This window comes from Acinetobacter sp. NIPH1876 (assembly GCF_022808535.1).
Lineage (GTDB): Bacteria > Pseudomonadota > Gammaproteobacteria > Pseudomonadales > Moraxellaceae > Acinetobacter > Acinetobacter higginsii.
Genome location: NZ_JALGBR010000013.1, coordinates 115,066 through 161,174, shown reverse-complemented (window position 1 = coordinate 161,174; position 46,109 = coordinate 115,066). Strand labels below are relative to the sequence as shown.

The window sequence follows — 46,109 nt, the reverse complement described above, 5'->3', positions numbered from 1 at the left end:
TGCCGACCTTTACGATGCCGACCTTCGCGATGCCGACCTTCGCGGTGCCAACCTTCGCGGTGCCAACCTTCGCGGTGCCAACCTTTACGATGCCAACCTTCGCGGTGCCGACCTTTACGATGCCGACCTTCGCGATGCCGACCTTCGCGGTGCCAACCTTCGCGGTGCCAACCTTCGCGGTGCCAACCTTCGCGGTGCCAACCTTCGCGGTGCCAACCTTTACGATGCCAAGGCCGCTCCATTGGTTGTTTATGGCCTTTGCTGGGATGTTGTGATCAGTGGTACTGGGAAAATGATAATCGGTTGCCAAGAGCACAGTATTGAAGCATGGAAAGAATTCAACGATGAACTTATTTCGAGCATGGATAGTAATGCACTCGATTTCTGGAACCAACACAAAACAATGCTCCTAAACATGTGCGATAGCTATGTTCACCCAGTAGAGGAGTCTACAACATGAACATAAAAACGAACGTAGTCAAACCAATGTGCATTGCACTTGGAGTGATGGGAATGCTAACAGCAGCTTATGCGTTTAGCCCTGCGAAAGAACAAGAAGTTGCTCCATTAGTTGAGCAGATTGAAGTAACTGCCCCTTTCAAACTCGAATCAATCAACGTTAGGACAAGCAAAGCGGCTGTAGAGACTCTAAACGAGCAATACGTTGTTGAGTTTGAGTATGTCGCTAACGTCTCTACCCACAGAAATAGCGTTGGTTATAGCTGGAATGAGGTTGAAGTTAAAGAGATTAAAGAACCACGCATCTATGACGAAGATGGTGAAGTAGAGAACTACTACTTAAGCACTAAAAGCGTTCAAGAGATCGTCCAAGTAATCGAACAAGAATTGAGAAAGCCCGCTTAAGGGCTTCGGAGAAGAAGAATGAAAATTTATTCAATTGAAATTAATAACCTTGGTCAAACTGGAATGTTTAGTGGTTCTCTAATCCCTCATGGAACCCTTGGTGTGACTGTGGACGAGCATAAGTTTGACCTATATGAACGTGTTGGTTGCGCAATCTTTTCTCGCTGCGGTGAACTTGTACATGTTTATCAGCATGCACCTGGAACAAATGAAGGCTTTGCAGGTCGTGAGATACAGCTCCGAATCAAAGAGCCTTCTTGTATGTTCCCTAAAGTACAAGCTGCTCGCCTATATACATTCAAAGGTGATCTATGGGATGGGTACAAAGCTGATCAAGAGGTTGCAAAACATCTTGGAACTGAGTTGCACAGTATTGGAATCCGAGCATTAAGAAATAGAAGCTCTTGTTATTGGGCTATCAAAGCAACCTCAAAATTCATGGAAACAATTGCCAAGGCGGTTGTATTTGGAAAGCCTGAACAAGGTGACTTCAGTGCAGACTTGAAGGAGAAAACAGCATGATCGACCAACAAAAATCAATCAAAGCCTTAATGGTTGTGTTCTTTATGGTGTTTATCGCATTCCTTTATGTTCTGTATGCGCATATCTGCCCTGCTGTGATGGGAGTTTGAGATGAAAACTAAAGCTCATTTAACAGCTCTAATCATGAAGAAGTGTGTTGAGTTGAAGGTGGAAAAGAAAATTGATGCCTTCTGTAACTTCCAAGCCCACTGCAACCTTCTAGAAATTGAAGTTTATAAAAACTGGGATGTCGACAGTAAAAACACATTATATCGAGCAAGTATTCACATCGATGGAAGTTGGAATACAGATGATCATGCAAGCAACTTTGAGCAAGTTATTGAAGATCTGAGCGCCATTTATCTTGGTCTTGGAATTGAATAGGTGATTGAGATGAAAAACTACAAAATCAAAGTGAATGATTTAGAAGATTCTGAAAAATTGAAAGTTTTAGATGATTTGGTGCTTGTTGGGTACCAAAAACACACTAAGGACTGGGTCCCAAGAGAGATACAAAATTGTGGGCATTTCATAGCTTATGCACCTCCTTATCATATTGAATGGGATCGTGTTGAAGCATGGGGGCGCCATAAAGATGTTCCTGAACTCACCCACCCTCAGCTTCGAGATCTTGTTGCTCAAAGCAAAAATGAACAATGCCTGATTAGTGGGGCTAATGCAAAACTGGCATGGGCAAATGGTGAAAATGTTCAGATTAGTTTTGACAAGAAAGAATGGAAAGACATTGTTAATAACGACAGGCTTTTACAGTTTGACCAGCCATGCGGATTTTATCGAGTTAAACCCCGCACTATAAAGCTTGAAATAGAGATTCCTGTTCCATTAAGTGATGAAGAGCAGATGAAAGGCCAAGTCTACTATCTCAATGATGGTTTCCCTGATGGGTATGGATTGATGGAACTTGATCCTAATGATACGCCTTTCACTATTGGCGCATGGCGCACCGAAAAAGAAATCCAGCAAGTTGTTGCAGCGCTGAGGGGGATTAAGGGATGAGGAAATCTAAAGCAGCTTTTTTATTTTTTTTATGCGTACTGATTGCAATCGCAGTACTTGGTTCAGATTTATACAGGGTCATTGTATTAAGGCAGCATGTGTACACAGTACCAAGGGAGCCACAACAATGAACGCTCAAGTGAACTTAGAAAGCTTAATCAAGTCAGAAACTCATGTTTGCAAGGCTTGCGGATCAACAACTAACAGCCGTTTTCTATCTCAGGGCGGCTACACATGGCACTGCAAATGCGGAGTTAATCAACGTGTTTGGTCTTGCAGTGAATCTTACACAAAAGCATTAGTCAAAGTTTTAGCAGCTTAGGAGAAGGTTATGAATGCGCCAGTGAAAACAAATCCATTTGCAGTTGCTGCACCTCAATCACAAGCAATGTCGACTGTTCAATCTGATAGTCAACGTGCGATTGCAGAAGTTCAGGCTGCTTTAGTTATTGCTAAACAGTTTCCACGTAATATGAATGAAGCGTATGACCGCATCATGAATGCATGTCAACGCCCTAGCCTTGCTCAATCTTCTGTTTATTCATATGCAAAAGGTGGGACATCAATTGTTGGGCCATCAATTCGTTTAGCAGAGGCGCTTGCTCAAAACTGGGGAAATATTCAGTTCGGTATTCGCGAATTATCTGCTGAAAATGGAGAATCAACAGTTGAAGCATTTGCTTGGGATGTAGAGACAAATACGCGTCAAACCAAAGTTTTCCAAGTTAAGCATTGGAGGCACACAAAGCAAGGTGGCTATAAGCTAACAGATCCGCGCGATATTTATGAGTTAGTAGCGAACAATGGTGCACGTCGATTACGCGCTTGCATACTTGGTGTGATACCGGGTGATGTTATCGATGCTGCTGTTGCTCAATGTGAACAAACAATTCAAGCATCGGCTGACACTTCACCAGAAGGCGTTCAAAAGCTTCTCAAGTCTTTTGAAAAACATGGTGTATCTAAAGAAGCAGTAGAAAAGCGTATTCAATGTCGAATTGAGGCGATTTCCCCTGCTCAAGTTGTTTCACTTATCAAAATTGGAACCAGTATTAAAGATGGTATGAGTCAGCCTTCTGATTGGTTTGAAATCAAAATTGATGTAGTTGCTGAAAAGCAAAAACCAACTGTTTCAAATGAAGATTTTGTTAAGCTTATAGAGCAACTCAAAGTTGATGCCATCTCTAAGGACTATGTTTTGGAAGGCTATGCGCTAACTGATGCTCAAAAATCTGAGGTGAATGCATTATGAAACTATTCAGATGCTCAAGCCTTCACAAGCTAATGGGCGAGCCTAAAACCAAAGGTGTCATTCTCAGTGACACTGCTAAAACTGAAATTCGTTCGATTGTTAAAGAGGACTTGACCACGTTCAAGTCTTTCAAGGGCAACCAATACACAGCTAAAGGCAATGCTCTTGAAGATATTGCGATTGATCTATCTGGAAAGGTTCGATTTCGCAAGCTTACAAAGCATAGCGGTCGAGTGAATAACGACTTGATTACAGGTGAATGTGACGTTCTTGATTTAGATCGAAAGCTAATCATCGACACAAAATGCTGTTGGGACATTGGAACTCATCCATTTTTCCAAGATGAAGCTCAGGAGAAGGCTAAGAAAGCAGGCTATGACTGGCAGATGCAAGGCTATATGTGGCTTTACGATTGTGAAGTTGCTGAAGTTGATTTCTGGCTATTCCCTTGCCCTATCGAACTTACGAACGACTGGGATGATCGAGAGCAATTGATTGATCTTGTCGAGCAGATTGATTTGCGTGAACGCCTTACAACTGTTCGTTATGAGCGAGATGAATCAATGATTCAGAAGATCAAAGACAAAATTCCACATGCTCAAGAGTATTACTCAAAACTATATCAAGAGCGTATTAAAGCGAAGGTAGCAGCATGAATATTGAAAGCTTAAGACAAGAATTTAATGACTGGCATTTTTTGGACTGGAAATTGAATTGTGCTGTAACGGAAACAGTCGAAGAAGCCAGAAGTCTTTATGAACGCATATATAAGCCATTTCACCTTGATCAGATCTCAGAGCGCGAGCAGTGCTTTAAAGCTTGGATGGCAGGTAGGGTTTTTGAAGCCAAAAAGCTTGAAGGCTGCGTGGTGGTGCCAGAAGATGAATACAACGAAATGGCTCAATATAAAGATCTTTATAAACGTGCCATTGTTAATGCCAAGAAACGTAAAGATCAACTTAACTGGGCACATGTAGTAGGTTTAGGAGTTGGTTCAACCAAAGCTGTTGAGTTGCTCAAAGAGCTTGGGATAGATCCTTCAGCAACGAGTATGCATGCAATGGTAGAAGCAGCAAGGGGCGGAAATGAGTAATTTTAATGAACTACGAATCCATTTTCATATGTCCATAGGTGTTGTAAATGCTTCACAAGAAGATAGTTTCAAACTATCTGATTACATAGACGAAGATGAGTGGAATGCTTTAAGCAGCGATGAAAAAGAAAACATGATTTCAGAGTGGGCCAACGACTGGAGCATAAATTATCTGGATCTTGGAGGGCATGTTAAATGAAGAAAGAAGCAAAAGCGGATGCGGAGGACGCAACGAATGGCTAAATATATTACTTCCGATCAAGTATGCGAGATGTTCGGAATCACAAAAGTAAGCTTATGGCGCTGGGAGAAAAACACACAATGGGGAATGCCATTCCCTGCGCCAGCATTTCCCTCTGTTGGTGGTGCGCCTAAACGCTACCTCTTATCTGATGTTCGGAATTGGGAGAAACACTGTATTGGTAAAAAGGCGGTCGCATGACCGCTTTACCCTTTTAACCTTTCTAATTTTTCAATCCATTTTTCATAGACTTCTGCCTGTTCCAAAACATACCCATACAAGTCATATACCTCTTGGTTATTGGGGAGTACATGCCCAATCATAATCTCGTGAATATCCCTATTTTTTGAAAATGCACTAAAGTTTGTACGTGCTGTTCTGCGTAGATCATGTAATGACCAATGCTCCATCGTTTCTTTTTTGAATCGCTTCACCCAGCCGATCACACTATTTGGCAATGCGGTAGATGCTGGATCGGTTAGATACTCGTCAATATTTTTACCATTGCTGAATAAATACTTACCCTCGCTTAACTCCATAGCCTCTCTAATCAAATCTTCCATATACGGCAAAATAGGACGTATCAGCGTTTTATCATTCTTGTATCCAGTTTTGTGGTTAGATGGAGGTACTTTCCAAATCTTACGCTTTAGATCAAAGTGTTTCTTTTCCGCCCTTCTAAGTTCGCCATTACGACACGCAAAGATCAGGCATAATTCTAGAAAGATTTTATTTTTAGTAGTCAATCTCGACCATTTTAAGCATTCATAGAAAACCACAATTTCATCGTCAGTTAAAACGCGCTTTGTTGGTATTGATGTAATATTAAGATCGGCTTTAGGGTAAACGTCAGCAAGAATATTGGTTTGAATATATTTGCGTTTAGCGGCCCATTTCAGCATTTGTTTGGTATTTGATAAAAGGTTTTTTGCTGTTCCCGGTATACGCCCTGCTAACTCTTCAAAAATCCCAAGCCAATCACTTATGTCAATTCGATCTATAGGGTGATTACCCAACTTATTAAATAGATGATTCTCAAACATGCGCTTAATGCTTTCATGTTCTTTTTTATTTTTAGAGCAATATGATTCATACCACATTAAAAAAACTTCTTTGAATGTGACAGGGTTTATATTCTTTTCTTTCTCTACCAGCAATTCCAACTTTGGATTTTTATTCTGATCTAACAGGCCACGAAGCCGTGTAGCTTCCAAGCGTGCATCTTTGAGGCTTATGTGTGGGTAGGTACCAAGATCAACCCTTTCTTGTTTATTATTGAATCTGTACCTCAACTGGAAGACAATCTTACCTTTCGGTGATATTCTTACACTCATAGAGTCACGGTCGGCAACTACTTCAACCGCTTCTCGCTCTTTACCATTATTTGCTTTTAGCCAAGCTTCAGATAATGCCATTTCAAACTCTAAAAATAATATGTACACACAATCGATTTAAAAATCGTAATAAGCCATTATGTACACGAATATGTACACAAATGACATGAAATAGAGTGTTGTATTATGAAATGGTTGGTAATGGTGAAACAAGCTGAGAATTGAAGTTTATATGTTTTTTGTGAAATGGTATGTAATAAAGTTAAATTGATCTTTATTCATACTAATATTTATGCTAAAACTGCACATAAGTGACAAAAAATCACATAAATGGCATTTTAGGCGTTCTAATGAAAATTATACCAGAACAAACGACCACCAGTCTGATTCATTCGAGTGATCAAGGTCTTAAACTTGATGTTGGTGCTTTTTGCTTTTTTTTACTTGGTATGTTTTTAGCAGCACTCATGTTTCATCGAATTGGCTTTTTTTAAACTTTTTGACCACTACCCTATTTGCAAATAAAAGCCCTCAATGTTGAGGGCTTTTATTTTAGCAACACCTTATGGCTTAACCATGACGTTTCGCAAACTCATCCATAAAGTTCACCAATGCTTGGACGCCTTCTAAAGGTACAGCATTGTAAATACTTGCACGCATACCACCCACTGAACGGTGGCCTGCCAAGTTCAATAAGTGATGTTGTTCAGCTTCTTGCAAGAAGGTCTTTTCAAGTGCTTCGTCAGCTAAAGTAAATGGTACGTTCATCATTGAACGATTTGCGATCGCGATTGGGTTGTTATAGAAATCGCTTGAATCAATATAACCATAAAGCAGTTTTGCTTTCTCCTGATTCACTTTATAGATCGCATCTACCCCACCCTGCTCAAGCAACCACTCAAACACGAGACCAGATAAATACCACGCATAAGTCGCAGGAGTATTCACCATTGAACCATTCTTGGCTTGATCGGCATATTTTAAGATGCTTGGAATCTCAGGTTTTGCTTGATCTAACAAGTCATCACGAATAATGACGATAGTTAAGCCTGCTGGACCAATATTCTTTTGCGCACCCGCATAGATCAGACCAAACTTGCTGACATCCAATGGCGCAGACAAAATGCTAGATGAATAATCACAAACCAACGGTGCGTTTACATCTGGAATAGCCGCGAATTGCAAACCACCAATAGTCTCATTATCCGCATAATGTACATAAGCAGCATCATTTGAAAGGTTCCAAGTACTTTGTTCAGTAATTGCATGTTTACCATCAATTAAAGTCCCTGCTTCAACGATATTAATATCGCCATAACGCTTGGCTTCTTTGAGCGCTTTTTCAGACCAAATACCCGTATGGATATAATCAGCCTTGTTGTTTTTACCCAATAAATTCAGTGGGATCGCTGAAAACTGCAGCGACGCACCACCTTGTAAAAACAAGACTTTATAATTTTCAGGAATGTTCATGAGCTTACGTAAATCAGCTTCAGCCTTCTCTGCCACAGCAACATAGTCATTGCTACGATGACTCATTTCCATGATCGACAGGCCTTTGCCCTGCCAATTCAACAATTCTTGTTGAGCTTTTTCTAAAACGGCAGTAGGTAATGCAGCAGGACCAGCGCAGAAATTATAAGCACGCATGAGTTTTTCCCTTGTTAAAGTGGAACAAATTGGAATGGGAATTTAACCATAGATTGGCGAAGCTTGCAGCAGCTTATCACCTAAATATTTCAATTTAACCGAGAAAATAATATTAATTTTTCAATCCTGTTGCGGTCATAAATGATATTTTAGGCCAAGTCTCAACAGTGGATTTAAACAGCACATTTTCATGTTTTTTCGGAGATTTATTTAGATTAAAAACTCTACTTTTTACAATTTCACTACACCAAAAGTGTCGATATAACTATTTAATTAAAAACATATTATTTTAATTTTATAAAAAGAATTTAGACTTACTCAGGATATTATTAAATTGCGACATAACCAAATGTTGAAACGACATGATCGACCGAGTTTTAAGGTCCAGCGCTTTCCTAAAATGTTAAGCTTCAGTATAGGCTTAATCAGCTGTGCCCTATTGCCTACGGCCCTATTTGCACAAACATTGAGTTATAGCGAAGCTGAACAATATGTTGTGGAAAATGCCTATTCAACACAAGCCCAGCAGGCCCTACAACAAGCCTCCCAACTTGAAATGGAAGCTGTCAAACACCTCGGTCTACCCCGTATTGATTTAAATGCTCGCGCCTATTCATTTCATAGCGAAACCAGTGTGCCCTTAGAATCGAGTAAACGTCGACTCGAAAACTCACTCACTCGTGGATTTGACGACAAATTATCACAATGGGGTAATGTGCTTCCACCAGAAGTGATTGATCAAGTCAGCCAAGGTTTTGATCAGACGGTCAATGAAGGCTTAAATAAGGTACCCAATAATCTGGATGTTACAGTCAAAGACCATGATGTACGCACTTCAATTTCAATGGTGATGCCACTCTATACTGGCGGTAAAATTAACAGTGCCAAACAGATTGCCACCATTCAAGCACAACGCTCAAATATCAGCGAAAAACAACAACAAGATTCACAACGCTTTGAGATGATTCAATCCTATTTTAATGTGCAATTACAACAACAGTTACTCAACGCTAGCCTGTTTAATTTAAATGCCATGCAAGAACACTATAACAATGCACTTAAATTAGAGAAACAAGGTTTTATTAATAAAGGCCAGCGCATGCAATTTGAAGTGGCGCGCAATAATGCCGAACGCACCTATCAAAATGCGCAGTCGAATCTGCAAGCGAGCCAGTTTAGCCTAAAAAATCTATTACAGACTAAAGAAGGCCTAAACCTCACCACCCCACTATTTGTAAATAATGCACAAAATCATTCTTTGGATAAACTGCTGGCAAATTACGATCAAAACTCCAGTTTGATTAAAAAGCTGCAAATGGACACCCAGCTTGCCAATGAAAATATCAAAGTACAACAATCTGCGAAAAAACCAAGCCTGTTTGCCTTTGGTGAATATGGGTTGGACAATAAAGAGAATTGGATTGTCGGTGTGATGGCCAAATACAATCTATTCTCGGGCATTGATAACAATAAAAATATCCGTGCTGCCGAACTGAAAAAATACGCTGCTGAGCTCATGACCGAACGCACCAAGCAAGAAGTCGAAAACGTGCTGTACAAATCGTATAGCGAATTAAACGCGTCTCAGACTAGCCATCAACTATTAACCCAAAACACCAAAGCTGCTCAAGAAAACTTACGTATCCAACAGCTTTCATTTAAAGAAGGTATGGGCACGGCGACTCAAGTGATTGATGCACAAAATGCCTTCAGTGCATTAAGAAGTGAGATGGCGATAAATTCATATAAATACATCTTATCTTTAGCCACCTTATTACAAAGCTATGGTTCGATTGATGAGTTCAAGCTTTATGTTAATCAACCACGTACAGACTATATCCGTTAATTGGAGAAATTTATGAGCCAGAATCAATCATCATCCAATTCAGAACGCGATACAGATCAAGTGGAAAATAAGACTGAGACTCAAGCGTCTGAACCATCTCAAGCACAAGTGACCTCTACAGAAAAAGTAGAACAGCCGAGACCTGAGACCTCAAACTCAAATATACAACAACCACCCACCGAGCCAGCCAAAAAAGGCAAGGCAAAAATCATCGGCTTAATTATTTTAATTCTGCTGTTAGGTCTGATTGCATTTGGTTTATGGAAAGCATATCAGCCACAAGCGATTGAATTGCAAGGTCGGGTTGAGTCGGAAACGGTACATATCAGCACCAAAGTCCCGAGTCGTATTGAAGAGTTTTATGTGTCTGAAGGTCAAGCTGTTAAAAAAGGTCAAGCACTGGTTCGTTTTGTCAGCCCAGAATTAGAAGCGAAAAAGGAACAGGCTCAAGCGGCATTACAAAGCGCGACTGCTTTTCATTCAACGGTATATCGTGGTGCGCAGCAAGAGAATATCGAGACGCTATATGCCAATTGGCAAGCAATGAAAACTCAAGCGGAGTTAGCAGCAACAACCTACAAACGTGGTGAAACTTTATTTCAACAAGGTGTAATTTCACGTCAACGCCGTGATGAAATGCTTGCAGCACAAACCTCTGCACGTGAAACAGCCGAGGCAGCTTATCAACAATATGCACGAGCCAAACGTGGCAGTACTGAACAGCAAAAATCAACTGCCGATGCGCAAGTTGCGATGGCACAGGCGGCAGTGAAAGAAGCCAATGCTCTGACTGAAGAAACCAAACTGTATTCACCAACAGATGGAACTGTGTCTAAGACTTATGGTAAGCCAACAGAATTGGTGGCAACTGCGGTACCTGTGGTCAGTATTATCGAAGATCATGATTTGTGGGTCAGCTTAAATGTCCGCGAAGACATGTATAGCTCAGTCTATAAAACCAAAACTTTAGAAGGCTTTATACCCGCCCTCAACAAAAAAGCCACTTTTAAAGTCAAAAATATCGATGCAGAAGGTGACTTTGCGACCATCAAAACCACACGCCAAACAGGCGGTTATGATATTCGCAGTTTTAAGTTTCATTTAGTCCCTGAGCAAAATATTCCAGATTTAAAAGTCGGTATGAGCGTGTTGTTTAAAATTGAAGAGGCAAAATAAGCGATGTTTGCAGTGATGCTGCGGGAATTGCGCTATTTAAAACGCCATAAAGTTGATTTGTTTATGGCGGTGATTGCCCCTTTGCTGGTGATTCTATTATTTGGCAGCATGTTTTCCGCGGGTAAAGCCGAACATTTACCCATTGTGGTGATTGATCAAGATCAAAGTGAAATGAGTCGTAAAGTGATTCATGCACTTAGCATCAATCATACCTTGAAAGTTAAAACGATTACCGCTAGCCAAGATGAAGCCGAACGACTGATCAATAAAACCGAAGCTTGGGGATTCGTGATGATCCCTGAGGGGGCTGAGCAACGTCTGGTCAAAGCCCAAGATGCGCAGATCAGTATCGCCTATAACCAGTCTTTTTTTAGTATCGGTAATACCATTTCTTCAGCCATGTTGATCAGCACCTTGAATGGGATGGCAGATTATATGGGGCAAAGCTATTTAGCCAATACTATTCCCTATTTAGACATGCCAACACCGCATATCAAGATCTCAACTCTATATAACCCAAGCATGAGTTATGAACTGTTTCTGGAACCTTTTATGGTGCCAGCAGTCTTACATTTATTACTATGCTGTTGCGTGGCTTTTGCTATCGGGCAGGAATTTAAACGCAAGACTGTCGGTGAATGGGTGAACTCAAAACAAATTATCTCAAGTCTACTAGGTAAAATCCTGCTCTATGTCTTTATCTTCTGCGCCTGGACTTGGTGCTGGATGTTCTGGCTCGCACATATTCGTGGTTACTTTATCGCAGGTTCACTTACACTGATCCTTGTTGCACAGTTTTTGCTGTATTTTGCTTATGCCGTGATTAGCAGTACTGTGGTTTTGGCAACACAGAATTTACCTAAAACCTTTGGTTTTATCGCACTCTACGGTGGATCATCGCCAAGCTTTTCAGGGATTACCCTGCCCTTAAATAATGCACCCGCATTTACTCAATTTTGGTCGATGATTATTCCTTACACGCCTTACGCTAAATTGCAGACCGAACAATGGATTATTGGCAGTGATCTGTATGTTTCATTGGTTCCATTTGGGATATTGTTGATCTTTGCAGGGTTATTCTTTGCACTAAGCGTGCGTCTGTTAAAGAAAAATACTCAGGAGCTATGCTCATGAAAGCATTTTTCAATTATTACCTACAGACCTTCAAAAACATTTTTGCCAATAGCTCGGTGTTTACCACGCTCATTGCCGCAATCCTGCTCTATAGTTTTTTCTATCCAACTGCCTATAAAGCACAAACCGCTGAAGATATTCCAATTGTGATTGTGGATGAAGAACAGAGCATTTTGACCTCAAAAATCATTAGCCAAGCGTCTAATAGTCCTCACATCAAAATCATCACCGTGACAGATAACTTTCTTGAAGCACAGCGCATGGTGAAAAACCAGCAAGCTGAAGGTATTTTGTTATTACCAGAAAACCTGACCAATAGCTTAAAACGCGGTGAAATGGGCGGTATTGGCCTGTACTTGAGCACGGCTTATTTCATTCGAACCAAAGAAGTAGGTGTCGGTTTAGCTGGCTCGATAGAATATACCCTGAAAGAGCATCTCGAAAAGTTTGGCAGTGCCTCTGCGTTTGAACCAGAACTCTCCATCCATCAGATTCCTTTGTTTAATACCATGTCGGGTTATGGCAGTTATATCTTCCCTGCTGTGGCCAGTTTAATTATTCATCAGACTATTCTACTTGGTCTGGCGATGCTGATTGCCAGTTACCGTGAACAAGGCTGGGTGGCGAAACCTGTAGAGTTCTGGGCCACTTTTGCAGCGATCTTTACCACAGGTTGTTTAGGCTGCCTGTATTTATTTGGCTTTACCTTCTGGTTATATGAATATCCACATGGTGGCAATTTCTGGGGCATGCTGCTTGCCGTGCCGATCTATGTCAGCTGTGTGATTGGTTTGGGTATGTTGGTCGGTTCACTGGTTGATATGCCAGAACGGGTTGGTCATTTAATTGTTGTGACTTCTGTACCCTTGTTTTTGCTGACAGGTACCGCATGGCCACATGAAGCCATGCCACATTGGATGCAATACTTTGCATGGACACTGCCTTCAACCCATGGGGTTCAACTCTTTGTACAACTCAATCAGATGGGTGTGCCCACCTCAATCGTGGTGCCAAAACTGATTTATCTTACGACAGTCGCTGCAATATTATTGGCAATTTCTTATTATCGTCTAGTTAAAAAATAGTGCTTTTCACTTTAAGTTGATATTAAGGATCTCTTGGCATATTGCTTCAATCGTAGACATTAAAAGGTAAGCCGAATTTAGTCTTACCTTTTAATCCATCTGAATTGAGGCATGGATATGGCTAAAATCTGCTATTGCGCTGATGATTTTGCAATGAACCCTGAAATTTCAGAGGCCATTCTATTGCTGATTAAAAAAGGCGTCTTACATGCAACTTCATGTATGACCCAATCCGAGCATTGGCCAATTGCAGCACAACAACTCAAAACATTAACGACTCATGTTGAAGTCGGTTTACACCTTAATTTTACTCACGCCTTTCAACCACAGACCATCGCCTTTCCCCTTCCCATGCTGATGTTGAAAGCATGGACACGTCATTTAGATACTAAAATTATTCAGCAAAGTCTTGAACAACAATGGAATAGTTTTCTTTCTGAAATGGGAAAACAACCCGATTTTATTGATGGTCATCAGCATATCCACCAATTTCCGGTTATTCGAGATGTGTTGATGGACTTCTTGCAACAGCAGAATTTTCAAGGGTGGGTCAGAAACCTACAACATCCACTGACTATTTCCAATTACACCATCAAAACACGTTTGCTTTCTGCACTGGGTGCAGCAACCTTAGCAAGTCAATGCAGGCAAAAAAACATCCATCAAAATCAATATTTTGCAGGCATATATGATTTTGAGCAGAAAAACTACGCTCAACTTAATCAACAGTGGTTAATGCGCGCGCAAGATAATTTATTAATCATGTGTCATCCAGCCACTCAAGCAGTTGACCAGCAGGATCCCATTGCTCAAGCACGCGTTCGAGAATTCCAATACCTCAGCTCATCTCAATTTCGTGATGATTGTCAAATCTATCAAATTTCGCTGACCTCAATGGATACATTATTATGATAAACAGTCCATTTCTTTCTTGCGTAGTCCCTGCCTACAACGAAGCAGAAAACCTTAAAAAGTTTATCCCAGCTTTGGCGCAGCAGTTAGAACAACAAAATTTACGCTATGAAATCATCATTATTGACGATGGGAGTAAAGATAATAGTATCGCGGTCTTACAGCAAATGCTCGATGACTATCCATTGCGCATCCTTACTCTATCACGGAATTTTGGCAAAGAAGCAGCCTTAAGTGCAGGTCTGGACTACGTTACAGGCGATGCGACCTTATTGATCGATGCCGATTTTCAGCATCCGCTAAATGCAATTCCGACTATGATTCAACTCTGGAAAGATGGCTATGACATGGTGTATGGCATTCGGGATCGAAGCACAGAATCATGGCTCAAAAAAATCTTTACCCAAGGCTATTACCACATTTTGAATTTAAGTTCTTCGGTCGACATCCCTGAAAATGCGGGTGATTTTCGCCTATTAGATGCAAAAGTCGTTGAGGCAGTAAGAAAACTTCCTGAAAAGAATCGTTATATGAAAGGGCTATATGCATGGGTTGGTTTTAAGAGTATTGGGATTCACTTTACTGAACAACAGCGTCAATTTGGCCAATCCAGTTTTAATTTTAAGGCCCTGTTTCAACTGGCAATGTCAGGGTTGACAGGCTTTTCCGATTTACCACTACGCTTATGTATTTATCTCGGTGCACTGCTTGCACTCTTTGCAATGAGTTACGGTATCTGGATCATTATTGAAACGATGATTGAAGGTATCCGTATCCCTGGTTGGGCCACGTTAGCCGCTGGAATGACGCTCTTAGGTGGTATCCAACTGCTCTGTATTGGGATTTTAGGTGAATATATTGGGCGTATTTATGCGGAAGTTAAAAACCGACCAAAATATATTGTTGCTGCTGAGTATTCACATAACCACGCTAAACCATTGGTTCATGACAAGCAAAACAATGTAGTTTCTCTCTAATGCAAACTCATGTCCTACAGTTTTTTCGTTTTGGTATTGTTGGCTTAATTGCAGCACTTACACACTACTTTCTTGTGATATTGCTGATTCAACCTCAATACCAAGTCTCACTAAAATATGCAAACCTCCTCGCCTTTCTCATGGCTTTCTGGGTCAGTTACTTTGGTCATCGTATTTTTACTTTTCAAGCCACACATCTGCAGCACAGAGAAACACTGAAGAAGTTTATCGTCGTGGCTGGGCTGGGGTTCATGTTGAATGAATCTGTTTTATTAGTCAGTCACCATTACCTTGATATCCCGATTTCCATGCTGGTTATTTTTAGTATTGGCATTACCTCAATTTTTACTTTTTTACTCAACCGTTATTTTGCATTTCAATAATAGGGATTCGATATATGCAACAATGGCTGCGATCGTCTAAATTTTTACTTGTCTTTTTACCCGTTTGGTTATTGATTAGCTCATGGATTCGTCCACTTTCTGTGCCTGATGAAGGACGATATGGGGATATTAGTCGCGCCATGCTTGAATCAGGAGACTGGCTGATTCCACGGATTAATGGCTTACCTTTTATGCACAAGCCACCTTTATTGCATTGGCTCTCTACAGCATTTATGGAGATATTTGGCCTTCACGCTTGGGTACTACGGCTTATTCCCACCTTAGCTGGCTGTATGATGCTGATCAGTCTTTTTATTTTTTTAAAAAAGTACGTTTCAGAACAAATAGCACAACTGACCATCATTATTCTGGCAACCAGCTTATTGTTCTATGGCAGTAGTGAATATATCAACCATGATCTATTAGTCGCTTCATGGATGACCGTTTGTATTCTGAGTTTTGTTGACTTTAGCCTTTCAGGCAAAAAAACCGTTCTATTTTTAGGCTATTTCGCAGCGGCAGCAGGCTTCCTCAGCAAAGGACTCATCGGTGTCTTGATCCCAGGACTGGTACTATTGCCTTGGCTACTTTACACGCGACAATCGAAAAAAATTCCAACCCTGCTCAACCCTTTCGGGATTCTCTTTTTCCTCGCCTTAACAGCCCCTTGGGTTTATCTGGTTCAATTAAAATATCCACAGTTTTTGCATTATTTTTTCATTGATCAACAATTTAGTCGTTTTAGTTCGAATGAATTTAATAATAAACAACCTTGGTTTTTTTATTATCTCATTCTGTTTGTGAGCTTTTTGCCGTGGTTCTTTGTGAGTCGTTTTAGATTCTCAAAACGTATTTTTCAAACATCACTTTCTTCTTCTTTGCTCGCCCTCTGCCTTTGGTGGTTTATATCGGTGAGTATTTTCTTTTCCATCCCCCCTTCAAAATTAGCTGGTTATATTCTCCCAGCTGTACCACCTTTAGCCATTTTACTAGCTGTCACAGTACGCCCTATACTAGATAATTTTGCTAAAAGCAAACTTCAAATCTGGGGTCCTGCTACCTTTATCTTTATTTTAGGGCTTGGGATCATTTTAGCGCCACATTTCATAAAGAATAATCATGCTTTTTATGCCAGTCATACTATTCAAATCTATAGCATTGGTGCAATTCTATGCATTGTCCCTTTCAGCTTAATGCTGTTATTTAAACTGAAGAAAATAGATTATTTAACCGCAATTTTCTTAAGCTTAATCCTGTTTTGTACCTCTATTTCAGCAGCAGTACGCGCTCTCGATACCAAGAACAATGCTGACCAAGTCGATTTTGCAAAATCGATGAATCCCAAATCAGATGTGGTCTTTTATTACAATTACTTCTACGACCTGCCTTTTTTATTAGACTTAAAAAAACCAGTTTATATTGTCAATGATTGGGATAGTGTGAAAACAGATAACTCATCTTTAGAACTTAAAGATGGCTTACTATTTGAACCTGAGCGTAAACAATATTTATGGAATAAGCAGCAGCTCCAAGACATGTTAAAACAGAACCAGCCCGTAGTTGTTGTGAGTAACCCTGGAGGTTACAAACCAGATCATCCAAACGTCAAAGTTCTACATTACCGCAACTATGATGTATTTCTAATCAATCAAAATTAATAAAAAAGGAAGCTGATAAGCTTCCTTTTTATCATCGATTGCCAAATTGCTTTTTGACGATGTTTACTAACTTTTCTTTAGCTGAGTTTTCTAAAACTGTGCCATGTGTTGCAACTAAATGCTGAAAATCCAATTGTAGTAGTCGATCAAAATCATTTTTTAAGCTAGCAGATTTTGGTGTAACTCTTTTCAACCAAGGCCCACCAATAAATAAGCCCAATCGGAATCCCATGAGGTAAATAATAATTTTGCTTAGAAAACTAAAATATTTCCAATCACTCCAGTATTGAATACTATCTGTCGTGATTAACAGCTTTTTATCCTCTATATATAAAATAGCTTCAGGGCAAGTTGCCTGTTCAAAAATAAAAAAATCAGCATTTTTAATTGGTGGAATGGCATCTGATTGAATGGCCTTTGTCGGAAATAAATCTGGGTAGTTCTCATGGTGTGATTGACTCCAAAATGTTACCTGATAGCGATCAATATAAAACTGATCATCTAAGCCATGAAAGTCACCTAAGCGAATGACATGTTTAACCGCCCCTAAAGCTTCCAATTTTTCTAATTCTACTTCAGACATCCGAACTGCATTAATTAGAGTCAGTTCATTGTTTTATTTGATAATAATCATATTACGATTCATGGAGAGACCAAATCCAAGCTGAATACTGCCTCTTAGTAAGTAAATATTTTCAAAAATTTCAACAATCGGATCATGGGGATAGATTGGTGCATAGTTTTTTTGCACTTTATATTCCCTTTTATTTTTATCAATATATCTTATACATTCAAATTGAGAATATTAGATTGACAAATATACAAAAAACAAAGTCAATTTCGTAATAAACATAAAAAAACCCAAAGATAACTTTGGGTTTTTTTAAAAATTATTGCTTACGCTTCTGGCGTATCATCTTTCGGTTCAACAACGACTTCTTCAGAAGTGATTACTTCTGCCTCAGTGTTTTCTAGTTCTTCTGTCGAATCTAATAACTCTTCATCATCTTCTACAGCTTCAATAGATACAACACCAACCAATGTCTCAGTATCACTTAAACGAATCAAACGAACGCCTTGTGCATTACGGCCTGTAGTTGCAACTTCCGCAGCACGGGTACGTACCAATGTACCGCCATCAGAAATCAACATCAATTCTTTGGCTTCATCAATCGATACCGCACCAATAAGCTCACCGTTACGTTCACTGGTCTTGATCGCAATTACACCCTTACCACCACGTTTCTTGGTTGGGAAGTCATCGACAGGTGTACGCTTACCATAACCGTTCGCGCATGCACACAGCACTTCGCCAGTTTCAGGTACAACAACCAAGGAAACAATACGGCTAACAACATTCGAATCTGATGAATCATCATTATCATCGCTGTCATCATTTTCAATGTCGGTATCTTCTGTTCCGATGGTATTGCTTGCAAAGCTCACACGCATACCACGGACACCTTTGGCAGTACGCCCCATGGCACGAACATCAGTTTCAGCAAAACGAATTGCCTTACCTTCATTCGAGAACAACATGATCTGCTGATTACCATCGGTAATCGCAACGCCAATCAAGGTATCTTCTTCATTTAACTCAATTGCTCGTAAACCATTTGAACGAACATTGCTAAATTGTTCAAGTTCAACACGTTTGACTGTACCTGATGCAGTTGCCATGAAGACATAGTGATTCTGAGGGAATTCAGTCAAAGGTAAAATTGCGGTCACAGTTTCATTCGCATCCAATGGAAGCAAATTAATAATTGGACGACCTTTTGCACCACGAGACGCCTGAGGTACTTCAAATACGCGTAAACGATAGACTTTACCTACATTGGTAAAGCACAGTACTGTTGCATGGTTCGAGGCAACAATTAAATGCTGGATGATGTCATCATCTTTCATTGCTGTTGCAGACTTACCGCGACCACCACGACGTTGCGCTTGATAATCAGAAAGTGGTTGAGTTTTTGCATAACCTGTTTGAGACACAGTCAATACAACTTGCTCTTCAGGAATCAAGTCTTCACGGCAGAAATCAACACCAGACTCTACAATTTCGGTACGACGACCATCACCATATTGCTGCAAGATCAACGCAAGTTCTTCACGAATCACATTCATCAACAAGTTAAAGTCATTCAGAATTGCCGTTAATTCAGCAATTTGACCTAAGATTTCAGTATATTCTGCGTGTAACTTGTCTTGTTCTAAGCCCGTTAAACGGTGTAGACGCAACTCTAAGATCGCGCCTACTTGTGTAGGTGACAAACGATAGACATCACCAGACAAACCAAATGGACGCGCTGGGTCTTCGCCTTCGATCTCATCTGGACGAACAGAAATCGCACCTGCTTTTTCAAGCAATGCAACCACACCACCGCCTGACCACTCACCTGCTTGTAATCGCTCACGCGCTTCAGCTGGGTTGGCAGAAGTTTTGATAGTTTCAATAATGGCATCAATATTGGCTAATGCAACCGTTAAACCTTCTAAGATATGACCACGTTCACGCGCTTTACGCAATTCGTACATGGTACGGCGCGTCACCACTTCTTGGCGGTGACGAATAAATGCCGCAATAATATCTTTCAGGTTCATCAACTTTGGCTGACCATTGTCTAGGCAGACCATGTTGATGCTGAACGAGTTTTGCAATTGCGTATGCAAGAATAAATTATTTACCGCTACTTCAGCGTTTTCACCACGCTTCAAGTCAATCGCTATACGCATACCGTCTTTATCAGACTCGTCACGTAGCTCAGAAATACCTTCAAGTTTCTTTTCTTTGACTAACTCAGCAATACGCTCAATGGTTTTTGCTTTGTTGACTTGATATGGAATTTCAGTAAAGACGATCGTGGTACGACCAGTTTTCTGGTCTTCTTCGAAGTGATACTTACCACGAATATGCAAACGACCTTTACCCGTACGGTAAGCATCTACAATGCCTGATTTACCGTAAATAATACCGCCTGTAGGGAAATCTGGGCCCGTAATGTGCTCCATCAAACCTTCAATCGAAATATTCGGGTTATTGGCATAGGCCAAACATGCATTGACTACTTCAGTCATGTTGTGTGGCGCCATATTGGTCGCCATACCTACCGCAATACCTGTCGTACCATTAATCAAAAGATTTGGAATACGCGTTGGCATCACCTGAGGAATACGCTCAGAACCGTCGTAGTTATCTTCCCAATCAACCGTATCTTTTTCTAGATCAGCCAAGATTTCATGGGTTAATTTTTGCATACGAACTTCGGTATAACGCATTGCTGCTGCGCTATCCCCATCGACTGAACCGAAGTTACCCTGACCATCAACTAACATGTAACGCAAGCTGAAGTCCTGCGCCATACGAACAATTGTTTCGTATACTGCACTGTCACCATGAGGGTGATATTTACCGATCACGTCACCGACAACACGAGCAGACTTTTTGTACGCTTTGTTATAATCATTGCCCAATTCGTGCATCGCATATAATACACGACGATGAACAGGTTTTAGACCGTCTCTAACATCTGGCAATGCACGAGATACGATTACGCTCATCGCGTAATCTAGATATGAATGCTTGAGTTCGTCCTCAATGGCAATCGGTCTGATTTCCGATACGCTCATGCATACTCCTTGTTTACAGGTAGAGAGTTGTACCTGTTTTTATGTCTTCAATCTTGCAAAATTTTAGCTCAAGGGCTTGAACTAAAAATAAAAAATACAGCGAAAAATTATAGCACAAAGCACTCACTAACTGTGAGTTTACGCATCTAAAAATAGCATTTTTTTACAATAAAAAGTATATATAAATTAACAACTTAAAATTATCAAATGCAAGAACGACAGATAAAAATAGATTCTTACCCATTTTGGGCAAAAGATCGTCAAACGATGAGATAAAAACAACGAATTTAATGGACTAATTTCAATTAGGCCCAAGCTCAAAAATTGAGCTGAGCCACATTAAATCACTCAAGAATAAGAACCTGACTTAGCTTCAATTGGAAGCGTTTCTGACTCGGTCACTTCGACTTGATCATGTTGCATAAAATAAAAGGCCATAAAGAATAGGGCTAAAATAAAAGGCGTTTCATATAACTCTTCTACAATATCCAGACTTATTACATCAGCGAATAACCATGTATGAACGAAACGGTGATGCTCGACACTATCAGCAAAGAATAAAGACAGAACAAGACTCCCTTCTTCTTCCCCATTAGAATCTAACATTCATTTGTCTGGACGATATTGTGTAGGAATCCACTGGTAACCCTTACTATTTTTTCCGATATGACCAATCCCAGGGAAAGCAACATGTGCAGCACCAATCCACCATTGATTTTGATAAGCTTGCTCGAAAATATTTTTACGAACCGCAATTGCATGTTGAGAATTAGTATCAGGTTTATAACTGGCTTCAGGATAAGGAAATTGCACAGCAGCGTAATGCACCACATCACCCAAACCCAGAAACTTTTGTCCATTCTGACCATCGACCAAATAAGATGAATGGCCTTCGGTATGACCATGTGTCGTAATTAATTCAACATTCGGAACCTTAAACGAATCTTTGGTGAAAGCAATCAACTGTCCAGCCTGCTGATAAGGTTTTAATGCATCACATGTCATTTTAAATAATGGTTTAAAGAAATCAGAGGCTTTTGCTTCGTTCTCAGCCGATGTCCAATAGTCCACATCCTCTTTGGCCAGATAAACTTTGGCATTTGGATAAGCCATTGTTCCATCTAGCGTAATTCCACAAAGATGATCAGGATGGGCGTGGGTAATTAGAATGGTATCAATTTGCTCAGGTTGTAGTCCCGCCTTTTTTAAATTTTCAGGGACATAGCCCAAGCTCGGGCCAAAACATTTTGCCGTGCCCGCATCAATTAAGATATTTTGTGTTGGTGTTTGTACGAGATAAGCAGAAAAATCGGTCACAATATGATTATGTTCATCGACAGGTACAAAATTCTCTTTGAATAGCTGATTGGCTTTCTCTGTTGAAATACCCAACAAATCACTGCGTGGTAATCCCAACTCTCCATCAAACAAAGCCGTAACTTTTAGATTACCGACAGGCTGTAAAAAATACCCATCAACCTGTTGTACCTGTGGTTTAGATTCAGCATATGTCGTGCTGGTACTAAAGAGTAACGCTATTAGGATATGCTTTAATAATTTCACACTCATCACCTTGATATTTGATTAATTTAAATCTAACTATTTTTAGTGATAAAAATCGCTCAATCATCTACGTGAATCGCTCAATTTAGATTATTACAAAGATAAAACAGCGGGATCTACTTCATAACGCTGCATAAACCGTTCACGAAATGTTGCAGTAGATTGATAACCAGATTTTGCTGCAATCGTTTTCATAGGCAACTTATTTGAGTACAACAACTCCAATGCATAAGCAAGCCGTGCCTGAGTAATGATTTCTCTCAAAGAAGTCTGCTCATGGCTCAGTTTACGACGCAGTGTAGCGCTACTTAAACCTAAACGCATTTCAATTTCACTGGATTGCCATTGATGCTGAGGGTTCTCTATAACCCATTGGTAAATTTGCGTTGCCAGTTTCGGTTGAGGGAGAATAAGTACATCTGCACAATGCTGTTGGCATAACTGTACCAGTATCGCGGCAATAGATAAGCGTGCCTTAACCAAATCGTGTTGAAACAAAGCCGTTTGCCACTCAAGCAGAGACTCCGCAAAATCCGTGATTGAAAATCTTAAGATAGATTCTGTTTTATCCGTAATCGGCTTGGCCCAAATCATCTGTGCAGCGTGAATCACCTCTTCACACATTGGCACCAGAATCGTCAAATATTCGCCTGTCTCTGAATCTGGGATATTCACCCTGCTACTGTATCGGGCTTAATAATAAAAAGATCGCCTGCGTTGAGCTCTATTTGTTTATTATAAGTATTCAAGCGTTGTTGCCCATGCAGAATAATCCCCATGTGCAGCTGATTCACTTTAATATTCGACAGTCCATGCTGGTTCTTGGCCCGAATACACAAATAATCCCTCGCCATATCTGCGTGTGCTAGTTGAACCAGTGAACGATGTAAATGATCAGCTTGTATTGAAGCCGAAGAATTAATATTCATAATCATGAAAAATAAAAACGCCCTTGAGCAATGTATAGCACAAGGGCGTTTGTTTGAATAAGTATCAGGCTATAAAATTACAGCTTGCTTACCAATTCAGGTACCACAGTGTTCAAATCGCCCACTAACCAGTAGTCAGCAACACTGTTGATTGGCGCTTCTTCGTCTTTGTTGATTGCAACAATAACTTTAGAATCTTTCATACCTGCCAAGTGCTGAATCGCACCAGAGATACCGATCGCCATATAAAGATCTGGAGCAACGATTTTACCAGTTTGACCCACTTGGAAATCGTTTGGTACGAAGCCAGCATCTACCGCAGCACGTGAAGCACCTTGAGCAGCACCAAGCTTGTCTGCTAATGGGTCAAGTACTTTGTGATAGTTCTCACCAGAACCTACACCACGACCACCAGAAACAACGATACGTGCAGCAGTTAACTCTGGACGATCAAGTTTCACGATTTCTTCGTTTACAAAGGTAGAAATACCAGCGTCTTTCGCCTCTGCAACAGCTTCAACCGCAGCAGAACCACCTTCAGCAGCAACTGCATCAAATGCTGTACCACGAACTGTACCAACGATGATTGCTTCGTCAGATTGAACAGTTGCAATCGCGTTACCCGCATAGATTGGGCGTTTGAAAGTATTTGCAGATTCAACAGCAATGATGTCTGAAATCATGCTGACGTCAAGAAGTGCAGCAACGCGTGGAAGAATGTTCTTACCCGTCGTTGTAGAAGCAGCTAATACGTATTTGTATCCACCTTTCGCGATGTCAGCAACTAAGCCAGCAACGTTTTCAGCCAATTGGTTTGCATAAGCAGCATTGTCAGCAAGTAATACTTTGCTCACACCAGCAACTTTAGCAGCAGCGTCAGCAACTGCTTGAGCGCCAGAACCAGCAACTAATACAGTAATATCACCACCGATTTTTTGAGCTGCCGCAACAACGTTTAAAGTTGCACCGTTAAGTGTCTGGTTGTTGTGATCAGCGATAACTAAAATACTCATGATTTTATCCTTCTGTATTAGATCACTTTCGCTTCGTTTTTCAATTTTTCAACAAGCTCGTCTACAGACTTCACTTGTACGCCAGCTTTACGTTCAGCAGGAGCTTCAACTTTAATTGTTTTAAGCTTAGTGCCTGTTGTAACGCCATAATCAGCAGGTGACTTAGTATCAAGCGGTTTTTTACGCGCTTTCATGATGTTTGGAAGAGCAGCATAGCGTGGCTCATTCAAACGTAAGTCAGTAGTGATGATTGCAGGAAGTGCAAGCTCAACAGTTTGTAGACCGCCGTCAACTTCACGAGTTACTTGAACTTTACCGCCATCGACTTTAACTTCAGATGCGAAAGTACCTTGACCAGCACCGAGTAAAGCACCAAGCATTTGACCTACTTGGTTAGAGTCATCATCAATTGCTTGTTTACCAAGAAGGATAAGTTCTGGTTTTTCAGCATCAACAACGCCTTTCAAGATTTTAGCAACTTCTAAAGCGCCAACTTCATCAGCAGTTTCAACTAAAATACCGCGATCAGCACCTAAAGCCATTGCAGAACGAATTTGTTCTTGAGCGTCTTTAGAACCCACTGAAACAACAACGATTTCAGAAACTGTTCCTTTTTCTTTTAAGCGAACCGCTTCTTCCACTGCGATTTCACAGAATGGGTTGATTGACATCTTAACGTTGGTAAGGTCAACCCCACTATTGTCCGGCTTAACACGAACTTTTACGTTGGCATCAACCACACGTTTTACAGCGACAAGAGCCTTCATGTAATCCTCGGCTGTTCTAAGCAAGTAAATGTAATGAAGAGCATTCTAACTCTTCGATTGAAACTTTTTAGGTGCCCTATCTTGCAATGTATTTGGCATTTCGGTCAAGTCACAATTTCCGCTATGGCAATAAAAAAGATGAAACGCTCAGTTCACATATTGAAAATAATTATTGGTGCTACAAATTTAGTTTATAAATGTGATGAATATTAAACTTTGATTTTTTTAATATTTTATAAAATTCAATGATCTAAAACAGGCATTTTGATTTAAATAAGGATGATCTGTAACGGATCGTTTCTAGCAAAATTACAAGTGTTTTGGATTTTGCAAAAACGTGGCAATTAAGTAAGAACAGCAATTAAACGAATACCAGAAATAAACGGGAAAAGTAGTCGACCATTAAACGCTCAATTTTGCAACATAATATATCAAGATTTAGCTTTTTTGCGCACGTGGATGGGTTTGATCATACACTTTTGCCAGTTGTTCAAAGTCAACATGGGTATAAATCTGGGTAGTCGACAAATTACTGTGTCCAAGCATTTCTTGTACAGAACGCAAATCACCACTGGCAGATAGCATATGACTAGCAAAACAATGTCTTAATAAATGTGGATGCAAATCGACATTCACACCTGCACGTTGTGCTTGCAACTTGACCCGATTTTCAATTTGACGCGGTGTTAAGGCATTACCACGTTGTGAGATAAAAACAGCTGAGTCGGCATTAAAACTACCTTGCCAAATTCGATAGATTTTCAACCATTCAACCAAGCTGTCTTTGGCCTTCAAGCCAAAAGGAACAATACGCGTTTTATTGCCTTTACCTGTAATACGTAAAAGCTGTCGGTTAAAATCAATATCTTTAACTGTTAAACCTTGTAGTTCAGCTAAACGCAAACCACTTGAATATAACAGTTCAAGCATGGCTTTATCACGCAACCATAGCTGTTGTTCAAGAGGTTTCTCAGGAGCTACTTGATCTAAGATCTGATGTACAGTCTCAATATCTATCATGCCTGGTAAAGGTCGTGGTTGACGCTTTAATTTAAAATCTTCGGATGGATTTTGTCCCAAATATTGACCTTGTTCCGCCCACTTCATAAATTGGCGAATTGAAGTTAAATGACGCTGCAAGCTACTACTACTCAATTGATCTCGTTCAACCCGATTAGCCAGATACTCTCTCAAATCCGATGCTTCAATATCTTGGAGTTGCAGTTGTTTATATTCGCAGAACTTAAAGAAATCGGTTAAATCACGTTGATAAGCCGAGATGGTATGTTCAGATTGATTTTGAATCATCCGTTCTTTTAACCACATGGATAGCAGTTTTTCAGGGCTTTCCAAGTTGCTCTCCAGTGTTATACCTATACCAACAGCTACAGTCTAACAAACTTTACTGCGATTTATCGCTAAAGCGATATCGAAGAATTGATGCCTGTGTAATACAATAAATTTCAAGTTTTGAGTGGCGCTACCATGATGACAACAATGCTTATTCCCTATCTCATCGCAATCACCCTCTTGACCATTACTCCCGGTCTAGATACCACACTGATTATTCGCACTGCGACCTTGGAAGGTAAAGCCAAAGCATTCCAAGCTGCTTTGGGGATTAATCTTGGCTGTATTGTATGGGGAATGATTGTGGCCTGTGGTTTAGGTGCATTGTTGATGGCATCTGATCTGGCTTTCAATGCCTTAAAATGGATGGGGGCAATTTACCTCACGTGGTTAGGACTTAATCTTATTCTAAAGCCTCGTAGCCAACTCGCAGGTTTAAATGATTCTACAACGACTCAAAACTGGTTTATTAAAGGCTTCTGGGGCAATTTGCTCAATCCCAAAGTCGGTATTTTTTATATTTCTTTCCTTCCCCAGTTCATTCCACAGTCTTCATCTCCAGTCATCTGGACCATGGGACTGGTGATGATTCATGTCATGATTGGATTTATTTGGTCAATCTTCCTCATCTCTGCGATGCAATCAATTTCAGGGTATTTAAAGCAGCCCAAATTTATTCGCTACATGGATCACATCACAGGCAGTATTTTTATTTTGTTTGCGCTAAAACTCGCATTCAGCAAACGATAAACAATAAAAAAGCGTGCTGTGATCAGCACGCTCAATAGCAATTTCAATCACGCTCTAAATTTTTTAAATAATCGTTTATCTGTATGCCGACTTCATCAGCGCATTGTTCTGCCAACTGATGATCACCACCATCAACAATATAGAGTTTAGATTTTTGCAGAATCTGATTTAAATATTGTCCAACCTCAATCGGACTAATCGGATCTTGATCGCCCCAGATCAATAAAGTGTTCACATCGATATCTGGTAAATTTTGCTCATAGTCGACTTTCGTTGTTACGAACCAGTCAGGATATTCAATATATTCTTGCTGATAAAACTGCCGCCAATCTTGAACTTGAAATCGGTTTAAATTAATTCCGCCTGAAGTCGCGATCAATATCAAACCTTTAACTAATTCTGTTTTTTGTAATGCTGCTGCAATGGCAAAAATCCCACCCATGGATTGGGCAATCAGAATAGAAGGTTGTTGAATCTGTTCAAGTACATAATGGCTCAGATCATCAAAACTGTGAATATCAGGATCTGTTGCCACCCCATGAAAACCAGGATAAGTAATCACTTGCTTTGTATAATGATGAGGAAGCTGTGCAATCAGAGGATTCCAAAATTGAGTATTACCTGATGCGCCCGCAAGAAAGGCTAAATGATTCATTCTTATCCTTTAAAATTATAATTTTCTTTTTAAAGATAAACACCCCTATTTAGGAGTGTTTAGTGATTTCAACTTTAGCCTTGAAAATATCTAAGATCCAAACGGGCATCATAAACATGTGTGGTTGGACCAGTCATCCAAACTACATCACCTTCACGCCAAGCGATATGTAACTTACCACCTGCAAGCTGAACTTCAACTTCATTTGCTAGCAAACCACGGCGCATACCACTGACTGCTGCTGCACAAGCCCCTGTACCACAGGCTAAAGTCTCACCTACACCACGCTCAAACACACGTAAACGGATATGCTTTTCATCCAGAATTTGCATAAATCCAGCATTCACACGTGCAGGAAAACGCGCATGTGATTCCACTTGTGGACCAATACGCTCAACATCAGCGGTTAGCACATCTGGTACGATGGTCACAGCATGCGGATTACCCATATTCACAACATCAATATTAATGCTCTGATTATCTGCAAGTTCCAGTGCGTATAAACCTTCAATATCTTCATGCTCTTGCGTAACAAACGGAATTTCTTCTGGAAGAAATTTCGGGGGCCCCATATTGACGCGAACCCAACCATTGGCACCCAATTCAGGTTCGACAATCCCTGCTTTGGTTTGCACACGGATTTTGGTTTTGGTCGTGAGTTGACGCTCATGTACAAAACGAGCAAAACAACGTACCCCATTACCACACTGCTCGACTTCAGAACCATCGGCATTAAAAATTCGATATTTAAAATCGACATCTGGAAAATCAGGTGGTTCAACAATCAATAGTTGATCAAAACCCACGCCAAAATGACGATCGGCTAAACGCTGAATCGTCACTGTATCTAAATAAGCACGCTGGGTCACAAGGTCAACGACCATAAAATCATTGCCCAACCCATGCATTTTGGTAAATTCTAAATACATCTTAATTTACTCCTCAGGCAACAAATGCTCTTTTTCCCAGAGTGATTCTATGGTTTCACGCTCACGAATTAAATAGGCTTGATCACCACTGACCATAACTTCGGCAGCACGACCACGGCTATTATAATTAGAGCTCATTACGAAACCATAAGCACCTGCACCCAACACTGCTAAGACATCATTTTCCTGAAGTGCCAACTCACGTTCTTTACCCAAGAAATCACCAGTTTCGCAAATGGCACCGACTAAATCCCAAGTTTTAACTTCAACATCAGGATTTGGATTAACCGACTGAATATCCATCCACGCTTCATATAGAGCAGGACGAATAAGGTCATTCATCGCGGCATCAATAATGGCAAAGTTGCGATGATTGGTCGGTTTGAGTAAATCTACCTTGGTGACTAATGCACCTGCATTGGCAGAAATACTACGCCCCGGTTCCATATATACTTTGAGACCCAACTTTTCTAAAGCTGGACGCATTGAATTGGCATACTCTTCAACACTTGGTGGCGTTTCATCTTTATAACGCACACCCAAACCACCACCGATATCAATATGTTTGAGGTTGATACCCAAGCTTTTCAATTGCTCAATCATTAAAATGACACGATCAAGTGCATCCACAAAAGGTTTAGTTTCAGTCAATTGTGAACCGATATGACAATCAATCCCGACAATCTCAAGATTCGGTAACGATGCAGCATATTGATAAGTTTCATCAACCGTATCACTTGGAATACCAAACTTGTTTTCTTTCAAACCCGTTGAGATATAAGGATGGGTTTTGGCATCTACATCTGGATTTACACGTAACGAAATTGGTGCTTTTTTGCCAAGTTTTGCTGCAACTTTTTGAATACGATCTAGCTCGGCATGTGATTCAACATTAAAGCAAGCTATCCCAACATTTAAGGCTTTTTCGATATCAGCTTCAGATTTACCTAGACCAGAAAATACGATTTTCGATGGTTCACCGCCTGCTGCCAGTACACGAGCCAGTTCCCCACCAGTTACGATATCAAAACCCGCACCCACCTTTGCCAATACACTCAGAACAGCCAAATTTGAGTTTGACTTCACCGCAAAACAGATTTGATGATCAATAAAATCAAAAGCACGGTGCATATCCAAATAATGCTTTTCAAAAGTTGCTTTTGAATAAACATATAAAGGCGTGCCATATTGCTGTGCGAGCTGATCCAGTGAACATTGCTCAGCGTGCAATACTCCATTAATGCGAGTGAAACTCATGAAGATGTCCTTATTTACAAACTTAAGGTGAGATGGTCTGTGATTGAGTCGTTGACGATGTTGCTTGGCGTTCTACCTCTGCTTGATCTGCTTTTGCGTCAGATGAAGCCTTAGCCTGAGCTGCTTCATTTTTATAAAGCAGATATTTTGCGCGCTTATCCTGATTTTGATCAGACGGTAATTGCAATGCACCTGACTGACCACATGCAGTTAAAATAACGCTGCTCAGCAACACACTGATAGAACAAATGACTTTAAGCATCTGTGCACCTAACTTTTACAATTCGGAGCAGTATAGCGTGATCATTAGATCGGCTAAAGTCTAAACTTGAATGAATCAAACAATAACCATAAAAAAACGCCGACTTTGAGGTCGGCGTTTTGTGTTAAATCGGCTAAAGAATTACTTTTTCTTATAGAAGAAATAACCAATTGCCAAGATAACAAACCAGATCGGGCTGACTTTGAGTGATTCCAACGTCGTTTCATCCAAAGCAAGGAAGTAGATCGTTGCAAGGAAGAAAATAATCACCACCCAACAAGTAAACACACCGCCAGGTAATTTAAATGTTGATTGCGCATGTAGTTCAGGACGATTTTTGCGGTAGTTGATATAACTCCACATAATGATCATCCATACACAGATGAACAGAATCGTAGAGAGCGTTGTTGCTAAAGTAAATGCGGTCACTTCATCATTGGTGCCCGTTTGTAATTTATAAACAAACTGAACGAATGCGCCAATAAAGATACAGATTGATGAGAAAATCAAAGCTTTTGCAGGAACTGCAGACTTCGATAATTTACCAAACAACTTCGGTGCTTGCTCATCCGTTGATAAACCAAACAACATACGACTAGTTGAGAATACACCACTGTTCATGGATGACATCACTGACGATAACACCACCAGGTTCATGATAATCGCCGCAGAAGCAATACCAGCTTGTGAGAAGATGTTAACGAATGGGCTGACTTTAGGATTGATCTGATCCCACGGTGTTACACACATCACCACGAACAATGCCAATACATAGAAAATAATGATACGGATTGGAATCGAGTTAATCGCTTTTGGTAAGTTACGCTTCGGATCTTGTGTTTCAGCAGCCGTGGTTCCGACCAATTCCACCCCAACAAAGGCGAAAATCGCAATCTGGAAGCCTGCCAAGAAGCCATCTAAACCTTTCGGGAACATGCCACCATGTGTCCAAAGATTGGAAACGCTTGCAACCGTACCAGAAGCATTGGTAAATCCAGTAAAGATCATCCATAAACCAACAGCAATCAGGACAATAATCGCGGTGATCTTCACCATCGCAAACCAGAACTCCATTTCACCGAATAGTTTTACGGTGACCAAGTTCAAGCCCAGTACAAAAGCAATCGCAACAGTACTAATCAGTAAACCGCCCAATGGTGTAAATGACTCACCACCATTAAAGAATTCCAGATAGTAAATAATGGCCGATAAATCTGCGATACCAATGGTGACCCAACAGAGCCAGTAGGTCCAACCAACAAAATAACCAGCCCAAGGGCCAATTAAATCCGTCGATAAATCGATAAAAGATTTGTAGTTAAGGTTGGATAGTAATAGCTCCCCTAATGCACGCATTACGAAGAACACCATCAAACCAATGGTCATGTAAATAAATAGAATTGATGGTCCAGCTAAACTAATAGTTTTACCAGATCCCATGAACAACCCTGTTCCAATGGCACCGCCAATCGCAATCAACTGCAGATGTCGATTAGATAGGCTACGGTGAAGTCCGCTTTGTTCAGCAGCCTCACTCAGATTTTGATTCGACATTTTACAAAAACTCTCCAGTGTTTTAGTCCATTAGCTGAAACAACGCCGAACAACGATTCGTACCATTTTTAGTATCTTTTCTCGTTATTCATGAGTGGGCTTGCTTTAGCTAAGAAATGTTTTACCTGTATTTTTTTCAAGTGAAATACAATCGAATTCGATCATACGCACAAGGCCAAAACAATACAATGAACTTATGAGGGCAACTCATCAGTCATAAAAAGGTACTTCAAAATTAAAGAGTGGCGATTTAAGCCACTCTTTTTCTACTCAAGAAAATATTGATTTATAATTCAATCATTAGAAGTTTGCTTCTGTTTATTTTTGAGACGCTCCTCCCAAAAAGTTGCATTACGGATACCCAATTTAATTGGATCAAATGTAAACTCCTTAACTCCTGCTTTTTGTTGTTCTTCATAGTCACGTAAAGCCTTAATGGTCGGTTTCCATACAAAATAGGTCACGATAATACCGATGATATTAATCCATGCCATCAGACCGACCCCAATATCACCAATCCCCCAAATATAACCTGTTGCACTGAGTACGCCATAAGCCACAGAAATCATAATGAAACATTTGGTGATAAATAAAAGAGATGGCGTTTTGGTGATATAGCTCAGATAAGTGATGTTTGTTTCAGCAATATAGTAATAGGCCACGATCGTGGTAAAGGCAAAGAAGAACACTGCCAAGGCAACAAATATCTGACCAAAACCACCAAACACTGTGCTAACCGCCATTTGCGTAAATGCTGGTGAACCTATCTCAGTGCCAGGCGCAACATTCTGTACGATAAACTGCCCAGCTTCTAAAGTACCCTGTACGTTATACATACCAGTAATCAAAATCATAAAAGCTGTTGCAGAACACACAAATAGCGTATCAACATAAATGGAGAAGGCTTGCACAAAACCTTGTTGTGCTGGATGCTGAACTTCTGCGGCTGCAGCAGCGTGCGGTCCTGTACCTTGTCCTGCCTCATTGGAGTAAACACCGCGTTTTACCCCCCAACCAATGGCGGCACCAATCCCTGCCATTGGCGAAAATGCATCTTCAAAAATGAGTTTGATCACGCCAGGCAATTCTTGGATATTCATCGCCACAATAATCACGGCCATCAAGATATAACCCAAGGCCATAAATGGAACAACGAACTCTGCGAAGCGTGCAATACGTTTAATTCCACCAAAAATAATGATTGCCAATAAAGAAACAATCACGATTAAGGCCAATAATTTATAAGTACCGACATTACCAAATACGATGGCGCCCTGACCTGTAATTTGGGTAAACGCATTACCGACCGCATTGGCTTGAATACCGGGTAGGAATAAACCACAGGAAATAATTGCAGCAATCGCAAAGAGAATCCCTAACCAACGCTGGCCTAAGCCACGGTCAAAATAAAATGCAGGTCCACCACGATATTCACCTTGATATTCGACCTTATAAATTTGACCGAGAGTTGACTCAACATAAGCGGTACTTGCACCCAAAAATGCAACCAACCACATCCAAAACACAGCACCTGGACCACCGAATCCAATTGCTGCCGCCACCCCTGCAATATTCCCCACTCCGACACGTCCAGATAAGGAGACTGCCAGCGCTTGGAATGAGGAAATTCCTTGCGCGGAGGATGAACCATTAATTAACAGCTTTGCCATTTCCTTAATTTGGCGAACCTGTACAAACCGAGTTAAAATAGAAAAAAACAAACCAGCACCTAGGCATAAATAGATCAGCGCTGGACTCCAGATAATTCCATTTACCCAATTTACAATTTCTGCTGCACTCATAGACATCAACCTTTATTATATATTTTGAAAAAATAGCCACTGCTAAATTCCCATTCGTCTGAGCATGAGCAATATCTATGCCATTCGATCAAAATCTCATGACAACAAATAAGCGAACACACCTATACCATCCATGGAAAAAGTGAATTGAACAAAAAAATGAATGCTAAAAACACACTGTCTATAAGTTGTATATCATGTTATTTTCCTGAGCACTTCCCTTTAACCAACCAGTGACGAAACCGTACTGTCTTCTTGTTTTATCCTTATAAAGAACGATCAGCGTTGTTAGAAATTTTCGTCCTGACTCTTTTTTATCTAATTTTAAGAAAGTTTTCAATTTTATCTTATGGCAAAAATTAAATCCGTTTACAGATGTGAACAATGTGGTGCAGATCATCCCAAATGGGCTGGGCAATGTTCTGAATGCGGCGAATGGAATAGTTTACTGGAAGTCCGTGTCGAACCAGTGGTTACCCATCGTGGTCAACCTAAAATAGGCGGCTATGCGGGGCAAGCAGCCAGTATTACCACGCTCAATCAAGTTACAGTCTCCAATGAAACCCGTGTTCCGACAGGCATTAGCGAATTCGATCGTGTGCTTGGTGGTGGCCTAGTCATTGGTTCAGTAGTATTGATCGGTGGTGATCCTGGGATTGGCAAATCCACTATCCTGTTGCAAACCGCCACCCATATGGCCAGTAAAAAAAGTTCGGCACTTTATGTGACGGGTGAAGAATCACTTTCACAGGTTGCCTTACGAGCTCAACGTTTAGATCTACCCACAGACTCACTTAAGGTGATGGCGGAAACCTGTGTCGAACGCATTTGCGAAGTGTTGGCACAAGAACGCCCTGCTGTTGCAATTTTGGACTCAATTCAGACCTTATATACCGAAACATTACAATCAGCACCTGGTGGGGTCTCACAAATCCGTGAATCTGCTGCCCTACTGACTCGATTTGCAAAGAATAGTGGCACTGCTTTATTCCTGGTGGGTCATGTCACCAAAGAAGGCGCATTAGCGGGTCCACGTGTTTTAGAACATATGGTCGATTGTGTGCTTTATTTTGAAGGACAATCTGACTCTCGTTACCGCATGATACGTGCTGTGAAGAACCGTTTTGGTGCAGTCAATGAACTCGGTGTATTTGCGATGACCGATAAAGGTCTACGTGAAGTGGCCAATCCATCGGCTATTTTCTTGAGCCGCTATGATGAAGCCATTCCGGGCTCTATCGTAATGATTAGCCGTGAAGGAACGCGCCCACTACTGGTTGAGGTTCAGGCTCTCGTTGATGATGCGCATGGGCAACCCCGTCGAGTCGCTCTCGGCTTGGAACAAAACCGTTTAAATATGCTGCTGGCAGTCATGCATCGACATGGTGGCGTACAAACCTCAGGACAAGATGTCTATGTCAATGTAGTCGGTGGTTTAAAAATTACCGAGACGGGTTCTGACTTAGCGGTACTACTGGCATGTGCTTCAAGTTTAAGAGGCAAAGCCTTGCCACAGCAATTGGCAGTCTTTGGCGAAGTCGGGCTCTCGGGTGAAATTCGCCCTGTACCGAATGGTCAAGAACGCCTAAAAGAAGCAGCAAAACATGGCTTTAAGTATGTGATCTTACCTCGAGGAAATGCACCACAAAAGTCGATTGATGGCGTACAAATCATTGCTGTAGCCCGTTTGCATGAAGCCCTGACTGAAGCCATGCAGCTAAGTGATGAATTAGGGTAATCATTTGACATAAAAAAACATACTTTTGTTATTGAAATTCCATCGAAATACATGCATAAATACATTTACAAATTGGATTTAAATAGGAATTTTCGATGCAAGTACACCAGCGTGGCTTGATGGCAGCTCTTTTAATGGCAACTTTGGTTGCTGCACCGCTTGCGGAAGCAAAACGTGCAGGTGGTGGTAAAAGCCACGGCATGAGCAGATCTAGTTCATCTAGCCAATCTTACCAGCCATCTCGTCAAGCAGCTCCAGCACCTCAACAACAAACTGCACCACAGAAATCTGGTCCAGGCGTAGGTACAATGGTTGCTGCGGGTGTAGCTGGTGCTGCAGTGGGTGCAGTTGCAGCCAATGCATTAGCAGATGACAAGCAACAAAATCCAACAGCAACTGAGCAACAGGCTAATGCTCAAGCACAGCAACAGGAAGAAAAAGGTGGCATTCCTAGCTGGCTTTGGGTTCTTCTTGCTGCAGCGATCGCCTTCTTTGTTTTCCGCAAATTAGGCGCAAAAAAAAAATTAGCAGCCAATAATCCATACGCACCAAACAATGGCGGTCAAAATAACTTTGGCCGTCAAACCCCACCTCAGCCTGCGACACGTCAAGCAGCAACTGACAACACCAATATCTTTGGTCAATCTGTCGCTGGTGGCGCTGCTGCTCCACAAGCGCCATTTGGTGCTGCATCAATGAGTAGTGGTAACCAATTACCAGATGGTACTGAACCTGCTGCATTCTTGCGTATCGCACGTCAACGTTTTAACCACATTCAGTCGGTAAACAGTGCGAGCAATGTCGAAGAAATTCGTCGTTATTTGACACCTGAACTTTATAATTCAATGTACAGCGACATTATGGCGAACCAAGACCAAGACGTTGCCGAATTCAGTAACCTCAATGCAATGGTTGTTGAAAGCACCACTGAAAATGGTCAATATCTTGTTAGCGTTCGCTTTACCGGTACAGTCAGTGAAGACTTAAATAGCTTGCCACAACCATTTGCTGAAATCTGGCATTTTGTGAAGCCTGCTGGCTCACAACAAGATTGGGTTGTTGCGGGTATCCAGCAAGCTTAATTGCTTTGATTGGACAAAGAGAGCTGTTTCGACAGCTCTTTTTTTATGGGTTAGCTTTTAGCAAAACTAAAAAAAGCCACTCTCTATATCGGAGAATGGCGGAGTGTAAACAGAACCAACATTACTTATTATTAGAATAAAGAACACAACCTAGCACGATCTGTCTATTGATACTAACGGATAAGCTCAAAGAAAAACCATTCCTCTTTTGGGGAATAAATGCAATTTTATTGCGATCATTTATCCCAAGCTAACACTGCATTCAGCCATTCAGCCATTCAGCCATTCAGCCATTCAGCCATTCAGCCATTCAGCCATTCAGCCATTCAGCCATTCAGCCATTCAGCGCATCATAAATTGACAAGGGCACGCTGACCCACTTTAAAAGGACAACTCATAGCTAAAATCAGACAATTTTGAAGAAAAATGAAAGGTACAGACATAAAAAAGCTTTGCCGAAGCAAAGCCTTTAAATCTGATCTTTTTAAGTATTTAGGATCATGAAACAAACTGTAGGAACAACCAATATAGACCACCAGATAAGGTAATCGTTGCTGGTAAAGTAAAGATCCAAGCAGACAGAATTGTTCTAACCGTTGCGAAGTTTAGACCTGACTTATTGGCAACCATAGTACCTGCAACCGCACTGTTTAATACGTGTGTGGTTGATACTGGCATACCAAGACCATCCGCTGCTGCAATGGTACTCATCGCTACAAGTTCAGCAGACATGCCCTGACCATAAGTCATGTGGTTCTTACCAATACGCTCACCGACAGTCACAACAATACGCTTCCAGCCCACCATGGTACCTAGACCAAGCGCAAGAGCAACCGCAACTTTCACCCAGTTTGGAATGTATTGAAGGAATGAATCCAAGCTACTACGGTATTCTTTCACAACTTTAGCTTGGTCTTTATCCATTTCTGGCAAAGCTTCAGCTTTATCTAAACGTTTAAACGTGGTGGTGCTTAAATACATGTCATTGCGGATTTCGCTAACAGCAGCTTCAGGAATCGCCTTAAGATCGCCATAACCAGCAACACGTGTACCCAAGTGCTCTGTCATACTTGCTAACGCAGGTACAACTTCAGCCGTTTGTTCTTTGGTTTGGATATATTTAGTTAATACTTCACGCGCTTTCTCATCTGTCAGCTCGTTTTGATTAACGTTTAAAACCGTCGCTGTTTTTGAAGAAAGCTGTTCAAAAGACTGTAAATGCTGCGCGTCTAAATTTTTGTTCAATGAATAAGCCAATGGAACTAACCCGATCAAGATCAACATGATTAAACCCATGCCTTTTTGACCATCGTTTGAACCGTGTGCAAAGCTCACACCTGTACAAGTAAAAATTAGAATTGCACGAATCACTGGTGGTGGCGGCTTGTTACCTTCTGGTGGCTGAAACAGCTCCATTTGGCGTTTAAATACTTTCTTCACCAACAAGAATAGAATTGCTGCAAATGCAAAACCAATCAATGGAGAGAATAATAATGCCTTACCAACTTTAATCACCTGATCCATATCAATACCACTACTGGTCGCGCCAGCTGAAGCATTTAAAATATGGTTCATGATGCCCACACCCAAAATCGATCCGATTAAGGTATGTGAACTTGATGCAGGAATCCCCAAAAACCACGTTCCTAAATTCCATAGGATCGCCGCGATTAATAATGCAAAAACCATCGCAAAGCCAGCGCCGCTGCCGACATTCATGATCATTTCTACAGGGAGTAATGCAATAATACCGTATGCAACCGCACCACTCGCTACCATAACCCCAAGGAAGTTACAGAAACCAGCCCACATCACTGCTGCTGGAGCAGGTAATGCATTGGTATAAATAACCGTCGCTACAGCATTCGCCGTATCGTGAAAACCATTTACAAATTCAAAGCCTAAAGCAATGAAAAGTGCCGTCGATAAAAGAATAACTGAATATAAACTTAAAGGCGGTACATGTGCCAAATCAGCACTGAGCTGAAAACCGATATAAATCAGTGTTGCAACAATAATTGTCAAAAACACCGGCATAAAGAATTTCGGTGTTGGTACATGTACATTCGTCGATTTTGCCTGAGAGCTGGCAAGCGGTGAATCCGAAACAGGAGGAAGATTAGAATTCATGTAGACGGTTAGAGGATAATAAAATCCCCTGTATTGTTTAATTAAATTATGACAATTATATGACAAAGGGCTGTCACATAAAGCCAAAATTTCATGTTTTCATCACATTTTTTTGTATTTTCTTGCGATAAACCCGCTCCGACATTTACTTTAATCAATAAAAAACAATGCATTATAAAACTAAAAACAGCGATAGAACTGTTTGTCTGATTTTGCAACAAACGCTACGAAATATGACATTAGACTGTCACATTTCGAACTGGATGTTTTCTTTTTAAGCATTATTCAATTCAATTGTGACAACTTCATGAACATTTTATGACATTTTCTAAGTGACCCGATGAATCACTGTTCAAGCTTGCTGAAAATACGCGCTTTGACCTAGCTTCTGTTACAATGCCCCTGCTTTTTATCTTGATCATCAACTGGGGTTTCTGAATGTCCACGCTTACCACCCTACAATCACTTCTTACCCAACGCATCCTGATTATTGATGGTGCAATGGGAACCATGATTCAACGCCATAAACTAGAAGAAGAAGATTATCGTGGTGAACGTTTTGCAGATTGGGCATCAGACCTTAAAGGCAATAATGACTTATTGGTTTTAACCCAACCACAGATTATTCAGGGCATCCATGAAGCTTATTTGGATGCAGGCGCAGATATTATCGAAACCAACAGCTTTAACGGCACCCGTGTTTCAATGTCTGACTACCACATGGAAGACCTTGTTCCAGAGATCAACCGTGAAGCGGCGCGCTTAGCCAAAGCAGCATGTGAAAAATATTCAACCCCAGAGAAACCGCGTTTTGTTGCAGGCGTACTTGGCCCTACCTCACGTACCTGTTCGATTTCACCGAATGTTAACGACCCTGCATTCCGTAATATTACATTTGATGAATTAAAAGAAAATTATATTGAAGCTGCCCACGCCTTGATTGAAGGTGGTGCAGACATTCTTTTGATCGAAACTGTGTTTGATACCTTGAACTGTAAAGCCGCGATCTTTGCAGTCAAAGAAGTATTCAAACAAATCGGTCATGAACTGCCGTTGATGATTTCAGGCACCATTACCGATGCATCAGGTCGTACCTTAACAGGCCAAACTGCTGAAGCGTTCTGGAACTCAGTACGTCATGGTGATTTACTCTCAATCGGTTTTAACTGTGCCTTGGGTGCAGACGCGATGCGTCCACACGTAAAAACCATTGCTGATGTTGCTGATACTTTTGTCTCCGCGCATCCAAACGCAGGTTTACCGAATGCCTTCGGTGAATATGATGAAACACCTGAACAAACGGCAGCATTCATTAAAGAATTTGCTGAAAGCGGTTTGATCAATATTACAGGTGGTTGCTGTGGTACCACACCAGATCATATTCGTGCCATCTATAATGCAGTCAAAGACATTCAGCCACGTCAAATTCCTGAAACCAAACCAGCCTGCCGTTTAAGTGGTTTAGAACCATTTAACATTTATGATGATTCATTGTTCGTCAATGTGGGTGAACGTACCAACGTCACGGGTTCAAAAAAATTCCTGCGTCTTATTCGTGAAGAAAAGTTTGCCGAAGCTTTGGAAGTAGCTCAGCAACAAGTTGAAGCTGGTGCACAGATCATCGACATTAACATGGATGAAGGCATGTTGGATTCGCAAAATGCGATGGTACATTTCCTCAATCTCGTTGCATCTGAGCCAGATATCTCTCGTGTGCCGATCATGATTGACTCATCGAAATGGGAAATCATTGAAGCAGGCTTAAAATGTGTGCAAGGTAAACCTGTTGTTAACTCGATTTCCTTAAAAGAAGGTTATGACGAGTTTGTCGAAAAAGCTCGCCTATGCCGTCAGTACGGTGCTGCGATTATTGTAATGGCCTTTGATGAAACAGGTCAGGCCGATACTGCTGCACGTAAGCGTGAAATCTGTAAACGTTCTTATGATGTGTTGGTTAATGAAGTGGGCTTCCCTGCTGAAGATATTATTTTTGACCCGAACGTGTTTGCCGTGGCAACAGGGATTGAAGAACACAACAACTATGGCGTCGATTTTATTGAAGCGACAGGTTGGATCAAACAGAACTTGCCGCATGCCATGATTTCAGGCGGTGTCTCTAACGTCTCCTTCTCCTTCCGTGGTAATGAGCCTGTGCGTGAAGCGATTCACTCAGTATTCCTTTACCATGCCATTAAACAAGGCATGACCATGGGGATCGTTAACGCTGGTCAAATGGCGATTTATGACGATATTCCAAAAGAACTAAAAGATGCGGTTGAAGATGTTGTTCTGAATCAAAACCAAGGTGAATCAGGTCAAAACGCCACAGAAAAACTGCTTGAAGTGGCAGAGAAGTTCCGTGGTCATAGTGGCGCGCAACGCGAAGCCGAAAACCTTGAATGGCGCAATGAATCGGTTGAAAAACGTCTTGAATATGCATTGGTAAAAGGTATCACTACCTATATTGATGAAGATACCGAAGAAGCCCGTTTAAAAGCCAAACGCCCTCTTGATGTGATTGAAGGTGCATTGATGGATGGCATGAACGTAGTTGGTGACCTGTTTGGTTCAGGTAAAATGTTCCTGCCACAAGTCGTGAAATCTGCACGTGTGATGAAGCAAGCCGTTGCATGGCTGAATCCGTACATCGAAGCTGAAAAAACAGGTAGCCAATCCAAAGGTAAAGTGTTGATGGCAACTGTTAAGGGTGACGTACACGATATTGGTAAAAATATCGTGGGTGTGGTTTTGGGTTGTAATGGTTATGACATCGTTGATCTTGGCGTGATGGTACCAGCAGAAAAAATCCTGCAAACTGCGATTGATGAGAAATGTGACATCATCGGTTTGTCGGGTTTGATCACCCCGTCTTTGGATGAAATGGTGTTTGTTGCCAAAGAAATGCAGCGTAAAGGCTTTAACATTCCACTGTTAATTGGCGGCGCAACCACTTCAAAAGCCCATACCGCAGTGAAGATTGATCCGCAGTATCAAAACGATGCAGTGATTTATGTTGCCGATGCCTCGCGTGCAGTTGGTGTAGCAACCACCCTACTCTCGAAAGAAATGCGTGGCAATTTTATTGCAGAACACCGTGCTGAATATGCCAAGATTCGTGAACGCCTAGCCAACAAGCAACCGAAAGCAGCCAAGCTCAGCTATGCTGAATCGATTGAAAATGGTTTCAAGGTGGATGACAACTATGTGCCACCGATTCCAAATCGTTTAGGTACGCAAGTTATTACTAACTATCCATTAGCGACCTTGGTTGAATACTTTGACTGGACACCCTTCTTTATTTCTTGGAGCTTGGCAGGTAAATTCCCGAAAATCCTGACAGATGAAGTTGTCGGTGAAGCGGCAACTGATTTGTATAACCAAGCTCAAGCGATGCTGAAAGACATTATCGAGAATAATCGTTTTGATGCGCGTGCGGTCTTTGGTCTATATCCTGCACAGCGTACAGCTGCGGATACCGTCAGCGTGTTTGATGAAGCAGGTCAGAATGTTACGCATACCTTTGAGCATATTCGTCAGCAATCTGACAAAGTGACAGGCAAACCGAATTTATCTTTAGCGGACTTTATTAGCACTTCTAAAGACAATACCGATTATCTCGGTGGTTTCACGGTATCGATTTTCGGTGCTGAAGAATTGGCAAATGAATATAAAGCCAAAGGTGATGATTATTCAGCAATCTTGGTTCAGTCTTTGGCCGATCGTTTTGCAGAAGCATTTGCTGAGCACTTGCATGAGCGTATCCGTAAAGAATTCTGGGGCTATAAAGCTGATGAGACTTTGGGCAATGAAGAATTAATCAAAGAGAAGTATATCGGTATTCGTCCTGCGCCAGGTTACCCTGCTTGCCCAGAGCATTCTGAAAAAGCAGTGTTATTTGATTGGTTAGGTTCAGAAGCGAAGATCGGTACCAAGTTGACTGAACACTTTGCGATGATGCCGCCTTCTTCTGTCAGTGGTTTCTATTATTCTCATCCTGAAAGTGAATACTTCAACGTAGGCAAGATTTCTCAAGATCAGCTTGAGGATTATGCAAAGCGTAAAGGTTGGACATTGGATGAAGCGAAGCGTTGGTTAGCACCAAATTTAGATGATTCGATTGCTTAAGTTAGACTTCTAATCTCCCCTAACCCCTCTTTAAAAAAGAGGGGGAACTTTTGCGTATCAAATGAATTACGTGACAGCTCCTCCCTTTGAAAAGGGAGGTTGGGAGGGATTAAATTGATATTTAAATAAAAAATATATAATTTATAAAATAAATATTTTCTGAGTGTGATACTCATGACTCTTAGCTTAATATTATTAATTTTATATAACATATAAGGAAATACATAGAAAACTACATACAGCTATTGTACCTAAAATGGATTCAGAAACTTGTAATCCTCCCCAACCCTCCTTTAAAAAGGAGGGAGTATCATGAATCCAATATCTACATTCAATTCGCGGTAAAGTCCCTCTTTGAAAAGGTGGGAAACTACGTTTCGCAAGAGGGGGATTCTAACCTTTGCCGAACCACATAATAAATCCGCTCTACAACAGCATCAATCTCAGTCAAAATCTGATGATTACTAAATCTTAAAGTGATCAACCCTAATTCACTTAAAGCATGATCACGATTTTGATCAGCTTCCAACCCTGTTTCGGTATAATGTTGCCCACCATCACATTCAATGACCAAATTCACTGCTGGACAATAGAAATCCACAATAAAATTTAGAATCGGCTTCTGTCGATAAAACTGTAATCCTAAAATCTGTTTACGTCTGATTCTTTGCCATAGCAGTTGCTCAGCATCTGTCATATTACTTCTTAAATTTCGAGATGCTTGCTTTAGATTTTTATTATAAGGCTTCATCAATACCTACGTTTAAAACAGACGCATGCTTAACCAAATCCGAGCATCTCTAGCACAATATATAAACTCTCTTTAGAACCTATACCATTTAAATATAGGTTCTTTGCCTTTACAGCTCTTTATGTTTCTCAATCAAATCTTCAAGATTCTGATAAACATGCAAGACTCGATCTTTATGCGTTCGCGCATGATCCAAACGCTGCTCAGGGTCAACTAAAAGCAAAGTGTGCCCATCATCGATCAAACGATCAATGCCTTCCAGAAACATCCGTTTCCCGACATCATGAATCAAGGAAATCTGAGTTAAATCAATCACAATAGAACTTTTATTGACAGGCTCACATTGCAACGTCCGTAACAACATTTCCGCTTCAGTAAATTTCAATACACCGCGAAGTACATAGACACTCAAAGAAGCATCTTTTCCAGTGCGATAATGACTCTGCACAATGGTTTGTGCGGAAGGTGTGCCTTCCATCAAATGCAAGCCCATATCACGAGAGAGTCGCTCCAAGATATCTATGCCGCGTACACTATTGCCATGTTCATCGAGTCGAGGAGAAAAAGCCGCTATGCTGACCTGACCAGGTAACACGCCCAAGATTCCGCCAGCGACACCACTTTTGGCAGGAATACCAACCGTTGTGAGCCAATCCCCCGCGGCATCGTACATACCGCAGCTCATCATCACGCTCAGAACTTGACGTACCACAGCACGATTCAATAAGCGTTTTCCAGTTTTAGGATCAACCCCACCATTGGCAAAAACACTGCCCATCCTCACTAGATCTTTGACCGTCACCAAGATCGCGCATTGCCGGATATAACCATTCACAATATCGACAGGATCGGACTCCAAAATCCCGACGGTACGCAACATATAACCAATCGAGAGATTTCGATAGGCTGTTTTTACCTCAGACTCATATACTGCATCATCAAATTGCAGTTCACGCCCTGCCAGCTCGCTCATAAATCGACGTAAAATTTCTGCGCCTGATAGATCCTCTTTACTTGGAATCAATGAATGCGTGGTGATTGCACCTGAATTAATCATCGGATTTTTAGGACGGCGATCTTTACCCAATGAAATTTCATTAAAGGCTTCGCCCGAAGGTTCAACCCCAACTTTCTCTAATACCGCATCAATGCCAAGCTGTTGCAGCACATAGGCATAAGTAAACGGTTTAGACATCGATTGAATCGTAAATTCAATCTCATCATCCCCAACGGAATAGATTTCACCATCGACGGTAGACAAGGCCAGCGCCAAACGATCGGGATTGGCATTGGCTAACTCAGGGATATAATCGGCGAGATGCCCACTGTTATCGATATCACAGGCATCAATCACATGTGCCAAATAATCAGGAAGTGGAGTTTTCATGGTCATCTAGCCTTTAAATGTTTCAAGTTTTAATTTAAATAAGTGCTTATAGTACAGAGTACGGATCATATTAAAATTATAGCTTTTGTAATGATTTTATGAGCTTACATACATAATTAACTCAAACGTTCTACAAATAAAATGCCATCTAAATGATCCACTTCATGCTGAACAATCCGTGCAGGGAAACCTTCAAAAGCGGTTTCAATCACTTCACCTTGTAAGGTGTAATAACGCACTTTTATCGCTTGCGCCCGTTCAACCTGCCCACGCTCATCTGGCACACTTAAACAGCCTTCCTCACCTAAACAAGACTCTTGAGAAAATGCCAAAATCTCAGGATTGACCATCACTACCGCATCCATTTCGGGTGCATCGGGATAACGTGGATTCGGACGAGATGCCACAATAATTAAGCGTTTAGAAATATAGACTTGTGGTGCGGCAATCCCAACACCATTACGCTCCAACATGGTCGCATGCATGGCAGATGCCAATTGTAATAACCACTCACTATTAAATTCCCCGTTTGCGACAGCTGCCGCTTTAATTTTTAAAACTTCTTCACCACGTTGTGCTACAGGTAGAATTACACTCATCCCACGCCCTTATCGTTGTTTTGACCGAATAGTGAATATTATCGTATTGGATATTTTATCGCGTTACCATAATTTTCATTTAAGAATCTTGTCATAATATATTCGCGAAAAAAATAATGAATGGCAAAGCACATGAATGCAACCCAACTATTTCTAGGTGTCATCTTTAGCTCGATTGGCTTAGGCTATTTTATGTATGGCAAAAAGCAGAAAATGACCGTGCCTTTGGTATGTGGTCTTATCTTGATGCTCTTTACCTATTTTATTGATAGCACAGCCATGATCAGTATCATTGGCGTGGCGCTTTCAATTGTTCCCTATTTTCTGCGCTTCTAAATAAAAAAACTCCCCAAATGGAGAGCTTTCTTTCATTGAGAAATTAAAGGTGTTTCTTTAATTCATCTGCAACGATCTCGATTTCAAGCGTGCTGAATTTACGGATTTCGCCTTCTGCATGCTTTTCTAACATACCACCAATCAACGGCACTTTTACTTTGACAGTCCATGTTAAAGAGATATTCACTTTTTCGCTGTCACCCGTGACACTGCGCTCACCCTTCGCTTCCAAAGGTAAGTTTGCACCCAATTCAACCGTCGAGGTTAAGTTTTTCAAATGGGTAATATCAGCACGTTTTAAACGGAACGCATTTTTTAATAATTTTTTCGCCACCTCTGGAATATTAACATCCAGA

General features: G+C 41.0%; 44 protein-coding genes and 2 pseudogenes (1 of these 46 running past the window's edge). 25 read left to right on the top strand and 21 right to left on the bottom strand.

Annotation, left to right across the window (positions count from 1 at the left end; translation table 11 throughout):
* From MN869_RS15470 to MN869_RS15425, 10 genes are all read left to right on the top strand, one after another.
* Positions 1 to 460: pentapeptide repeat-containing protein (locus tag MN869_RS15470; protein ID WP_243308563.1), on the top strand; the 460-nt coding region annotated here is incomplete at its 5' end.
* A complete protein-coding gene (locus MN869_RS15465; protein ID WP_243308560.1) occupies positions 457 to 864 on the top strand; it encodes a hypothetical protein in 408 nt (135 codons plus the stop codon). The genes MN869_RS15470 and MN869_RS15465, both read left to right, overlap by 4 nt.
* An 18-nt stretch (positions 865 to 882) precedes the next feature.
* Positions 883 to 1,386, top strand: coding sequence for a hypothetical protein (locus tag MN869_RS15460; protein WP_243308558.1), 504 nt, complete (start codon positions 883 to 885; stop codon positions 1,384 to 1,386).
* 111 nt (positions 1,387 to 1,497) lie between these two features.
* Positions 1,498 to 1,770, top strand: coding sequence for a hypothetical protein (locus MN869_RS15455; RefSeq protein ID WP_171553621.1), 273 nt, complete (start codon positions 1,498 to 1,500; stop codon positions 1,768 to 1,770).
* A 9-nt stretch (positions 1,771 to 1,779) separates the two neighbouring features.
* Positions 1,780 to 2,403, top strand: a complete 624-nt coding sequence (locus tag MN869_RS15450) for a hypothetical protein (RefSeq protein ID WP_243308556.1) — start codon at positions 1,780 to 1,782, stop codon at positions 2,401 to 2,403.
* Positions 2,404 to 2,734: 331 nt separating this feature from the next.
* Complete coding sequence (locus MN869_RS15445; protein ID WP_243308554.1) at positions 2,735 to 3,655, top strand: hypothetical protein; 921 nt, start codon at positions 2,735 to 2,737, stop codon at positions 3,653 to 3,655.
* Positions 3,652 to 4,311 carry a hypothetical protein gene (locus MN869_RS15440; protein ID WP_243308553.1) on the top strand — a complete coding sequence of 220 codons (660 nt, stop codon included), beginning with the start codon at positions 3,652 to 3,654 and terminating at the stop codon, positions 4,309 to 4,311. The genes MN869_RS15445 and MN869_RS15440 overlap by 4 nt, the downstream gene beginning before the upstream one ends.
* On the top strand, positions 4,308 to 4,748 hold the full coding sequence (locus MN869_RS15435) for a hypothetical protein (RefSeq protein WP_243308550.1): 441 nt from the start codon (positions 4,308 to 4,310) through the stop codon (positions 4,746 to 4,748). Before MN869_RS15440 ends, MN869_RS15435 begins: the two co-directional genes overlap by 4 nt.
* Positions 4,741 to 4,947: a hypothetical protein gene (locus tag MN869_RS15430; RefSeq protein WP_005205018.1), complete on the top strand. Its 207-nt coding sequence runs from the start codon at positions 4,741 to 4,743 to the stop codon at positions 4,945 to 4,947. The genes MN869_RS15435 and MN869_RS15430 overlap by 8 nt, the downstream gene beginning before the upstream one ends.
* A gap of 36 nt (positions 4,948 to 4,983) precedes the next feature.
* Positions 4,984 to 5,190, top strand: coding sequence for a hypothetical protein (locus MN869_RS15425; protein WP_005205019.1), 207 nt, complete (start codon positions 4,984 to 4,986; stop codon positions 5,188 to 5,190).
* Between the two features lie 5 nt (positions 5,191 to 5,195).
* On the opposite strand, the gene MN869_RS15420 is transcribed toward MN869_RS15425, so the two are convergent.
* Positions 5,196 to 6,404, bottom strand: coding sequence for an integrase family protein (locus tag MN869_RS15420; RefSeq protein ID WP_005205020.1), 1,209 nt, complete (start codon positions 6,402 to 6,404; stop codon positions 5,196 to 5,198).
* Positions 6,405 to 6,673: 269 nt separating this feature from the next.
* Between MN869_RS15420 and MN869_RS15415 the strand changes: the two genes are divergently transcribed.
* Positions 6,674 to 6,817, top strand: a complete 144-nt coding sequence (locus tag MN869_RS15415) for a hypothetical protein (protein ID WP_004654651.1) — start codon at positions 6,674 to 6,676, stop codon at positions 6,815 to 6,817.
* A gap of 76 nt (positions 6,818 to 6,893) precedes the next feature.
* Here MN869_RS15415 and serC read toward each other — a convergent pair whose 3' ends face one another.
* A complete protein-coding gene (serC, locus tag MN869_RS15410) occupies positions 6,894 to 7,973 on the bottom strand; it encodes a 3-phosphoserine/phosphohydroxythreonine transaminase (RefSeq protein ID WP_033134653.1) in 1,080 nt (359 codons plus the stop codon).
* Positions 7,974 to 8,322: 349 nt separating this feature from the next.
* On the opposite strand from serC, the gene MN869_RS15405 reads away from it, so the two are divergent.
* The 8 genes from MN869_RS15405 (at position 8,323) to MN869_RS15370 (ending at position 17,144) form a co-directional block, all read left to right on the top strand.
* Complete coding sequence (locus MN869_RS15405; protein WP_033134654.1) at positions 8,323 to 9,819, top strand: TolC family protein; 1,497 nt, start codon at positions 8,323 to 8,325, stop codon at positions 9,817 to 9,819.
* Positions 9,820 to 9,831: 12 nt separating this feature from the next.
* Positions 9,832 to 10,995 carry an efflux RND transporter periplasmic adaptor subunit gene (locus MN869_RS15400; protein ID WP_033134655.1) on the top strand — a complete coding sequence of 388 codons (1,164 nt, stop codon included), beginning with the start codon at positions 9,832 to 9,834 and terminating at the stop codon, positions 10,993 to 10,995.
* 3 nt (positions 10,996 to 10,998) lie between these two features.
* Positions 10,999 to 12,129: an ABC transporter permease gene (locus MN869_RS15395; RefSeq protein WP_033134656.1), complete on the top strand. Its 1,131-nt coding sequence runs from the start codon at positions 10,999 to 11,001 to the stop codon at positions 12,127 to 12,129.
* Entirely contained in the window at positions 12,126 to 13,214 is a 1,089-nt protein-coding gene (locus MN869_RS15390; protein WP_033134657.1) for an ABC transporter permease, read from the top strand. Before MN869_RS15395 ends, MN869_RS15390 begins: the two co-directional genes overlap by 4 nt.
* A gap of 117 nt (positions 13,215 to 13,331) precedes the next feature.
* Positions 13,332 to 14,126: a ChbG/HpnK family deacetylase gene (locus tag MN869_RS15385; RefSeq protein ID WP_033134658.1), complete on the top strand. Its 795-nt coding sequence runs from the start codon at positions 13,332 to 13,334 to the stop codon at positions 14,124 to 14,126.
* Positions 14,123 to 15,103, top strand: coding sequence for a glycosyltransferase family 2 protein (locus tag MN869_RS15380; RefSeq protein ID WP_033134659.1), 981 nt, complete (start codon positions 14,123 to 14,125; stop codon positions 15,101 to 15,103). Before MN869_RS15385 ends, MN869_RS15380 begins: the two co-directional genes overlap by 4 nt.
* Entirely contained in the window at positions 15,103 to 15,486 is a 384-nt protein-coding gene (locus MN869_RS15375; protein ID WP_005205032.1) for a GtrA family protein, read from the top strand. Before MN869_RS15380 ends, MN869_RS15375 begins: the two co-directional genes overlap by 1 nt.
* A gap of 14 nt (positions 15,487 to 15,500) precedes the next feature.
* Positions 15,501 to 17,144, top strand: coding sequence for a glycosyltransferase family 39 protein (locus MN869_RS15370; RefSeq protein ID WP_033134660.1), 1,644 nt, complete (start codon positions 15,501 to 15,503; stop codon positions 17,142 to 17,144).
* Between the two features lie 31 nt (positions 17,145 to 17,175).
* Here MN869_RS15370 and MN869_RS15365 read toward each other — a convergent pair whose 3' ends face one another.
* From MN869_RS15365 to xerA, 8 genes and pseudogenes are all read right to left on the bottom strand, one after another.
* On the bottom strand, positions 17,176 to 17,727 hold the full coding sequence (locus MN869_RS15365; protein WP_241345284.1) for a hypothetical protein: 552 nt from the start codon (positions 17,725 to 17,727) through the stop codon (positions 17,176 to 17,178).
* Between the two features lie 314 nt (positions 17,728 to 18,041).
* Positions 18,042 to 20,774 carry a DNA gyrase subunit A gene (gene gyrA, locus MN869_RS15360; protein ID WP_033134661.1) on the bottom strand — a complete coding sequence of 911 codons (2,733 nt, stop codon included), beginning with the start codon at positions 20,772 to 20,774 and terminating at the stop codon, positions 18,042 to 18,044.
* A gap of 348 nt (positions 20,775 to 21,122) precedes the next feature.
* A pseudogene (locus tag MN869_RS15355) lies at positions 21,123 to 21,344 on the bottom strand (hypothetical protein); the annotation flags it as partial.
* Positions 21,345 to 21,380: 36 nt separating this feature from the next.
* Positions 21,381 to 22,337, bottom strand: a complete 957-nt coding sequence (locus MN869_RS15350) for an MBL fold metallo-hydrolase (RefSeq protein WP_033134667.1) — start codon at positions 22,335 to 22,337, stop codon at positions 21,381 to 21,383.
* A 93-nt stretch (positions 22,338 to 22,430) separates the two neighbouring features.
* Positions 22,431 to 23,266, bottom strand: a pseudogene (locus MN869_RS15345) (AraC family transcriptional regulator).
* 77 nt (positions 23,267 to 23,343) lie between these two features.
* Positions 23,344 to 24,279 carry an FAD-binding protein gene (locus MN869_RS15340; RefSeq protein ID WP_004771288.1) on the bottom strand — a complete coding sequence of 312 codons (936 nt, stop codon included), beginning with the start codon at positions 24,277 to 24,279 and terminating at the stop codon, positions 23,344 to 23,346.
* Positions 24,280 to 24,296: 17 nt separating this feature from the next.
* Positions 24,297 to 25,046 (bottom strand): electron transfer flavoprotein subunit beta/FixA family protein, encoded by a 750-nt coding sequence (locus MN869_RS15335; protein ID WP_033134663.1) that lies wholly within the window; start codon positions 25,044 to 25,046, stop codon positions 24,297 to 24,299.
* Between the two features lie 438 nt (positions 25,047 to 25,484).
* Positions 25,485 to 26,372: a site-specific tyrosine recombinase/integron integrase gene (xerA, locus tag MN869_RS15330; RefSeq protein WP_162180603.1), complete on the bottom strand. Its 888-nt coding sequence runs from the start codon at positions 26,370 to 26,372 to the stop codon at positions 25,485 to 25,487.
* A gap of 162 nt (positions 26,373 to 26,534) precedes the next feature.
* Between xerA and MN869_RS15325 the strand changes: the two genes are divergently transcribed.
* Positions 26,535 to 27,146 carry a LysE family translocator gene (locus tag MN869_RS15325; RefSeq protein WP_033134668.1) on the top strand — a complete coding sequence of 204 codons (612 nt, stop codon included), beginning with the start codon at positions 26,535 to 26,537 and terminating at the stop codon, positions 27,144 to 27,146.
* Between the two features lie 43 nt (positions 27,147 to 27,189).
* Here MN869_RS15325 and MN869_RS15320 read toward each other — a convergent pair whose 3' ends face one another.
* From MN869_RS15320 to MN869_RS15295, 6 genes are all read right to left on the bottom strand, one after another.
* Positions 27,190 to 27,801, bottom strand: a complete 612-nt coding sequence (locus MN869_RS15320; RefSeq protein ID WP_033134665.1) for an alpha/beta hydrolase — start codon at positions 27,799 to 27,801, stop codon at positions 27,190 to 27,192.
* Between the two features lie 74 nt (positions 27,802 to 27,875).
* Positions 27,876 to 28,730, bottom strand: a complete 855-nt coding sequence (gene dapF, locus MN869_RS15315; protein WP_005205043.1) for a diaminopimelate epimerase — start codon at positions 28,728 to 28,730, stop codon at positions 27,876 to 27,878.
* A gap of 6 nt (positions 28,731 to 28,736) precedes the next feature.
* Positions 28,737 to 29,987, bottom strand: coding sequence for a diaminopimelate decarboxylase (gene lysA / locus MN869_RS15310; protein WP_005205045.1), 1,251 nt, complete (start codon positions 29,985 to 29,987; stop codon positions 28,737 to 28,739).
* A 22-nt stretch (positions 29,988 to 30,009) separates the two neighbouring features.
* The gene (locus MN869_RS15305) at positions 30,010 to 30,249 is read right to left on the bottom strand and encodes a lipoprotein (RefSeq protein WP_005321941.1); all 240 of its coding nucleotides are present in this window, start codon (positions 30,247 to 30,249) and stop codon (positions 30,010 to 30,012) included.
* 141 nt (positions 30,250 to 30,390) lie between these two features.
* Complete coding sequence (locus MN869_RS15300) at positions 30,391 to 31,803, bottom strand: amino acid permease (RefSeq protein WP_005205050.1); 1,413 nt, start codon at positions 31,801 to 31,803, stop codon at positions 30,391 to 30,393.
* 293 nt (positions 31,804 to 32,096) lie between these two features.
* Positions 32,097 to 33,605 carry an alanine/glycine:cation symporter family protein gene (locus MN869_RS15295; protein ID WP_005205053.1) on the bottom strand — a complete coding sequence of 503 codons (1,509 nt, stop codon included), beginning with the start codon at positions 33,603 to 33,605 and terminating at the stop codon, positions 32,097 to 32,099.
* Positions 33,606 to 33,954: 349 nt separating this feature from the next.
* Between MN869_RS15295 and radA the strand changes: the two genes are divergently transcribed.
* From radA to MN869_RS15280, 3 genes are all read left to right on the top strand, one after another.
* A complete protein-coding gene (radA, locus tag MN869_RS15290) occupies positions 33,955 to 35,343 on the top strand; it encodes a DNA repair protein RadA (RefSeq protein WP_004805571.1) in 1,389 nt (462 codons plus the stop codon).
* A 95-nt stretch (positions 35,344 to 35,438) separates the two neighbouring features.
* Positions 35,439 to 36,425 (top strand): Tim44-like domain-containing protein, encoded by a 987-nt coding sequence (locus tag MN869_RS15285; protein ID WP_033134666.1) that lies wholly within the window; start codon positions 35,439 to 35,441, stop codon positions 36,423 to 36,425.
* Positions 36,426 to 36,644: 219 nt separating this feature from the next.
* Entirely contained in the window at positions 36,645 to 36,800 is a 156-nt protein-coding gene (locus MN869_RS15280; protein WP_243308548.1) for a hypothetical protein, read from the top strand.
* Positions 36,801 to 36,923: 123 nt separating this feature from the next.
* On the opposite strand, the gene MN869_RS15275 is transcribed toward MN869_RS15280, so the two are convergent.
* Positions 36,924 to 38,555, bottom strand: coding sequence for an inorganic phosphate transporter (locus MN869_RS15275; RefSeq protein ID WP_005190284.1), 1,632 nt, complete (start codon positions 38,553 to 38,555; stop codon positions 36,924 to 36,926).
* A gap of 438 nt (positions 38,556 to 38,993) precedes the next feature.
* On the opposite strand from MN869_RS15275, the gene metH reads away from it, so the two are divergent.
* A complete protein-coding gene (metH, locus tag MN869_RS15270; RefSeq protein ID WP_243308546.1) occupies positions 38,994 to 42,680 on the top strand; it encodes a methionine synthase in 3,687 nt (1,228 codons plus the stop codon).
* Between the two features lie 370 nt (positions 42,681 to 43,050).
* Here metH and MN869_RS15265 read toward each other — a convergent pair whose 3' ends face one another.
* The 3 genes from MN869_RS15265 to def all read right to left on the bottom strand — a co-directional run bounded on the left by MN869_RS15265 (position 43,051) and on the right by def (position 45,417).
* Entirely contained in the window at positions 43,051 to 43,431 is a 381-nt protein-coding gene (locus MN869_RS15265; RefSeq protein ID WP_033133114.1) for an endonuclease domain-containing protein, read from the bottom strand.
* Positions 43,432 to 43,540: 109 nt separating this feature from the next.
* Positions 43,541 to 44,818: a glutaminase gene (locus MN869_RS15260; RefSeq protein ID WP_005190294.1), complete on the bottom strand. Its 1,278-nt coding sequence runs from the start codon at positions 44,816 to 44,818 to the stop codon at positions 43,541 to 43,543.
* A 116-nt stretch (positions 44,819 to 44,934) separates the two neighbouring features.
* On the bottom strand, positions 44,935 to 45,417 hold the full coding sequence (gene def / locus MN869_RS15255) for a peptide deformylase (protein WP_004805557.1): 483 nt from the start codon (positions 45,415 to 45,417) through the stop codon (positions 44,935 to 44,937).
* Between the two features lie 132 nt (positions 45,418 to 45,549).
* Here def and MN869_RS15250 point away from each other — a divergent pair, with 132 nt between their 5' ends.
* Positions 45,550 to 45,753 (top strand): hypothetical protein, encoded by a 204-nt coding sequence (locus MN869_RS15250; RefSeq protein ID WP_033133115.1) that lies wholly within the window; start codon positions 45,550 to 45,552, stop codon positions 45,751 to 45,753.
* A 43-nt stretch (positions 45,754 to 45,796) separates the two neighbouring features.
* Here MN869_RS15250 and MN869_RS15245 read toward each other — a convergent pair whose 3' ends face one another.
* Positions 45,797 to 46,109 carry the 3' portion of a DUF2505 family protein gene (locus MN869_RS15245; RefSeq protein WP_004654699.1) on the bottom strand. The gene runs 179 nt beyond the window's last position, so 313 of the gene's 492 nt are visible here — the last part of the coding sequence; the start codon falls outside the window, past its right edge — the gene reads right to left on this strand; it ends in the stop codon at positions 45,797 to 45,799.

Excerpts from the sequence above, each read along its gene's own strand:
- MN869_RS15260 (WP_005190294.1), bottom strand. The coding sequence starts at position 44,818 with ATGAAAACTCCACTTCCTGATTATTTGGCACATGTGATTGATGCCTGT.
- radA (WP_004805571.1), top strand. The coding sequence starts at position 33,955 with ATGGCAAAAATTAAATCCGTTTACAGATGTGAACAATGTGGTGCAGAT.
- MN869_RS15375 (WP_005205032.1), top strand. The coding sequence starts at position 15,103 with ATGCAAACTCATGTCCTACAGTTTTTTCGTTTTGGTATTGTTGGCTTA.
- MN869_RS15430 (WP_005205018.1), top strand. The coding sequence starts at position 4,741 with ATGAGTAATTTTAATGAACTACGAATCCATTTTCATATGTCCATAGGT.
- MN869_RS15445 (WP_243308554.1), top strand. The coding sequence starts at position 2,735 with ATGAATGCGCCAGTGAAAACAAATCCATTTGCAGTTGCTGCACCTCAA.
- MN869_RS15400 (WP_033134655.1), top strand. The coding sequence starts at position 9,832 with ATGAGCCAGAATCAATCATCATCCAATTCAGAACGCGATACAGATCAA.
- MN869_RS15425 (WP_005205019.1), top strand. The coding sequence starts at position 4,984 with ATGGCTAAATATATTACTTCCGATCAAGTATGCGAGATGTTCGGAATC.
- MN869_RS15265 (WP_033133114.1), bottom strand. The coding sequence starts at position 43,431 with ATGAAGCCTTATAATAAAAATCTAAAGCAAGCATCTCGAAATTTAAGA.
- MN869_RS15370 (WP_033134660.1), top strand. The coding sequence starts at position 15,501 with ATGCAACAATGGCTGCGATCGTCTAAATTTTTACTTGTCTTTTTACCC.
- def (WP_004805557.1), bottom strand. The coding sequence starts at position 45,417 with ATGAGTGTAATTCTACCTGTAGCACAACGTGGTGAAGAAGTTTTAAAA.
- MN869_RS15465 (WP_243308560.1), top strand. The coding sequence starts at position 457 with ATGAACATAAAAACGAACGTAGTCAAACCAATGTGCATTGCACTTGGA.
- MN869_RS15385 (WP_033134658.1), top strand. The coding sequence starts at position 13,332 with ATGGCTAAAATCTGCTATTGCGCTGATGATTTTGCAATGAACCCTGAA.
- MN869_RS15320 (WP_033134665.1), bottom strand. The coding sequence starts at position 27,801 with ATGAATCATTTAGCCTTTCTTGCGGGCGCATCAGGTAATACTCAATTT.
- MN869_RS15460 (WP_243308558.1), top strand. The coding sequence starts at position 883 with ATGAAAATTTATTCAATTGAAATTAATAACCTTGGTCAAACTGGAATG.
- MN869_RS15435 (WP_243308550.1), top strand. The coding sequence starts at position 4,308 with ATGAATATTGAAAGCTTAAGACAAGAATTTAATGACTGGCATTTTTTG.
- MN869_RS15450 (WP_243308556.1), top strand. The coding sequence starts at position 1,780 with ATGAAAAACTACAAAATCAAAGTGAATGATTTAGAAGATTCTGAAAAA.
- MN869_RS15280 (WP_243308548.1), top strand. The coding sequence starts at position 36,645 with ATGCAATTTTATTGCGATCATTTATCCCAAGCTAACACTGCATTCAGC.
- MN869_RS15390 (WP_033134657.1), top strand. The coding sequence starts at position 12,126 with ATGAAAGCATTTTTCAATTATTACCTACAGACCTTCAAAAACATTTTT.
- metH (WP_243308546.1), top strand. The coding sequence starts at position 38,994 with ATGTCCACGCTTACCACCCTACAATCACTTCTTACCCAACGCATCCTG.
- MN869_RS15275 (WP_005190284.1), bottom strand. The coding sequence starts at position 38,555 with ATGAATTCTAATCTTCCTCCTGTTTCGGATTCACCGCTTGCCAGCTCT.
- MN869_RS15420 (WP_005205020.1), bottom strand. The coding sequence starts at position 6,404 with ATGGCATTATCTGAAGCTTGGCTAAAAGCAAATAATGGTAAAGAGCGA.
- MN869_RS15405 (WP_033134654.1), top strand. The coding sequence starts at position 8,323 with ATGTTGAAACGACATGATCGACCGAGTTTTAAGGTCCAGCGCTTTCCT.
- xerA (WP_162180603.1), bottom strand. The coding sequence starts at position 26,372 with ATGTGGTTAAAAGAACGGATGATTCAAAATCAATCTGAACATACCATC.
- MN869_RS15285 (WP_033134666.1), top strand. The coding sequence starts at position 35,439 with ATGCAAGTACACCAGCGTGGCTTGATGGCAGCTCTTTTAATGGCAACT.
- MN869_RS15325 (WP_033134668.1), top strand. The coding sequence starts at position 26,535 with ATGACAACAATGCTTATTCCCTATCTCATCGCAATCACCCTCTTGACC.
- lysA (WP_005205045.1), bottom strand. The coding sequence starts at position 29,987 with ATGAGTTTCACTCGCATTAATGGAGTATTGCACGCTGAGCAATGTTCA.
- MN869_RS15250 (WP_033133115.1), top strand. The coding sequence starts at position 45,550 with ATGAATGCAACCCAACTATTTCTAGGTGTCATCTTTAGCTCGATTGGC.
- MN869_RS15365 (WP_241345284.1), bottom strand. The coding sequence starts at position 17,727 with ATGTCTGAAGTAGAATTAGAAAAATTGGAAGCTTTAGGGGCGGTTAAA.
- MN869_RS15335 (WP_033134663.1), bottom strand. The coding sequence starts at position 25,046 with ATGAAGGCTCTTGTCGCTGTAAAACGTGTGGTTGATGCCAACGTAAAA.
- MN869_RS15380 (WP_033134659.1), top strand. The coding sequence starts at position 14,123 with ATGATAAACAGTCCATTTCTTTCTTGCGTAGTCCCTGCCTACAACGAA.
- MN869_RS15415 (WP_004654651.1), top strand. The coding sequence starts at position 6,674 with ATGAAAATTATACCAGAACAAACGACCACCAGTCTGATTCATTCGAGT.
- MN869_RS15340 (WP_004771288.1), bottom strand. The coding sequence starts at position 24,279 with ATGAGTATTTTAGTTATCGCTGATCACAACAACCAGACACTTAACGGT.
- MN869_RS15295 (WP_005205053.1), bottom strand. The coding sequence starts at position 33,605 with ATGAGTGCAGCAGAAATTGTAAATTGGGTAAATGGAATTATCTGGAGT.
- gyrA (WP_033134661.1), bottom strand. The coding sequence starts at position 20,774 with ATGAGCGTATCGGAAATCAGACCGATTGCCATTGAGGACGAACTCAAG.
- MN869_RS15300 (WP_005205050.1), bottom strand. The coding sequence starts at position 31,803 with ATGTCGAATCAAAATCTGAGTGAGGCTGCTGAACAAAGCGGACTTCAC.
- serC (WP_033134653.1), bottom strand. The coding sequence starts at position 7,973 with ATGCGTGCTTATAATTTCTGCGCTGGTCCTGCTGCATTACCTACTGCC.
- dapF (WP_005205043.1), bottom strand. The coding sequence starts at position 28,730 with ATGTATTTAGAATTTACCAAAATGCATGGGTTGGGCAATGATTTTATG.
- MN869_RS15440 (WP_243308553.1), top strand. The coding sequence starts at position 3,652 with ATGAAACTATTCAGATGCTCAAGCCTTCACAAGCTAATGGGCGAGCCT.
- MN869_RS15305 (WP_005321941.1), bottom strand. The coding sequence starts at position 30,249 with ATGCTTAAAGTCATTTGTTCTATCAGTGTGTTGCTGAGCAGCGTTATT.
- MN869_RS15395 (WP_033134656.1), top strand. The coding sequence starts at position 10,999 with ATGTTTGCAGTGATGCTGCGGGAATTGCGCTATTTAAAACGCCATAAA.
- MN869_RS15455 (WP_171553621.1), top strand. The coding sequence starts at position 1,498 with ATGAAAACTAAAGCTCATTTAACAGCTCTAATCATGAAGAAGTGTGTT.